Annotated in this window: 46 protein-coding genes (2 of these 46 cut by a window edge); 27 read left to right on the forward strand and 19 right to left on the reverse strand. The window is 56.2% G+C overall.

Features of this window, described 5'->3' with window-relative positions:
- Positions 1-406 carry the 5' portion of a DUF6428 family protein gene (locus DL239_RS05070; RefSeq protein WP_167682912.1) on the reverse strand. 86 nt of this gene lie to the left of the window's left edge, so only the first 406 of its 492 coding nucleotides appear in the window; its start codon is at positions 404-406; its stop codon lies off the left edge, out of view.
- An 84-nt stretch (positions 407-490) separates the two neighbouring features.
- On the opposite strand from DL239_RS05070, the gene DL239_RS05075 reads away from it, so the two are divergent.
- Positions 491-817, forward strand: a complete 327-nt coding sequence (locus DL239_RS05075; RefSeq protein WP_167682913.1) for an ArsR/SmtB family transcription factor — start codon at positions 491-493, stop codon at positions 815-817.
- A 37-nt stretch (positions 818-854) separates the two neighbouring features.
- Here the strand turns inward: DL239_RS05075 and DL239_RS05080 are convergent, their stop codons facing one another.
- Positions 855-1784, reverse strand: coding sequence for an ABC transporter ATP-binding protein (locus DL239_RS05080; protein WP_167682914.1), 930 nt, complete (start codon positions 1782-1784; stop codon positions 855-857).
- A gap of 100 nt (positions 1785-1884) precedes the next feature.
- Positions 1885-2349 carry a hypothetical protein gene (locus DL239_RS05085; protein ID WP_167682915.1) on the reverse strand — a complete coding sequence of 155 codons (465 nt, stop codon included), beginning with the start codon at positions 2347-2349 and terminating at the stop codon, positions 1885-1887.
- A gap of 42 nt (positions 2350-2391) precedes the next feature.
- Between DL239_RS05085 and polA the strand changes: the two genes are divergently transcribed.
- Entirely contained in the window at positions 2392-5193 is a 2802-nt protein-coding gene (polA, locus tag DL239_RS05090; protein WP_167682916.1) for a DNA polymerase I, read from the forward strand.
- A 211-nt stretch (positions 5194-5404) separates the two neighbouring features.
- Positions 5405-5863: a hypothetical protein gene (locus DL239_RS05095; RefSeq protein WP_206188347.1), complete on the forward strand. Its 459-nt coding sequence runs from the start codon at positions 5405-5407 to the stop codon at positions 5861-5863.
- A gap of 39 nt (positions 5864-5902) precedes the next feature.
- On the opposite strand, the gene DL239_RS05100 is transcribed toward DL239_RS05095, so the two are convergent.
- The 3 genes from DL239_RS05100 to DL239_RS05110 all read right to left on the reverse strand — a co-directional run bounded on the left by DL239_RS05100 (position 5903) and on the right by DL239_RS05110 (position 7695).
- Positions 5903-6139, reverse strand: coding sequence for a DUF2798 domain-containing protein (locus DL239_RS05100; RefSeq protein ID WP_167683050.1), 237 nt, complete (start codon positions 6137-6139; stop codon positions 5903-5905).
- Between the two features lie 93 nt (positions 6140-6232).
- Positions 6233-6985 carry a hydroxypyruvate isomerase family protein gene (locus tag DL239_RS05105; protein ID WP_167682918.1) on the reverse strand — a complete coding sequence of 251 codons (753 nt, stop codon included), beginning with the start codon at positions 6983-6985 and terminating at the stop codon, positions 6233-6235.
- Positions 6986-7113: 128 nt separating this feature from the next.
- A complete protein-coding gene (locus DL239_RS05110; protein WP_167682919.1) occupies positions 7114-7695 on the reverse strand; it encodes a DUF1285 domain-containing protein in 582 nt (193 codons plus the stop codon).
- Between the two features lie 64 nt (positions 7696-7759).
- Here DL239_RS05110 and DL239_RS05115 point away from each other — a divergent pair, with 64 nt between their 5' ends.
- The 4 genes from DL239_RS05115 to DL239_RS05130 are packed head-to-tail and all read left to right on the forward strand — an operon-like array spanning position 7760 to position 14464.
- A complete protein-coding gene (locus DL239_RS05115; RefSeq protein WP_167682920.1) occupies positions 7760-8767 on the forward strand; it encodes an AAA family ATPase in 1008 nt (335 codons plus the stop codon).
- Entirely contained in the window at positions 8764-9651 is an 888-nt protein-coding gene (locus DL239_RS05120; protein ID WP_369410538.1) for a DUF58 domain-containing protein, read from the forward strand. Before DL239_RS05115 ends, DL239_RS05120 begins: the two co-directional genes overlap by 4 nt.
- Positions 9651-12425: a DUF4159 domain-containing protein gene (locus tag DL239_RS05125; RefSeq protein WP_167682921.1), complete on the forward strand. Its 2775-nt coding sequence runs from the start codon at positions 9651-9653 to the stop codon at positions 12423-12425. The genes DL239_RS05120 and DL239_RS05125 overlap by 1 nt, the downstream gene beginning before the upstream one ends.
- Positions 12422-14464: a hypothetical protein gene (locus DL239_RS05130; protein ID WP_167682922.1), complete on the forward strand. Its 2043-nt coding sequence runs from the start codon at positions 12422-12424 to the stop codon at positions 14462-14464. Before DL239_RS05125 ends, DL239_RS05130 begins: the two co-directional genes overlap by 4 nt.
- Before the next feature lie 83 nt (positions 14465-14547).
- Here the strand turns inward: DL239_RS05130 and pbpC are convergent, their stop codons facing one another.
- Positions 14548-16566 carry a penicillin-binding protein 1C gene (gene pbpC, locus DL239_RS05135; RefSeq protein ID WP_167683052.1) on the reverse strand — a complete coding sequence of 673 codons (2019 nt, stop codon included), beginning with the start codon at positions 16564-16566 and terminating at the stop codon, positions 14548-14550.
- Positions 16567-16634: 68 nt separating this feature from the next.
- Positions 16635-22076 carry an alpha-2-macroglobulin family protein gene (locus DL239_RS05140; RefSeq protein WP_167682923.1) on the reverse strand — a complete coding sequence of 1814 codons (5442 nt, stop codon included), beginning with the start codon at positions 22074-22076 and terminating at the stop codon, positions 16635-16637.
- A 146-nt stretch (positions 22077-22222) separates the two neighbouring features.
- On the opposite strand from DL239_RS05140, the gene DL239_RS05145 reads away from it, so the two are divergent.
- Entirely contained in the window at positions 22223-24583 is a 2361-nt protein-coding gene (locus tag DL239_RS05145; protein ID WP_167682924.1) for a response regulator, read from the forward strand.
- Positions 24584-24599: 16 nt separating this feature from the next.
- On the opposite strand, the gene yaaA is transcribed toward DL239_RS05145, so the two are convergent.
- The 3 genes from yaaA to DL239_RS05160 all read right to left on the reverse strand — a co-directional run bounded on the left by yaaA (position 24600) and on the right by DL239_RS05160 (position 27879).
- Positions 24600-25370 (reverse strand): peroxide stress protein YaaA, encoded by a 771-nt coding sequence (yaaA, locus tag DL239_RS05150; RefSeq protein ID WP_167682925.1) that lies wholly within the window; start codon positions 25368-25370, stop codon positions 24600-24602.
- A 30-nt stretch (positions 25371-25400) separates the two neighbouring features.
- Positions 25401-27449: a DNA helicase RecQ gene (gene recQ, locus DL239_RS05155; RefSeq protein WP_167682926.1), complete on the reverse strand. Its 2049-nt coding sequence runs from the start codon at positions 27447-27449 to the stop codon at positions 25401-25403.
- Between the two features lie 142 nt (positions 27450-27591).
- On the reverse strand, positions 27592-27879 hold the full coding sequence (locus DL239_RS05160) for a YggT family protein (protein WP_167683053.1): 288 nt from the start codon (positions 27877-27879) through the stop codon (positions 27592-27594).
- Positions 27880-28008: 129 nt separating this feature from the next.
- Here DL239_RS05160 and DL239_RS05165 point away from each other — a divergent pair, with 129 nt between their 5' ends.
- From DL239_RS05165 to DL239_RS05220, 12 genes are all read left to right on the forward strand, one after another.
- Positions 28009-28557: an acyl-CoA thioesterase gene (locus tag DL239_RS05165; RefSeq protein WP_167682927.1), complete on the forward strand. Its 549-nt coding sequence runs from the start codon at positions 28009-28011 to the stop codon at positions 28555-28557.
- A 48-nt stretch (positions 28558-28605) separates the two neighbouring features.
- Positions 28606-29970, forward strand: a complete 1365-nt coding sequence (locus DL239_RS05170; protein ID WP_167682928.1) for an MFS transporter — start codon at positions 28606-28608, stop codon at positions 29968-29970.
- Positions 29967-30836: a penicillin-insensitive murein endopeptidase gene (gene mepA / locus DL239_RS05175; protein WP_369410539.1), complete on the forward strand. Its 870-nt coding sequence runs from the start codon at positions 29967-29969 to the stop codon at positions 30834-30836. Before DL239_RS05170 ends, mepA begins: the two co-directional genes overlap by 4 nt.
- Positions 30809-31717 (forward strand): esterase-like activity of phytase family protein, encoded by a 909-nt coding sequence (locus DL239_RS05180; protein WP_167682930.1) that lies wholly within the window; start codon positions 30809-30811, stop codon positions 31715-31717. Before mepA ends, DL239_RS05180 begins: the two co-directional genes overlap by 28 nt.
- 180 nt (positions 31718-31897) lie before the next feature.
- Positions 31898-32521, forward strand: a complete 624-nt coding sequence (locus DL239_RS05185) for a queuosine precursor transporter (protein WP_167682931.1) — start codon at positions 31898-31900, stop codon at positions 32519-32521.
- A gap of 322 nt (positions 32522-32843) precedes the next feature.
- Entirely contained in the window at positions 32844-33263 is a 420-nt protein-coding gene (gene arfB / locus DL239_RS05190; protein WP_167682932.1) for an alternative ribosome rescue aminoacyl-tRNA hydrolase ArfB, read from the forward strand.
- Between the two features lie 62 nt (positions 33264-33325).
- Entirely contained in the window at positions 33326-34072 is a 747-nt protein-coding gene (locus DL239_RS05195; protein ID WP_167682933.1) for an SDR family oxidoreductase, read from the forward strand.
- Complete coding sequence (locus DL239_RS05200; RefSeq protein ID WP_167682934.1) at positions 34069-34428, forward strand: cupin domain-containing protein; 360 nt, start codon at positions 34069-34071, stop codon at positions 34426-34428. The genes DL239_RS05195 and DL239_RS05200 overlap by 4 nt, the downstream gene beginning before the upstream one ends.
- 3 nt (positions 34429-34431) lie before the next feature.
- Positions 34432-35457 carry a P1 family peptidase gene (locus tag DL239_RS05205; protein WP_167682935.1) on the forward strand — a complete coding sequence of 342 codons (1026 nt, stop codon included), beginning with the start codon at positions 34432-34434 and terminating at the stop codon, positions 35455-35457.
- A gap of 113 nt (positions 35458-35570) precedes the next feature.
- Positions 35571-36032, forward strand: a complete 462-nt coding sequence (locus DL239_RS05210; RefSeq protein WP_167682936.1) for a c-type cytochrome — start codon at positions 35571-35573, stop codon at positions 36030-36032.
- A 148-nt stretch (positions 36033-36180) separates the two neighbouring features.
- The gene (gene idi, locus DL239_RS05215; protein ID WP_167682937.1) at positions 36181-36723 is read left to right on the forward strand and encodes an isopentenyl-diphosphate Delta-isomerase; all 543 of its coding nucleotides are present in this window, start codon (positions 36181-36183) and stop codon (positions 36721-36723) included.
- Between the two features lie 84 nt (positions 36724-36807).
- Complete coding sequence (locus DL239_RS05220) at positions 36808-38061, forward strand: flavin-dependent oxidoreductase (RefSeq protein WP_167682938.1); 1254 nt, start codon at positions 36808-36810, stop codon at positions 38059-38061.
- 101 nt (positions 38062-38162) lie between these two features.
- Here the strand turns inward: DL239_RS05220 and glpK are convergent, their stop codons facing one another.
- The 3 genes from glpK to panB form a co-directional block, all read right to left on the reverse strand.
- Positions 38163-39647 (reverse strand): glycerol kinase GlpK, encoded by a 1485-nt coding sequence (gene glpK, locus DL239_RS05225; RefSeq protein WP_167682939.1) that lies wholly within the window; start codon positions 39645-39647, stop codon positions 38163-38165.
- A gap of 66 nt (positions 39648-39713) precedes the next feature.
- A complete protein-coding gene (gene panC / locus DL239_RS05230; RefSeq protein WP_167682940.1) occupies positions 39714-40571 on the reverse strand; it encodes a pantoate--beta-alanine ligase in 858 nt (285 codons plus the stop codon).
- Entirely contained in the window at positions 40568-41407 is an 840-nt protein-coding gene (gene panB / locus DL239_RS05235) for a 3-methyl-2-oxobutanoate hydroxymethyltransferase (protein ID WP_167682941.1), read from the reverse strand. The genes panC and panB overlap by 4 nt, the downstream gene beginning before the upstream one ends.
- A 165-nt stretch (positions 41408-41572) precedes the next feature.
- On the opposite strand from panB, the gene DL239_RS05240 reads away from it, so the two are divergent.
- The 6 genes from DL239_RS05240 (at position 41573) to DL239_RS05265 (ending at position 48619) form a co-directional block, all read left to right on the forward strand.
- Entirely contained in the window at positions 41573-43051 is a 1479-nt protein-coding gene (locus DL239_RS05240) for an ABC transporter substrate-binding protein (protein ID WP_167682942.1), read from the forward strand.
- 171 nt (positions 43052-43222) lie between these two features.
- Positions 43223-44170, forward strand: a complete 948-nt coding sequence (locus tag DL239_RS05245; RefSeq protein WP_167682943.1) for an ABC transporter permease — start codon at positions 43223-43225, stop codon at positions 44168-44170.
- Positions 44171-44288: 118 nt separating this feature from the next.
- Positions 44289-45104 (forward strand): ABC transporter permease, encoded by an 816-nt coding sequence (locus DL239_RS05250; protein ID WP_167682944.1) that lies wholly within the window; start codon positions 44289-44291, stop codon positions 45102-45104.
- Positions 45101-46699 carry an ABC transporter ATP-binding protein gene (locus DL239_RS05255; RefSeq protein ID WP_167682945.1) on the forward strand — a complete coding sequence of 533 codons (1599 nt, stop codon included), beginning with the start codon at positions 45101-45103 and terminating at the stop codon, positions 46697-46699. Before DL239_RS05250 ends, DL239_RS05255 begins: the two co-directional genes overlap by 4 nt.
- Positions 46696-47169 carry a GNAT family N-acetyltransferase gene (locus DL239_RS05260; protein WP_167682946.1) on the forward strand — a complete coding sequence of 158 codons (474 nt, stop codon included), beginning with the start codon at positions 46696-46698 and terminating at the stop codon, positions 47167-47169. Before DL239_RS05255 ends, DL239_RS05260 begins: the two co-directional genes overlap by 4 nt.
- Entirely contained in the window at positions 47162-48619 is a 1458-nt protein-coding gene (locus DL239_RS05265) for an aldehyde dehydrogenase family protein (protein ID WP_167682947.1), read from the forward strand. Before DL239_RS05260 ends, DL239_RS05265 begins: the two co-directional genes overlap by 8 nt.
- A gap of 69 nt (positions 48620-48688) precedes the next feature.
- On the opposite strand, the gene pncB is transcribed toward DL239_RS05265, so the two are convergent.
- From pncB to pncA, 3 genes are all read right to left on the reverse strand, one after another.
- Positions 48689-49978 (reverse strand): nicotinate phosphoribosyltransferase, encoded by a 1290-nt coding sequence (gene pncB, locus DL239_RS05270; protein WP_167682948.1) that lies wholly within the window; start codon positions 49976-49978, stop codon positions 48689-48691.
- 79 nt (positions 49979-50057) lie between these two features.
- The gene (locus tag DL239_RS05275) at positions 50058-52130 is read right to left on the reverse strand and encodes a hybrid sensor histidine kinase/response regulator (RefSeq protein ID WP_240931746.1); all 2073 of its coding nucleotides are present in this window, start codon (positions 52128-52130) and stop codon (positions 50058-50060) included.
- Between the two features lie 219 nt (positions 52131-52349).
- Positions 52350-52949, reverse strand: a complete 600-nt coding sequence (gene pncA, locus DL239_RS05280) for a bifunctional nicotinamidase/pyrazinamidase (protein ID WP_167682950.1) — start codon at positions 52947-52949, stop codon at positions 52350-52352.
- Between the two features lie 99 nt (positions 52950-53048).
- On the opposite strand from pncA, the gene trhO reads away from it, so the two are divergent.
- Positions 53049-53957 carry an oxygen-dependent tRNA uridine(34) hydroxylase TrhO gene (trhO, locus tag DL239_RS05285; protein WP_167682951.1) on the forward strand — a complete coding sequence of 303 codons (909 nt, stop codon included), beginning with the start codon at positions 53049-53051 and terminating at the stop codon, positions 53955-53957.
- Positions 53958-54212: 255 nt separating this feature from the next.
- On the opposite strand, the gene DL239_RS05290 is transcribed toward trhO, so the two are convergent.
- Positions 54213-55502: an MFS transporter gene (locus tag DL239_RS05290; RefSeq protein ID WP_167682952.1), complete on the reverse strand. Its 1290-nt coding sequence runs from the start codon at positions 55500-55502 to the stop codon at positions 54213-54215.
- A 270-nt stretch (positions 55503-55772) separates the two neighbouring features.
- A protein-coding gene (gene gyrB / locus DL239_RS05295) for a DNA topoisomerase (ATP-hydrolyzing) subunit B (RefSeq protein ID WP_167682953.1) crosses the window boundary here: on the reverse strand, positions 55773-57671 show its 3' portion. The gene runs 519 nt beyond the window's last position; only the last 1899 of its 2418 coding nucleotides appear in the window; the start codon falls outside the window, past its right edge; the stop codon is at positions 55773-55775.

The raw sequence follows: 57671 nt of genomic DNA on the forward strand, positions 1-57671 counted from the left end.
ACGTGGCCCGGCCTTCACTCAGAAATAACCTGATCTGATCGTCGCCAGATGTCAGCGATGCAACCTGATACCGACGGAGCCCTTTGTTCTTAACTGCGAACTCAAAGAACAGAGGCACAGTGCCTAGGTTACGGATTTCAATCATGCTCCGATTGGCGATTGCGGCAAACTTTTTGGTGCTCATGGGCTGCCCGTTCTGCCCATCTAACAACTGCACATGCGTTTCCCGCCAGTCATCAATATTGCCGCCGCAATCAATACTTTTGATCGAAACCTGTTTTAGCTCGGTCACGTGATAGCCGCCGCCAATTTCACCCTCGGCTGTTTCGAACACCAGCGACCCGTCTGAGGCTTGCGATTCAAGCACATCCAGTATGCCGTTCAATGTTGTCAGTTCCTGAGCCATCGTGTAATCCTCTCCTATATTTCAATATCTCAAGTATTATTGAAATATAGGAGAGTCAATAAACATCTCAACGAGGGTTGAAATATGAATGAAAGCCAAGTCATCGAAGCCCTGGGCGCCCTAGCTCAGGAAACGCGGCTACGCATTCTCAGGTTTCTGGTCACAAAAGGCAGCGATGGAGCCTCGGCCGGAGAAATCGGCGAGGCCGTTGATGCTGCTTCGTCCAGAGCATCATTTCACCTGTCGACCCTTGCTAAGGCAGGACTGGTCACAGCCGAGCGTCAGTCACGCCATATCATCTACCGAGTCGATTTTGACGCCATGGGCGGAATGATCGGCTATCTAATCAACGACTGCTGCAAAAACCATCAGGATGTCGTGGCCTGCTGTGGGACACCCAAAACCTGCTAACCTTCTTACGCAGGCCACATATTCGTAGACATAAGCGTTACTGGGACGAGGTCAGAGACAAGAACACGTCTTCCAGATCGGCCTCTTCGGTCTTTACATCACGGATGGTGATCCCGGCCTCGTGGACCGCAGCCAACACCTGTTCGGCACTGGTTGCACCAACGCGGTACCGCAGTAGCACGGCACCATCACTGCGCAACTCGGACTCAATTCCATCACCCTGAGGCAAGGTTTCAACCGCTGCGTCGGGATGAACAACCATCGTTTTGGCATCCAGCCGCCCGAGCAGGTTCTTGGTACTATCACGCACCACTACCTCGCCCGAATTGATGATAGCGATCTCGTCGCACATCTCTTCGGCTTCTTCCAGATAGTGAGTGGTCAGGATGATAGTCATACCCTGTTCGTTCAGCTTGCGGATGTTGGTCCACAGCATCTGGCGCAGCTCAATATCAACACCAGCAGTGGGTTCATCCAACACCAGAATATTCGGACGATGCACCAGTGCCTTACCCAGCAACAGCCGCCGCTGCATGCCGCCCGACAGGGTGCGGGCATAGGCCTCGGCCTTGTCCTCTAACCCGACCATACGCAAAATCTCATCACTGCGACGTTCAGACTTGGGGACACCGTATAGTCCTGCCTGCACCTCAAGTGCCCCACGTGGGGAAAAGAATGGGTCCAGATTCAATTCCTGCGGCATAACCCCGATCGACGCACGCGACTGGCGCGGGTTAGTATCCTGATCAAAGCCCCAGATCGACACCTTGCCCGAGGTTTTAAGCACCAGACCCGCCAGAATATTGATCAGAGTCGATTTGCCCGCACCATTGGGCCCGAGCAAACCAAACACAGATCCGCGTGGAATGCTCAGATCGATCCCTTTGAGCGCCTGCTTCTCAGGTTGTCCCTTGGCACCCTTGTAGGTTTTGAACAAACCTTCAATCCGGATCGCATCCTGTGTCATCGCAGCTCTTACCCCATAAATTCTCTGCCTCGCAGAGTCCTAATGGACAACCAAGAGGACCGCCAGCGATTGAGGCAGGAAAACCCGACTAAAGCACTTGTCAATGCGAACAAGGATCGTCCATCAGCAACTGCCCGGTCTGAACATCAATATGATCTTGGACTGCGTATCCGGATGCCCAGTGAACAATCCCACCATTAACAGTATCGCCCATGCCATTGGGAAAACCAATTGCCCCCTTAACGGGATCCATTACAACGATCTCAGCCTCAAGACCATCGGCGCAGGATAAGGTCGCGACCCTCGTAAAATCGTCATCGCCCGGTATCGTACCTGTGCAAATCGTACCGTCGTTCAGATTGCCACTGATAGTGCTGTCTTTGATACCAATTACTGTGCCCACAAACCAACGATCTGTTTCGGTACTGATACATGCGAAAACGCGCTGGCAGTGGAATTTGTCAGAACTCATGGGGCAATTCGGAGCACCATAGGTTTCGGCCCGGGCGGTGGTTGTTGCCAGAACAATGGCACAAACAACGGCTGGCAGGTGAAGAACATTCATGCGATGTATTCCTTCGAAAACGCGATCCGAGGAGCAGTAGATATGGACGGAACTTTTGGCAAGGGATGCCATCTGCATCTGATCGACGGCTCGGCCTTTATCTTTCGCGCCTATCACGCGCTGCCTCCGCTGACGCGTAAATCCGATGGGCTCCCGATTGGCGCGGTTGCGGGGTTCTGCAACATGCTGCAGCGCTATGTCGAGGGCAACACTGGCCCAGATGCACCAACCCACGTGGCGGTGATTTTTGACCACTCGGGCAAGACATTCCGCAACGACCTGTATGATCTCTATAAGGCCAACCGCCCCCCTGCCCCCGAAGATCTGCGCCCGCAGTTTCCGCTGACCCGCGATGCCACTCGGGCGTTCAACATCGCCTGCAAAGAGGTCGAAGGGTTTGAAGCCGACGACATCATGGCGACGCTGGCCTGTCAGGCGCGCGACGCCGGTGGACGCTGTACCATTATCAGCTCGGACAAAGATCTGATGCAACTGGTCGGTGGCGGCGTGGAAATGCTGGACGCGATGAAGAACAAGCGCATCGACAGTGACGGAGTGGTCGAAAAATTCGGTGTTGGCCCAGAACGTGTGGTAGATGTGCAGGCACTGGCCGGTGATAGCGTCGATAACGTGCCCGGTGCGCCGGGTATCGGCATCAAGACCGCCGCACTGTTGATCAACGAATATGGCTCACTTGAAGAGCTGCTGGACCGCGCTGAAGAGATCAAACAGCCCAAACGCCGCCAGACCCTAATCGACAAGCGCGAGCAGATTGAGATGTCCAAGACTCTGGTGCAACTAGACTGCAACATGGAGTTGGACTTCACCATCGAAGATCTGGAATTCAAGGATCCTGAGCCGGACGTTCTGTTGGGTTTCCTCGCGGAAATGGAGTTCCGTACTCTGACCAAACGGATGGCGGATCAACTGGGCCAAGAGGCTCCGGTCATCCCCGAGGCATCGCCACAGACAGCCGAAGTTGCAGCACCAGAAGCGGTTCCGTTTGATAGTGACGCATACACTTGCGTGACCAACACCGAAGAGTTGCAGCCCTGGATCGACCAAATCCATCAGCGTGGCTGGGTGGCCGTGGATACTGAAACCACAGGCCTCGATTCAATGGTGGTTGATCTTGTTGGCATCTCGCTCTGCGTTGAACCAGGTCAGGCCTGCTATATCCCGCTGACCCATCGGGCTGCCGCAGCAGATGACCTGTTTGGCACCGATGATCTGGCCGAAGGGCAAATGCCGGTAGCGCAGGCGTTAGAGATGCTGAAACCAGTTCTGCAAGATCCGGCGATCATGAAAATCGGCCAGAACATGAAATACGACGCCAAGATTTTCGCTCGCCAAGGCATTGCTGTGGCGCCGATTGATGACACTATGCTAATGTCCTATGCGCTGAACGGCGGTAAGCATAATCATGGCATGGACACCCTGTCAGAGCGCTATCTGGATCACACTCCGATCCCGATCAAACCCTTGCTGGGCACTGGTAAATCCGCGATCACCTTTGACAAGGTTCCGGTCAGTGACGCGGTGCCATATGCAGCCGAGGATGCGGATATCACACTACGTCTGTGGCAGCTGTTCAAGCCGCAACTGCATCAGGAAAAAGTCACCGCCGTCTATGAAACACTGGAACGTCCGCTTGTTCCGGTTCTGACCAAGATGGAAATGGACGGCATCAAGGTTGACCGCGACACGCTCAGCCGCATGTCCAATGCCTTTGCCCAGAAAATGGCGGGGCTTGAGGCTGAAATTTATGAGTTGGCCGGGGAAACTTTCAACGTCGGCTCACCCAAACAGCTAGGCGAAATCCTGTTTGGCAAGCTAGAGCTACCCGGCGGCAAGAAGGGCAAGACCGGCGCCTATGCCACCGGCGCTGATATCCTTGAGGATTTGGCCACCGAACATGACCTGCCCGCACGGGTGCTGGACTGGCGGCAGCTGTCCAAGCTGAAGTCGACCTATACCGACGCGTTGCAAGACCACATCAACGCCGACACAGGTCGCGTGCATACATCGTACATTCAGACCGGCGCCAATACCGGCCGCATGGCCTCCTCCGATCCGAACCTACAGAACATTCCGGTGCGTTCTGAAGAGGGGCGCCGGATCCGCGAGGCCTTTGTTCCCGAAGAAGGCAACGTGCTACTGTCGCTCGACTACAGCCAGATCGAATTACGCATTCTGGCCCATATCGCGGGCATCGATACGTTGAAACAAGCCTTTGCGGATGGCATCGACATTCACGCCATGACCGCTTCGGAAATGTTCAATGTGCCACTGGACGAAATGACACCTGACATCCGCCGACAAGCCAAAGGCATCAACTTTGGTGTTATCTACGGAATTTCTGGCTTTGGTCTGGCCCGCAACCTGCGTATTCCAAGGGCCGAAGCGCAGGGCTTTATTGACCGTTATTTCGAACGCTTCCCCGGCATCCGCAAATACATGGACACAACGGTCGAGTTCGCCAAGGAACACGGCTATGTGCAGACCCTGTTTGGCCGCAAAATCCACACGCCCGAGATTGCCGCCAAAGGCCCCCGCGCCGGTTTTGCAAAACGCGCCGCGATCAACGCGCCGATCCAAGGTACTGCCGCAGATGTGATCCGCCGCGCCATGATCCGGATGCCGGACGCCATCGCCCATCTGCCTGCGCGGATGTTGCTACAAGTGCACGATGAACTGCTGTTCGAAGTGCCTGAGGATGCTGTTGAGGACACCATCGCCACCGCGAAATCAGTAATGGAAAACGCCGCGGATCCGGCAGTGTATTTGGATGTAAAGCTGATCGTGGATGCCGGTCGTGGTGCCAATTGGGCCGAGGCCCACTAAGCTAACCGCAACACCGGAAACCAAGCCCTCCCGCGCCTGTAAAGTTAACTGGCTCCGCCAGTTAACTCGGCCAGTCTTGGGCATAGCGCCGCGCCATGCGCGGCGCGGGTTGCACCCAGACCACATGAAGCGCTCCCTCGGAGCGTTTCATGCCACGCCCAACTGGCAGTGCACCTCCGGCAGGAGGTCGATGACGGGCGGGAGACCATCGTTGGTATTGCAAGCCTCTTGCCACAACCTGATTGTTGATGGACACTCTAAACTGTTGGAGAGCCTGCACGGAGCTGTATACATCATGAAACGCTTCATCCAAATAGCCATACTTTCCGTTGCCATAGCCCTGCCAAATGTAGCAGCCAGTCAAGAAGGCTGGATCTATGTTTCGCAAGAAGGTCACCAATACAGCGCAAAACTGAACGCGGACGGAGTGGTGCTGGAATCGCTTTACCCGGTCGCTCGTTTTACTGGCAGCGGAGCAATGACCCAGGTTATTACAGGTACCGAAACATTGTATCTAGGGCGCGACTGCGATGCCTATTCCAAGGTGCTAGGCAGCGGAACTTGGGCTTGGGCCAATGGTGGTTTTGTCGCCAGACTTGAAGGCAAGGAAATCTGGTTCCCGCGCCAAGAAATTGATGCAAACAACGGCCTCAAATGCGCGCTACGCTAGCAGGCTGGCAGATGAAAGTCGCAGCCTTGCCTGCCTTGATCAGGGTTCGATGGGCTGGCGAACCAGCTTGGCCACCAATCGCCGGACCAATGGTGCGACGACCAAAACCACGGCAAAAGCAATCGGCCAGCTAAAACTCCAAGATGAGATCCACGCATCAAATGTTTGCGCGTCGAAACCGAAGTTTTTTATCGCAACAACGAATGTAACAATACCGGACATGATACCGGAGAGAATTAGCCCAAAAAGGATGGGCGCAAAACGGGCTGGAAGCATCAAGGTAGCCTTCTGCAAATACGTGCTCGGCAATACATGCAGGATTCGGAATGAGAATACCAGTGCATGCGTGCACACCCATCGTTCATTCCGTTACGACATCCAGCCCAGGCTATCTTCGGTACGTTTAGTTGAGGGCGTGTATTCCGCGCTGACCCAACCGGCATAACCGCTGTCATCAAAGGCGTTGAACAAGGCGTTAAAGTCCATTGAGCCAGTACCCGGTTCGCTGCGTGCAGGGGCTGCGCCAATTTGGATATGCGTCGCATGGGTCGAAAAACTATCCCAAACCTGCGCAGCATCACCGTGAATCATCTGGGCGTGATAGGCATCAAATTGCAGTCCCACATTGGGCCGATCCACAGCTTCCAGAATCTCAACCGCCAGATTGTAATCATCCAGAAAATACCCCGGCTGATCACCACCATTAAGCGGCTCGATGGTAAATTTCTGCTTAGGCGCCCTGTCCGCTGCCCACTGTAGATTGCGAATGTAGGTCTGTTGCGCTTCAGCACCTTTTTCATACCCAGCCATCACGTGAATCATTCCCGGGCGCAACACATCTGCATAACGTAGCGCCCTACGGATATCGCGCTGAAAACGGTCCTCGCCCCCTGGAACAGCGGCATACCCCGGTTCGCCGCCGGTGTAGTTCGGTGGCGGAGCGTTGATTAGCAATAATTCCAGACCATTGCTCATCAGAGCGCGTTGGGTTTCCTTGGCTGCGGTTTCATAAGGGTACAGAATCTCAACTGCTTCAAACCCGGCATCTGCAGCGGCCTGAAACCGATCAAGATACGGCAACTCAGAAAACAACAACGAAATATTGGCTGCAAACTTGGGCATCAAGTGCGTCTCCGGTTAAATTTGGTCAACCTCACGGGCGAGACCAGAGCTGGTTAATTATTGCCACAACTTGATCCAATTGTGGCGCATTTATTCGTTCAAATTGCGCGCAACTTACTGCAGTCAAATCACGTGCCATCTAATTCCTGTGATGGGATCACCGGAAAAAACTGTCCTGACGACCACAATCCGAACCAGCCCTCGTGATGCGCGCCAAGCTCAACCAATCGATAAAAGCTTTTGCGATCAATCAGCGCCTCCAGATCGGCGCGGATCAGGACATAGGGGGATGGCTCACCTGTTTGTGGGTCACGCACGACACGAATGGGATGATTTGGCCCGGCAACAGCAGTATCCCCAACATGGGTAGAAAAACTGAGAACCTGCTCATCCCCGTTGCCCGTGGCGTCAAAATCCACCGCAACGAAGGGCGCGTCATCAACGGTAATGCCGACTTTTTCAACCGGAGTGACTAGGAAGTACTTACCTTCCTCGCGCTTAAGAATCGACGAGAAGAGTTTGACCAATTCAAAACGACCAATGGGCGTTCCCAAATAGAACCATGTGCCATCTCGGGCGATCCGCATATCCAGGTCACCACAAAACGGTGGATTCCACAGGTGCACTGGCGGCATTCCGCCTTTCTTGGCCGCTTTTACCGAGGCAGCGATCCCTTCGGCGGATGGGCTCACGTCTTTTTGTCTATTCATTGCTTTTGCCATTTCCCTCCAGCACGATAGAGTACCAGTATATATTCGCGATAAGGGGAATGTCATGTCCGAACCCGACGACCTGCTGATTGAAATCGAGGCACTGCAACAAAAGCTGCAACAGGCACGGGACTCGATCACCCGGCAGTTCATTGGTCAGGAGCGTGTCGTGGACCTTGCGCTGTCGACTTTGCTGTGTGGCGGCCACGGATTGCTTATTGGCTTGCCGGGGCTGGGCAAGACGCTGCTGGTCGAAACGCTTGCCACCGTGATGGGGCTCGATGGCAACCGGATCCAATTTACACCTGACCTGATGCCCGCCGACATTCTTGGCTCCGAGGTGCTGGATACCGACGCTGACGGCCATCGCTCGTTCCGGTTCGTGCCGGGGCCGGTATTTTGCCAGTTGTTGATGGCGGATGAAATCAACCGCGCCAGCCCACGTACTCAGTCTGCGCTGTTGCAGGCGATGCAGGAACATACAGTGACAGTCGCCGGTGAAGACCGCCCACTTGGCGCTCCGTTCCATGTGCTCGCGACCCAGAACCCGATTGAACAAGAGGGCACCTATCCGTTGCCCGAGGCGCAGCTGGACCGTTTCTTGCTTAAGATCGATGTCAAATACCCAACACGGGACACCGAACGCGATATTCTGCTGGCCACGACTGGGACAGTGGACAGCAAGGCCGCTCAGGTCTTCACGGGGGAGGAATTGATCGCAGCACAAACCCTGTTGCGTCGGATGCCGGTTGGGGAATCTGTGATGGAACTGATCTTGGATCTGGTGCGTGCGTTCCGCCCAGATGAACCCGGTATTTCCGATCAAGTCGCGCAAACTGTGGCCTGGGGCCCCGGCCCTCGCGCTGCACAGGCATTGATGCTGGCGGTTCGGGCACGGGCGCTGTTGCAGGGCCATCTTGTGCCCAGCGCCGAGGACGTGATTGATATGGCGCAACCGGTGCTTAGCCACCGTATGGCGCTGAACTTTGCGGCCCGGGCACGTGGGGATAGTCTAACGGATCTGATTGCCGACACCGCGACTGAACTCACTCGGACCAAGGCCGCCGCGTGAGCGCCCCTGCCATCTCCCAAGCGATAGAGCTACGGCACCGTGCCGAGATTGAAGCCGGGAGCCTGCCGCCCCTGTTGGTTCAAGCCGAACAATTGGCTGGTTCTGTCTTGCTGGGCGAGCACGGCCGCAGGCGTGCGGGAATGGGAGATGATTTTTGGCAATACCGCCCCGCCCAACCCGGCGATAGCCGCAACCTGATCGACCACCGCCGCTCTGCACGCGGAGATCAGCAGTTCATCCGCGAACGTGAGTGGCAAATTGCCCAAACCGTGCATGTCTGGGTGGACCAAGGCGGGTCGATGCGCTTTGCCTCAACGCCTGACTTGCCGCTAAAAATTGACCGTGCCCGCAAATTGGCATTGGCGGCGTCGATCCTGATGGTCCGTGGTGGTGAACGCGTTGGTCTGACGGGGACAACCCTGCCACCGCGCAGTGGCAACATGCAAATTCTGCGCATGGCCGAGGCCCTCTGCATTGAGGACGAGGCGGACTATGCTCCGCCAGAGCACCACGCCATGATCCCCCATGCGCGCGGGCTGTTCATTTCTGATTTCCTTGGCCCGTTTGAAGAACTGCAACTGGCGCTTAGTAAGGCTGCCGACCGAGGGCTTCGCGGTATTCTGCTACAGGTTCTCGATCCCAGCGAAGAAGGTTTTCCCTTTTCCGGCCGTACCCTGTTCGAAAGCGTCAGTGGCGGGCTACGGCATGAAACACTCAAGGCCTCGGCCCTGCGCGATCGCTATCTTGATCGACTGGCAGAGCGGCGTGATGCTTTGGAAAACTTGTGCCGGGCCACTGGCTGGCGCATGGGCCTGCATCACACCGGAGACAGCGCACAGGCCGCGCTGTTGTGGTTGTATCACGCACTAGAAAGAACCGAATAATGACAATGCTGGCTGGCATCGGTTTCACCACACCCTGGCTACTACTGGGCCTGTTGGCACTGCCAATCCTATGGCTGCTGCTACGTGCGGTTCCTCCTGCACCAGTGCGTCGCGTATTTCCTGCTGTCACCTTGTTGTTGGGACTCGCCGACGACGAAAGCCTGTCTGACAGAACCCCATGGTGGCTGCTACTGTTGCGAATGTTGGCTGTTGCTGCTGCGATCATCGGTCTGTCAGGGCCAGTTCTGAACCCGGCACCCGCCACCACCGAAGGCAGCGGCCCGCTACTGGTGGTTCTGGATGCCAGTTGGGCTGGAGCTGACGACTGGAGGAAGACCAGTGAACAGATCACCGCGAAACTGAACGAAGCAGGTCGCGCCGAGCGTACAATTGCGATGCTCCGCCTGACCGCGCCCGAGCCTTTGCAATTTCAATCAGCTGATGTCTGGCGCAAACGCGTTGCCGGTTTGTCGCCCCAGCCATGGCAGCCCAACCCGGATCTGATTGCCGCCTCAATCAATCACATAGCTACGGTCGACGCCGGATTTGACACTCTGTGGTTTTCCGATGGGTTGGAATATCCAGAAAGGGACCAACTGACGTCAGTGCTAGGTTCGCGCGGAGATGTACAAGTGTTCCAGACCGCGGCCAACAGATTGGGGCTGTTGCCAGCTCAATTTGTTGACGGTGCGATTGAACTATCGATCATTCGCAGCAACCTTGGCCTAGAGCAACAGGTAATCGTGCTAGCACAGGGTGTAGACCCCGGTGGAACCATGCGGACACTTGCCTCGGCCACTGTTGACTTTGCAATTGACGACGACAAAGCCAGCGCAAAGCTGATCCTTCCATCGGAACTGCGCGCCCGGATCTCTCGGTTTGAACTTCAGCGGATACGCTCAGCCGGGGCCGTTGCCCTGACCGATGACAGCCTGCGTCGCCGCGAGGTGGCGCTAATCTCATCACAGACCGACAACGAAGGCCTGGTTCTCCTGTCACCGGTCCACTACCTGCGCCAAGCCCTGCAACCAACTGCGGAGTTATTCGAGGGTGGGTTGGGCGATCTTTTACCCGCCAATCCGGATGTCATCATTCTTGCGGATGTGGCCCGACTTGCCCAAGACGAAGAAGAACAACTGATCGAGTGGGTCGAAAAAGGTGGAATGCTGTTGCGCTTTGCCGGCCCGCGCCTTGCCGCCAGTGATATTTCTCGCAACGAAGAACATCCATTGATGCCCGTCCGGTTGCGCAGTGGAGGCCGCAGCCTTGGCGGCGCGATGAGCTGGGGCGAGCCCAAGACCCTAGCTCAGTTTCAGCAAGACACTCCGTTTTTTGGCCTGACCATCCCCCAAGAGGTAACGGTCAGTTCGCAAGTTGTGGCACAACCAGACCCAAGTCTGGCGGACCGGGTCATCGCCGAATTGGGCGATGGCACCCCGCTGGTCACGCGCAAAGCACTGGGTCAAGGGCAGGTTGTGCTGTTTCATGTTACCGCCAATGCAGAATGGTCCAACCTGCCCCTGTCCGGACTCTTTGTCGAAATGTTGGAACGGCTTGCGGTCTCAACTACTGCCAAGCCCCCCCGCGAGGATGAACTAGAGGGCACAGTCTGGACGCCAATCAATGTTCTTGACGGGTTTGGCCGTCTTAGCGAAGCCGGCACTCTGGGCGGCGTTGATGGTCCAAAACTGGTGTCAGCCCCCACTGGTCCTGATTTACGGCCCGGCCTGTATGACAGTGGCAGCCGCAAACTGGCGCGAAACGTACTGCGCGTGGACGATCAGTTGCAATCAGCAATCTGGCCCAACGATGTGTCGGTGATAAGCGCAGCTGTAGTCCCCGAACGTGCGCTAGGTGGTATTTTGATCAGCTTAGCACTGGTTCTGCTGGCACTGGACGTCGCCGCCTCGCTCGCAGTGTCGGGGCTGCTGCACCTGTCCCGCACCGCCGCCTTATTGCTGGGTCTTGCGACCACGGGCTGGCTGGGCCTACCTGCCCACCACGCTCAGGCGCAACAAAGCGCTGACCTCCTTGGCCTCAGCTCTGAGCTGGCGCTGGCCCATGTTCTGACCGGAGATGAGCAAGTCGATACCATCGCCTTTAACGGGCTGCGCGGGCTGTCCAACACGCTACTGTTTCGCACCTCAATCGAACCATCTGTTCCCGTGGGAGTAGATCTGGAGCGCGATGAACTGGCGTTTTATCCGCTGCTCTATTGGCCCATCACCCCAGACCAACCGCGCCCTTCGGCAGAGGCCTATTCCAGACTAAACGCCTATCTGCGCACTGGGGGCATGATCGTGTTCGACACCCGCGATGCCAATCTGGTTGGATCAGGTGCCAGCAGCGCAAACGCCAGAAAACTGCAACAACTGGCCCGGTCTTTGGATATCCCCCCACTGGAACCCCTGCCCGCCGACCATGTACTGACGCGCACATTTTACCTGCTGCAAGATTTCCCTGGTCGACATCAACGCGGCGAGGTCTGGGTCGAAGCCGCACCTGCAGATGCAGAACAGATAGAAGGCATGCCGTTTCGAAATCTCAATGATGGGGTAACGCCGGTTGTGATCGGCGGCAACGACTGGGGAGCGGCCTGGGCCGTCGACCAAAATGGGCGCCCCCTTTTGCCAGTAGGGCGTGGATTTGCTGGTGAACGCCAACGCGAGCTGGCCCATCGGTTTGGGGTCAACCTGGTGATGCATGTGCTGACCGGTAATTATAAATCCGATCAGGTCCACGTGCCTGCGTTGCTGGACAGGTTGGGCCAATGATACAAGTAATTCTATTTGACCCGCTGGTGCCATGGTCGTTGATCTGGGGGCTTTCGGCTCTGTCGCTTATCAGCATTGGCGCAGCCCTTTGGCGTGGGCTGTCAGGATGGGCCTTACGAGGTCTCGCCGCGCTGGGGCTGATTGGCGCCCTTACCGGGCCGGTTTATCAGGTCGAAGATAGGTCACCGCTGAGCGACATCGTTCTGGTGGTATCGGATGAAACCGCCAGCAACCAGCTCTCAGACCGCGCGACCCAATTGGATGAGGCCAAAAGTGTTCTAGCCGACCAACTTGCAAATCGCCCTAACACCCAGGCGCGCTGGATTACGCTTGCGGATGGCGACGGCGACAGCGGCTCGCAATTGATGGGTGCCATTTCCGATGCATTGGCCGAAGAACCACGCGCCCGGATCGCAGGCATTATCGCTCTGTCGGATGGTCAAATTCACGACACACAGAACACACCGGACCTGCCTGCCCCCTTGCACCTGCTGATGACTGGAAAAGACACCGATTGGGATCGCCGCTTGATTGTACGGAACGCCCCGGGTTTCGCCATAATCGGTGAACCCATAACCCTGAGACTGCGTATTGAAGACCAAGGAGCGCCCCAAGACAACAGCCCGCTCGCCCCTCTGGAGATATCAATCGACGGAGGCACGCCGCAGCGGTTCACCATCCCAATCGGTACCGACGTTGACCTCCCGCTAACGCTGCCGCACGGCGGGCGCAATGTGATCCAGTTCGTCGTCCCAACCGAGCAAGGCGAACTAACAGATCGCAACAACACCGCGCTGGTTCAGATCAACGGTGTGCGTGATCGATTGCGGGTGTTGCTGGTCTCAGGCGAGCCTCACCCCGGCAGCCGCACTTGGCGCAATTTGCTGAAATCCGACAGCGCGGTGGATTTGGTCCACTTCACCATCCTGCGCCCACCAGAAAAACAAGACGGCGTGCCAGTGGACGAGCTGTCGTTAATCGCCTTTCCCACGCGTGAGCTGTTTTTGGAAAAGATCGACGATTTCGACCTGATCATCTTTGACCGCTACCAACGGCGCGGTATTTTGCCTGCAATCTATCTGGATAATGTGTCCGACTATGTAACCAAAGGCGGCGCTGTCCTTGTTGCGGCTGGACCCGATTTTGCTACGGCCGACAGTATCTACCGCTCTCCTCTCTCTACGGTGCTACCGGCACGCCCAACTGCTCGGGTGATCGAGGATCCGTATCAACCAGTCGTCACTGACCTTGGGCAACGACACCCAGTCACAGCCGATCTGGGTGACCCTCAGATCTGGGGGCGCTGGCTACGCCAAATCGAAGTCGACCGCCCTCAGGGTCATACCCTGATGTCCGGCCTAGAGGACCGCCCGCTGCTGGTGCTGAACCGGGTTGGCGAGGGTCGTGTGGCATTACTGGCTTCTGATCACGCTTGGCTATGGAGCCGCGGCTATGAAGGCGGCGGCCCGCAACTGGAACTGCTGCGACGGTTGGCCCATTGGATGATGAAAGAGCCAGAGCTGGAAGAACAGGCTCTTTGGGCCGAGGCAACCGGCCAGCGGATGCGTATCCTGCGTCGCACACTGGATGACTCGGTCGGGAAGGTCACGGTAACCCAGCCCGATGGCAGCGCCGTCGATCTGGATCTGGCTGAAACAGGTCCGGGGCAATGGGAAACACAGTACGATGGCCCCGAGATCGGCCTGTACCGCCTGACCGAAGGTGACCAGTCCGCCGTCATCGGTCTTGGCCCCTCGGCTCCCCGAGAGTTTGAGGAAACCATTGCCACAGCAGACATATTGCGGCCAGTCATCAAACCCACTCGGGGTGGGCTGCTAAACCTACAAAGCGGCGTGCCCGTTCTAAGAAACGTCCGAGAAGGACGCCCAGCCGCAGGTCGAGGTTGGATAGGGCTGACACCCAAAAATGCCTATGAAACCCTGTCAGTAGTCCAATCCCAATTACTACCGCCATGGCTGGTATTGCTGCTGGTCAGTTTTTTCATCACGGTTGGCTGGATCCGAGAAGGACGCCGCTGATCGTTCATACCAATAATACAGAGCTCATTTGCTCCCCTCGTCGTTGACCTCCCAACGGGAGGCCTTGATTAAACAATTGAACCTTAATCGACTCGGACAGAAGCGCGGGTTGACCGGCCCTCTCCGTCGACCACTAGCAGCGCCGAAAAACCACGTCCCGGATTGGGAATTTCGAACTCTCGTAGATGCTGTCCTTGTGTAACGGGCAGCCCATTGGCGAGAACCAAAAATGGGGTCGCGCCGCCGCGCAGTTTCAGGGTCAGCGGGGCATCCTGCAATGTCAAGCGGGCACCATCCGGTGGAAACAGCAGTCGAGGAGCATCGCTGGGTTCCTCAAACGCCGCGTCGCGCGAACGAAACCTGCGCAGGGGTTGCGGCAATTGAGCAGAGCTAACAATCAAAGTGGCTGCAGGCGGAGGCGGCAGTGGTTCAAAATCTGGTTTCAGGCGACCAAAGGCCTCAAACAACACCGGTGCAGCCAGACTACCACCAAATACTCCGGGCACCGGCGTACCATCCGCGCGACCCATCCAGATGCCAATCACATGGCGACCATCCCAGCCCAACGCCCAGGCATCACGGTGGCCGTAGGATGTTCCGGTCTTATAGGCCAGAACCCCAGCTCGTGCGCCTTGTGGGGGCGCCAACCCGCGCAGTATATCCATCAATTGCCAAGCTGCTACATCCGAAATCAACCGCCCCTGTTCGGCCTCGGTATCATCCAACTGCAGCGACAGGTCCGGCCCCTGCCCGTCGGCGGCTAGCCCGACATACAACTGCACCAAATCCTGCAGCGAAATACCAACGCCACCCAGCGCGATGGCCAACCCTGGCGTGCCGCCGGGAAGCTTCGGAGCAGCCCCAGCGCGGCGCAGGGCCGACATGGTCCGTGGCGCACCCAGCTCATTCGTCAACTTGACCACAGGGATATTCAGCGACAGCTGCAGCGCCTCACGCACTCGGACATCGCCGCGAAATTCACCGTCAAAATTCTGCGGGGCGTAGCCGTCAAAGTTTACCGGCCCGTCATGGATCAGCGTTTCCGGGTGAACCAGCCCCTCATCAAAGGCCAGCCCATAGATCAGTGGTTTAAGCGTTGATCCCGGCGATCGAAGCGCCTGCGTCATGTCAACAAACCCCAACCGCTCTGTGTCGCGATAACCGGGTGATCCGACCGAGGCGATCACCTCTCCGGTTTGGTGGTCCGCAACCACCATCGCAGCCGACAGCCGCGCACCATGTTGCCGGGTTGCATCCCGCAGCAAATCCTCCATCCGGGCCTGTACTCCCGCATCAATGGTCAAATCAAATCGCTGCGTTTCAGGGGCCGTCGCTCTCATCCTGTCGGCGAGATGAGGCGCCAACTGGGCAAAGGGAACCATCCTATGTGGAACAGTTTCTGCCTGCGCCATCTGCATCTCGTCGGCATCAATCACACCATGCCGTCCCATGCGGGTAAGTACTCTGTCTCGGGCAACACGGGCGATGCCGGGCGCACGGTCAGGGCGACGGCGCTCGGGGGATTGCGGCAGGGCCACCAATAGCGCCGATTCCGAGGCGGTCAGCCGTCTCGGCTCTTTGCCGAACCACGCCAACGTGGCTGCACGGATGCCTTCTAGGTTTCCACCAAAGGGCGCATGAGTCAGGTAGAGAGCCAGGATCTGTTGCTTGCTCAGCCTCCGTTCCAGCGCCAGTGCCAACCGGGCCTGACGCAGCTTACCCCGCCAACGCCCGGTGCTGCCATCCTCTAACAACCGCGCAATCTGCATCGTCAGGGTTGATCCGCCCGACACCGCTCGACCGTTCCACACGGCTTGTCCAACTGCGCGTACAAAGGCCCACGGGTCTACACCCGAATGGGTCCAAAACCGCTTATCCTCGTAACGTACCAGCATCGACAGATAATCCGGGTCCACCTGATCAGGATGTACCGCCAACCGCCAGATGCCCGTCCCAACCGGATAGGCGCGCAGTAATACGCCATTACGGTCGCGGACCTCGGTAGAAGTCTCCGCAAGCGTTACAGGCAGTTCGGTGCGATCCACCCAAGAGTTGAATGCCCGGTTTCCTACGAACGGGAGCACAACCAGCGTGACGACCATAGCCACAACCCGCCATTTCCAGCCCCTTCCCGGTCCGGCGCTATCCTTAGTATTTTTCGTCTCAGGTTTCACCGGACTGTAACGCGGCCAGTCGCTGTGCGGGCCCGGTAGGCTGGGCGGTACATATCCTCGACCGAGGCCGCCGGGTGGTGGAAACTACCAGGTGTCACCGCACGGGCGATATAACCCAATGTCACCTTTTTAGAGCCACGTAGATTGACCGCCGCCAGGAACCGATCCGAACGGAATTCGGCATGTTCCGCCTGAGCCAACTCCAACCAACTCAGCTCACGCAGATCGCCGGACCGCAACAGGTTGGGATTATCGATCTCGATCCCTGCCGGCAGTGGATCATTCACCATCAGCCGCGCACCCAGCTTCTCATGTGGAGAGATGCGCAACACGGTGACAAACCGTTCGCCCACAGCAAACTCACTGCGCTCAATCGGCGTGCCATCCAGCGCGTAATACTCTCGCTCGATGGTAAACCCAGTGCCCCCCGCCTCGGGTGCGACCTCGGGCACACCCAGCGTGGTCAGGGTGATATCCGTGCTGCGACCAGAGGCGACAGAGATATCAATCACCTTACCAGCAGCGTCACTTTCCAGTACCTGTACAAAGGCACCTGCCATCGGTTTGCCATCAACCAACAGCCCCGAATCCTCGGGCGTATCGATCAGTGCCTGTGCTGCCATCAACGTCCACGCAGCCTCTTGCGTTGAACGCTGGCCACTAACACGGACGATACGGTTGCTCAGGCTATCCTGATTAACCGCTGTACTCCCTGCTTCTACCGCAAGAGCCAGAACCCCAGCCGCATCGCGCAAGGGCGTGCCAAAATCTGCACGCCACAACGAGCCTTCGGGCTTGATCTTGCCCATCATCACCGCCGCGCGTTTGAACATCTGATCTGCCCGTGTCTGGTCACCATAGGCAGCCAGCGCTGCCCCAAGCTGGGCAGCAGCAAGTGGCGAATCAAAAGCATCCCCTTTGACGTCGACATAGTAACGCAAGTCACCCATCGCAGCGGCGCCTTCACGCGCCAGAACCAACAACGCATAGGATAGGGCCCGGCCACCGTGATCAAAATCAGCCGCATAGTTCACCCGATTGCGCAGGTTGTCCATCGCCTGACGGAATGCCTGATCCGGCACCGTATACCCCTGCGCCCGCGCCCGGCTCAGGAAATCGCTGGCATAGGCATCCAACCAGAACTGGCCACTTTCAGCCCGCCACAGACCAAAGGCACCGTTACTGGCCTGCCGTGTCAGAACCTTGGCAATGGCGTCCTGCACGCGCATCTGTACCGCTGGTCCGTTGCCCAACCCCGAAGCCTGTGCGACCGAGGACAGATACAACAGCGGCATCGCCTTGGATGTCACCTGTTCAGTGCAGCCATAGGGGTATTGATCTAGCGAACTGAGCAAACCCGGCACATCGAACTTGGCCAAGGGCCCCGCCGACAACACCGCGCGGCCTGTTCCAGCGCGGAGGTTGGCAAAGACATCTTCGCTAAAACGGAAACTATCCCCAGACCCAAGCGAGAACCGCCGGGTTTGCGAAACGACCGGATCATTCGCCCGCACTGACAGGCGTAACTGTTGCACCAAGTCCTGTCCATTGGGCGTGGTCAAAGTCAGCTCAATTTCCGGATCGCCCACTTCAAGCGCCGAAACTGCGAGTTCCAGCGTTGCTTTGCCCTGATGGGTGAGAGTGACCGAGCTAGGCAGTTCGCCCAACTGCAACCCTGCGCCCAATGTCCGTGCAGACAAGGCCATCTCGCCACTTGGGCCATCGGCATGAACGATTTCCAACAGCATACGGCTAGTATCACCCGGCGCCAGGAACCGTGGAACTGTGGCCGTAACAACCACCGGATCACGCACCAGCATATCCTGTTCCGCCTGCCCCACAGCACGCCCAGACCAAGCTACAACCATCAGTCTGACAGTGCCGTTAAACGCTGGCAGCTCCATTGGGAAATCAACCGTACCATCGGCGCCAACCCTCAACGGCCCCGAGAACACCGACATCAGATCCTGTGTCGGCGGTGGCGATTGCATCCGCATCCCCGTGTCTGCATCCCCGCCTGAACGAACCTGCCCAAGAGCTCCGCTCTGGCCATCAATCAGGCGACCATAGACGTCACGTAGTTCCATCCCCAGTCGGCGCTGACCGTAATAATGCGCCGAGGGATCCGGGCTTTTGAACCCCGTCAGGTTCAGGATACCAAGATCCACAGCGGCCACACTCACCCAAACATCATCCCCGGCGGTGGCACCATCAACGTGGATCGTAGCGGTTTCCGTGCCTCGTGGTCGGGCCACTTCTGGCACATCCACAGAGACGCTAAGCTGCTGGCCAGGTTGTTCAATACTAACGTGTGCCAACCCAAGCGCACGGGCCGGCGTCTTGTCCGTAGCGCCCTCCATTGGCTTAATCACCATGGCGCTGACATAGGCACCACTGCCCCAGTCCTCGGTCACGGTCAAAGGAATGACCGTTTCACCAGCTGGCACTTCGACCGCGTGGCGTTCGATCAGCTCGTTCGACATAACCGAGATCAGGGCTGTCCCAGCGGCGCGCGGCACAATACGCAGTTTGGCCGTATCACCGGGCTGGTAAGCCTCTCGATCCAGAGAAAGTTCCAGCTTGTCCGGGGTCGAGGCCCCATCCGCAGGCGCGTACCAACCAGCGTAAAAGTCCAAGGCAGCCGAGACATGTTCATCACCATCCAGCCGCTCAATCACCAACTCGTAGCGACCCCAGTCAACCGGCTGCGACACAACAAGCGGCTCGCTGGTCAGTGAGGCCTCGCCCGTCGCGATACGGGTACGGCGAGTGGTCGGTTCCCAGTTCCAGTTACCGTATAGCTGATACCACTGATAATGCGTGCGAACCCGGTTTAGGGTCCACTTTACCTGCATCGGCATCACTTGCAGATCGGGGTTTAGGCCAATCACACTGAACGCCGCCTCACTCCCCTCGCCCACAACATCGTCGAACATCGGCTTGATCCCGATCACCGGAGCATCTGGGCGCACGGGGACTGTCAGGCGGCGTTCAACCGGGCGGGCCGATCCATCTGCCACACGCGTAGTGACGGTTGCTGTCATCGGCTTTCCCTTGGCTGCACCTGTGGGAACGTCAATCCAGACGGTAGACAAACCTTGAGCATCGGTTTTATCGCCGTCAAAATAACTACGTTGAGTAGTACTGCGGCCGTCGTAACGGCCGAATTTATAGCCACTCCAGCCATCAACAGATGTAGCCGCGCGCAGACTGACATCGCCTTCGATCGTCAACCCCGCCCCCGGAGCACCAAACAGGTACCGCGCTTCAATCGTCAGCGGAGCATTGTCACCGGGGCGCAGGCCCGCAGTCGGTAATTCCTGAGTATAGTCGATCCTCTCTGGTAGAAAATCCTCGACCAGTATCTGACGGCTGGCCAGCGCCGGCGCCTTGGGGTCACTTTTGATATCCAAACGCCAGGTACCACGCGGTGCCGAAAGCCCAACAGGCAGGGCAAAGACATGCCCGCCCATCTGGCCACCGTCCGAGATGTGGCGGCTGTATTCCACCCCGTCTGGGCGAGACAGAATTGCGATCAACGGTAAGCCCTCAATCGCCTGTGCCTTGCTGTCCCGGGTCAGGGCGGTCACGTTCATAACCTCGCCCGCTCGGTACGCCCCACGGTCTGTGGTCAGGAAAACATCTACCGGCCCCGGTGCCGGCCGCCCTTCGACGCCCCGGTCAGACAGATCAAACCCCGGATCCGTCAGCGACAGAAACCCAAAATCCGTCTCGCCGTTCTGCGCCAGAATCATGGCCGGAGCTGCAGCGCCACGCCCCCGCGACAATCCAGGCGCAAAGCTGGCATAACCGCTGTCATCCGTAATCACCGTTCCCAGCACCGCGTTTGCGCGCGACACTAGCGTAACCTCGACCCCAGATTTGGCCATGGCATCAGACAACCCATTGACCTGCACATGCAGCCCATCAGCGCCCGACATCGAACTAATTCCCAGATCAGACAATACAAACCATTGCGTAGCCGCTGGATTATCATAAGGATCCGCCCCCGGAATTTTGGCGCTTAACGCGTAAATACCGACTGGCTGACCAGCTATCGCCTCGGCCAAGGGCAGCCGCGTTGTCATGTCACGGTTCAAGTCACTTTGCACTTCTGCGGACCCAGTCCAGACTTCTTGCGCTATTTCTCCCGCGAAATACTCATCCTGCCATTGTGACAGCGGGCGTCCGAACATTCCCTCTTGCAGCGCTCGCAGCAGGTTGCGGTCACTGACACGTCGCAGGCGCAGCTCTACCTCTGTCAGATTGACCGTCTCAATCGGCAAGGCCGCCAAATCAGATTTTGGCAGCACATAAGAACGGCCGGGAAAGCGGACCGAAGCGGACCGGTCGCGCACGTAATGGTTTAACTCGATATCACGATACAGGGTCTCGCCATTGGCCGCTGGCAACCCACGGCGCAGGGTCACGCGGTAACCCTCGCCATGTTCAGCACCGTCAATACACAGCTGTCGGCCGTTAGGTTCAGCCACCATGCGGCTGTCCGGCAATTTCAGGTAATCACCATAATTCACACCGGATTTGACTAGTGTCTCGGTGAATTCAATACAAATTCGAGGCGCGGCGCTATCGCTTTCGATGGTACTGTCTTTGACCCGGAACCCGTACTTGCCAATCGCACTATCCAACATCTCGGCTGTTGTCCGCCGTGGTTGTATGTCCTCAGCCAAACGCAAAACTGGCAACATGTCGCGACCACGACCTAATTCTTCCAACGCTTTGGCGGCAGTTACCAATGCTGTGGCTCTAGTGCCGCGGTGTTCGCTGCGCAAAAAGCCATTCAAGGCTGCAGACAAAGCACGTTCTCGGAACTTACGTTCTTGAGAGGAATCCGCTCCAGACAGACGCAATAGATTGTCAGCGTATTCGATCCAATGCTCCGGTTGGTCACCCAGTGAAACCGCGGCCCCCATCCAGCGCATTGCCGCTGTATTATTGCCCTCTTGGGCTCGGGCATGGGCGGCTTCGAGAGCCTGATCCAGATCATAGCGACCCGCCGGATGGCGCAAGCCGGTCTCGCGGGCTAGATCGCGGGCACGGGTCAAATCAGCCGGCTTAAGGAAGGGTAATTCAGCCGCGCGTTCCTCTCCAATTGTGCGAATCGATACGGATGTTGGGACCTTCTGCGCCGAGAAAGCGCCCGCATAAGGGGTTGATTTTCCAATAGCACTCTTAGGAAAACAGGAATTCGACCGCGAATTAAAAGAAAAACCAGCGCAGTTATCCTGACTGGCGCAGGTTCGCACACAACTTTGCAGGTCAGTATCAAAAATCGATTGTAAATCAGAGCCATAGAAGTCGACGTCTTTTGTTGCAACAAACCGAAAAGACGGAACTGGCGAGTCGGCCAAAACTGCAGAATTCACCGTCAAGATAATGAAAATAAAAGAAACAAAACTTTTTAGCACACTAAACATGACACCCTCCAAATTTGGACTCAGGCTGTCACGCGATTAACCACATGGCAAGGCCGACGACGTAGCAAGGCATAACTACTATTTCGCGTTTTAAATTGGTCATGTGTGTTTGATCACCCGTATCGCCGCCGCTGGAGCCCATAGGGATGCCTATCGCTGATAAACTAGCTCTCGAGCGGCGCGCCCGCTTGGCCGCAGAGCGCCTGCTTGAGTTGAAGCAGGCGGAGCTTTCAGCTGCCAATCGTAAACTGGGACGCCACGCCCTTGCGCTGACCAAGCAAATTGGCGCCACGCAGGCCGAAGTCGCGACATTTAAAGATGAAGTTGCAACCGTCCGGGGCGAGAATGAGAAGGTCAAATCCGACCTCCACGTGGCAAACGAAAAAATCGAAGTCGCGGAACGCCGATTGTGGCACTCTATCCAAACCATTCAGGATGGCTTTGCGTTCTTTGGCGCGGACAGCAAACTGATCGGTGCAAACACAGCCTACCTGAATACTTTTGAGGGACTAGAGGAAGTCACTCCGGGCATTTCCTATGTGCGCATCCTGCAAATTTTAACGGACGAGGGTTTGGTAAACCCCGGCAACCTAAGCGCTGATGCCTGGCGCGAAATGATGACAGATCGCTGGGTCTCTCCGACACCAGAACCGGTGGTTATCCGGTTGTGGAATAATAACTACATCAAACTGATCGACCAACGTGGTCATGGGGGCGACGTTGTTAGCCTTGCCTTGGATATTACGTCAACCGTTCAGTATGAAGAAGAACTGCGCACATCCCGAGAGAGGGCCGAAGCCGCCAACCGCGCCAAATCCGCATTCCTAGCAAACATGTCCCATGAAATCCGCACCCCCATGAACGGGGTTGTCGGCATGGCGGAACTGCTGAACGATACCAACCTGAGCGATGAACAGCGGCTCTACGCTGACACCATCAAAAACTCAGGCGAAGCACTACTGGTCATCATCAACGACGTGCTCGACTATTCCAAAATCGAAGCCGACAAATTGGTGCTGCACAGCGAAGCCTTTGATATGGAACGCTGCATCCATGAGGTTGTAATGCTTTTGCAACCTACCGCACGCGACAAAGGCTTAGCGCTGGTAGTGGACTACGACCTGTTCCTGCCAACGCAGTTCATGGGCGACCCCGGTCGTATTCGTCAGGTCCTGACAAATCTGGTTGGCAATGCGGTAAAGTTCACCAAAACGGGCCACGTCGCATTGACTGTCACCGGTGTGCCGGGCTCTGACGGTTCCACCTGCGCAATTCATGTCGCCATTGAAGACACAGGAATTGGAATTCCCGAGGAAAAGATTCAGCACATCTTTGGTGAGTTCAATCAGGTCGAAGACGAAACCAACCGCGAATTTGAAGGAACCGGCCTAGGGCTGGCAATTTCCAAACGTCTGATCGAATTGATGGGCGGGTCTGTCTGGGTCGACAGCGAAGAGGGCGTAGGATCCTGCTTTGGCTTCCGTGTGCCGTTGCCAATGGCGGACGATGCTCAGCCCGAAGCTGCTGAACTGCCGGAGAATCTGCGCCATGTTCTGATTGTTGATGACTTGCCCATGAACTGTTCGATCCTGCAAAAGCAGATGCAAATGCTTGGAGCGAAAGTCACAATCGCAGGCTCGGGCGCCGAGGCATTGTACATGATGGACGGGACTATCGATTTGGTGATCAGTGATCACCACATGACGGGCATGGATGGGGTGCAGTTGGCCGCTGCCATTCGCCAAGGGAACTGGCCGGAAGTGCCTTTCCTTTTGCTTAGCTCGAACTCAAACTTTGCTCGAGACAATGCCAACAAAGACCTAGTGCAGGGCGTATTGCAGAAACCTGTGCTCCGGAAAAATCTGTTTGCCAAACTGGCTGCTATGGGAACCATGATCCCGAATAGAAAGCCATTTCCCGTCCCACCAGTCGAAACCTCAGAAAGCGACCCATCGGCTTCAGCAAGTGAACAGCCTGCGCAGTCCAGCTCCCAAACACTGGAGCAGACGAGCACTTCTTTGCCCGTTGCTGAGACAGCAGAATGTACGGCATCTGCCCAAGCGGTAGTTATGCCTGACGTCGCTGAAGAAGCTCCAGAAAACAGCGCTCCGCGCTTGATGCGGATTCTGGCCGCCGAGGACAACAAGACCAATCAATTGGTGTTCCGCAAGATGGTCAAAGACCTGAATATCGACATCCGCTTTGCCAACAACGGGTTAGAGGCGGTCGAAGCCTATAGCGACTTTTCCCCAGACCTGATCTTTATGGATATTTCCATGCCCAAAATGGACGGCAAAGAGGCCACATCCGAGATCCGAAAAATCGAGAAAGACTCCGGTCGCCGTATCCCGATTGTCGCGTTGACGGCGCATGCCATGAATGGCGACGCCGAGGGCATTCTGGCCGCAGGTCTGGATTTCTACCTGACCAAACCCTTGCGCAAAGCCGTCATTCACGAACAAATCGAACAACACGTCCCAAGCGAAACCCAATCGGTTCAGCCATAGTCTCGTTTAATCAGGCCTAGCTGGCATAAGGGCGTAAGAACACTGGCGTGTCTGCTGTCGACATCTTTGCCTGATATTCATATCCGCCGGTGTCAAAATCCTTCAATGCCTCGGGATCACCTACTCGATTTTGGATGATAAAACGGGCCATAGCACCGCGGGCGCGTTTGGCAAAAAAACTCACCACTTTCGGCGTGCCGCCTTTGTCTTCCATAAACACCGGTGTAATGACCCTCAGCTTCAACGCTTTGGGGGCCACCGCACCAAAATACTCCAGACTGGCGCAATTCACTAACACTTGGCTCCCAACGGCTTCGGCCTGAGCATTCAGTGACTTGCTAAGCTGGTCACGCCAATAGTCATAAAGGTTCTTTCCACGTCTGGTTTTAAGCCGACTGCCCATCTCCAACCGATAAGCCTGGATCGCATCCAGCGGCCGCAACACACCATATAACCCTGACAGAATGCGCAGATGATCCTGCGCCCAGACCATCTCATCCTCATCCAACGTCCCAGCTTCGAGCCCCTGGTAAGTGTCACCCGCAAAAGCCAGCGCAGCCGGTCGGGTCACATTAGCGTCGGGTTCATCAGAAAACTCACGGAACCTATCTCGGTTCAACCTGGCCAGATCGTCGCTCAGGGACATCAGCTTTTTCAGATCGCCAAGTGTCAGGTTACGCGCTGTTTTCGCCAAACGAATAGCATCTTCCTGAAAATCAGGTTGTGTTACCGCGACATCGCGTTCTGTCCAATCCAGCCGCTTAGCTGGTGAGATGGCTACTAGCATCCCTGCCCCCTTATTTGAATTCTGACTTGTCTAGCCTTCAGACCGCAGCACGTCCAGAAACGCGGCTGCAAATCTCTCTGCGCGTTTATCGCCGAGCAGCCGAACAAGTCCCGCCTCATCACTCGACCGCAACTGCGCGACCTTTGCTAACTGGCTGGCAGAGCAGCTAAGCGGTTTCTCAGTACCGCCTTCTCCACGAGCTAACTGGCTCTGCGCCTCTAACAGCGCATCATACAACGTTCCCGCAGATCGCCCTGCCAATTTGCGCCTTGCTGGGTGAACCTCTTCGGCTGCGCCATTAATAACCTCCAGAAACAGATCACCATAGCGCTCCAGCTTCTTCGCACCCACTCCACCAACATGCGCCATCGCATCCAGATCACTGGGACGGCTTTCCGCCATTTCTATCAAGGTGCGGTCGGGGAAAATCACATAAGCCGGCACTTTCTGCGCCTCGGCCAAAGCTCGCCGCTTGGCCTTTAACGCCGACAACAGCGGAGCATCTTCTTCAGATACCAGTGCCTTGACCGCAGGGCGGCGGCTTGCTGTTTTGATCGAATCCTTGCGCAGAGAGATTTCGGCCTCCCCCTTCAGCACCGGCAGCGCCGCCGCGGTCATCTGCAACGCACCGTGGCGTTCGGGGTTAGGACGCACCAGGTCATGCCCCATCATCTGACGAAACACTACCTGCCATTGTCGTTTGTCATACTCGCCACCGCAGCCATAAACCGACAGCTGATCATGGCGTCGGGCGCGAACCTTATCGGTCTCGTTCCCGACCAGTATGTCGATCAAGTGACCTGACCCAAACCACTCCTCGGTCCGTAGAATGGCAGATAGCGCCTTGCGCACCGCTGTTGTGCCGTCAAACACATTAGCAGGCGTATCACATAGATCGCAATGACCACAGGGTTCTGCCTCTTCGCCAAAATACCCCAACAGGTTCTTGCGGCGACAGTACAGGGCTTCGGCCAGCCCCAGAAGTGAATTCAGCCGGGCGTGATCCGCAGCACGACGCTCGGGCGGCGCCAAGCCTTCGTCGATCTGGCTCCGCCGCAATCTGATGTCATCCGAGCCAAACAACGTCATCGTCTCTGCCGGCGCGCCATCACGGCCAGCACGGCCAATCTCTTGGTAATAGGACTCGATACTCTTGGGCAGATCAGCATGGGCAACCCATCGAATATCCGGCTTATCAATTCCCATACCAAAGGCGACCGTCGCCACCACAATCAAGCCATCTTCGCGGGCAAATCGTGTTTCCACCAAGCGCCGATCCTCAGCCTGCATGCCACCATGGTAGTGACAGGCCACATGCCCATCGTCGCGCATAGCCTTGGCCAAGGCTTCGGTCTTTGCACGGGTACCGCAATAGACAATGCCAGACTGCCCCTTGCGAGCTGCCGCAAAGGAAAGGATCTGCTGCCGGGGGCCATTCTTTGCCGCAAATGCAAGGTGGATGTTGGGTCGATCGAAGCCCCGCAAGAACGAACGCGGCGGCTCACCCTCGAACAGTTTCTGAACGATCTCATCACGGGTTTCAGCATCCGCCGTGGCGGTAAAGGCTGCCAAGGGAACATCCAACGCTTGCCGCAATTCACCAATGCGCAAATAATCGGGACGGAAATCATGGCCCCACTGGCTAACGCAATGCGCCTCGTCCACCGCGATCATGCTGACTCCAATCCGCCGCAACATGCCCATTGCAGCACCCGAAGCCAGGCGTTCCGGCGCCATGTACAACAGTTTCAACCGCCCGGCTTCCAGCGCTTCCCAGACCGCGTCTGTCTCTTCTTGAGTATTACCAGATGTCAGCGCCCCAGCGGCAACGCCAGCCTCTTGCAATCCGCGCACCTGATCCCGCATCAAGGCGATGAGAGGCGAAATCACAACCGTCACCCCCTCACGGATCAATGCAGGCAGTTGAAAGCACAATGATTTCCCACCACCGGTTGGCATAATCGCCAACACGTTTTCACCTGCGGTTACGGCATCGACAATCTCTTCCTGCCCGGGGCGGAAGGCATCAAAACCAAATACGTCGCGTAATAGCGGTGAGGCGCCTGGCAGGGCTGTCATGTGCGAAGGGCCTCTTATGGGATAGGTATTGCTCGGCTGTTCCCACAATCTCACAAGCAGAATCGCACAGCAAGGGCCACATGGCCCCTGCTTCTTTTTGCTCTTAAATACTCACTGTAGGACCTGTCACCCAGGTATCCAGTCAGTAGAATGCAGAGATATTGTTAGCCAGAATAATCCGCGCCGCATAGACACCGATCAGCACCACCAGAGGCGCCAGATCAATACCCTGCATATTTGGCAGAATGCGGCGCACCGGGCCGTACACAGGTTCAAGAATACGGTTCAGGAAATACCAGATCTGCCCAACAAGCTGCTGATGCAGGTTCAACACCTGGAAATTGATCAGCCAGCTCATGATCACGTGCGCGATAATGAAGAACCAGACGATGTCGAGAATAAGCATCAGAATTTGGAACAGCGATAGCATCATATTTCCTTCTTTGGATCGGGCACAGAGGTAAGCAGCCACACAGCAAAGCGCAAGCCTTCCGCTAGGTTGTGGTTGACGTTGTCTTTGCATGGGTCATGACAGGCACAGATTACAAAGGTCTTACCCATGTTCCCGATTGTTCGCCTGATCAAGGATATGTTCCTTGCCCGTCGTATGCCGCCGCTTGGGTTGACCGACACCCATGTGTCGCATCACATCTGCTGGCCCTGGGATTTGGATATCTGGCTAGAGCTGAACAACGGACGTGCCATGACGCTCTATGATCTGGGCCGCACCATGAACGCACAGCGGGTCGGGCTGATCTCTGCCATCTCCAAACACCGCTGGGGTATGACCATGGCGGGCAGCACTGTTCGCTTTCGCCGCCGCATCCGCGGCTTTGAACGGTTCGAAATGCGCAGCCGCGCCGTGACCTGGGATGATAAATTCATCTATCTGGAACAGTCGATGTGGAAGAAAAATGGCGAGTGTGCCAGCCATGTGATGTTTCGATCCGCAGTGACCGGAAAGACCGGAATTATCCCTCCCGCCAAGGCCATTGCAGAAATGGGTCACACCGACTTAACGCCCCCACCTATGCCCGACTGGATCAAAGCCTGGTGCACAGCGGATGCCACGCGCCCCTGGCCGCCCATGCAGGATAAGCTTGCATAGGCATGCTAGCGCCTGCCATACCACCTAAAGAATATTTAGGGGACGGGTATGCAAGTGATTTCAAAGCGCAAGCGCATTTGGGGTTGGTATTTCTTTGATTGGGCCAGTCAGCCTTATCACACATTGCTGGTCACCTTTGTATTTGGCCCATTCTTTGCCGCAGTCGCCGCAGATTTCTTTATGGGTCAGGGGCTGGCTGACGAAGCAGCCAAGGCCCAAGCACAAAGCATCTGGTCGCTGTGTCTGACAGTCACAGGCTTGATCATCGGCTTTGGCGGGCCTTTTCTTGGTGCCTTGGCAGATATCTCAGGGCGGCGCATCCCCTGGATCACGGCCTTTTCAATCGTGTACGTGCTTGGCGCCGGCGGGCTGTGGTTCATGGACCCCGAGGGATCAAACCTGTGGTGGATGTTGGTCAGCTTTGGCATCGGCTTTATCGGTGCCGAATTCGCGCTGATCTTTGTAAACTCGCAGCTCCCTTCCCTATGCGACAAGGATGATGTTGGTAAAATTTCGGGCTCGGGTTTCGCCTTTGGCTATCTTGGCGGTGTCATCGCGCTGTTCATCCTGCTGCTGCTGTTTGTTGAACAAGGCAATGGAAAGACCCTGATTGGCCTAGACCCTGCGTTTGGCCTAAATGCCGACGCCAAAGAAGGCACCCGCGCAGTTGGCCCAATCACCGCAATCTGGTTCGCTGTTTTCATGGTCCCATATTTCCTTTGGGTCAGAGATGGAAAAAGCACCGGCCAACGCGGCAGTTTTGGTGATGCAATCCGACTTGTCGTGCGCTCCATTGCCAACCTGCGTAACCGGCTCAGCCTAGCCAGCTACCTAGGCTCCTCCATGCTTTATCGCGACGCTCTGAACGGACTATATGGGTTTGGTGGCGTTTACGCTCGATTGGTGCTGGGGTGGGAGATCACTTCGATCGGCATATTTGGCATCGTCGCGGCGATTTCATCGGCTTTGTTCTGCTGGTTCGGCGGCCACGCGGATCGACGTTTTGGGCCCAAGCCAGTGATTGTTGTCTCGATTATTATTCTGACAATGGTCTGCATCACCGTTGTCGGCATGTCGCGCGAACAGCTGTTTGGTTTCCCATTGGCCGAGGGATCGACCCTACCGGACATGATTTTCTTTGGCTGCGGTGTCCTGATCGGCGGCTTCGGCGGAATCCTGCAGGCCACCAGCCGTAGCCTAATGGTACGCCATACCAACCCAGAATACCCAACTGAGAGCTTTGGACTATACGGTTTATCCGGCCGCGCCACCGCGTTTCTGGCCCCAATGTTGATAGGGGTTGCCACAACCGTCACCGGCAGCGCACGCTTGGGCATATCACCAGTAGTCGTCCTGTTTCTTATTGGACTGATTCTACTGATATGGGTCCGTGCCGAAGGAGATCAGGAGTGAAACGCCTACTTGCCAGTTTGTTTATAGCTATTTGTGTATCCAATCCGGCAAGCGCGGAAACCGCAGCCAAGCAACTGTTCGGCGCCAAACCAACCGGTTCTAGACAGCAACCTGCACCTTTTGGGTCTTACGCCAAGGGATGCGTAGCCGGCGCGGTACAGCTACCAGAAACCGGCCCAACCTGGCAGGCCATGCGGCTGTCACGCAATCGTAACTGGGGCCATCCCGAGACCATCGACTACATAGAAAAACTCAGTCGTTTTGCTGCCAAACAACGCGGCTGGGAGGGACTGTACATCGGCGACATCAGCCAACCTCGCGGCGGGCCTATGCTGTCTGGTCACCGTAGTCATCAGGTAGGCCTTGATATTGATATCTGGATGTTACCACCGGACCGGCTAAACCTATCTGCCAACACCCGGGAAAATATCTCGTCCATTTCGATGCGCCGCAACAAAGGTGCCTTTGTGAACTCTAAATGGACACCACAACACCACGCCATTTTACGCGCCGCAGCCAAAGACAAACGGGTCGCAAGGATCTTTGTGTTTCCCGGCGCCAAGGTCCAGATGTGCAACGACGAAACCGGAGACCGTCGCTGGTTGCGGAAAATTCGCCCATGGTGGGGCCACCATTATCATTTCCATGTCCGCTTGAAATGCCCCAAGGGCGCCCGTGGCTGCGCGAACCAGGCCGCCCCCCCTGCCGGCGATGGCTGTGCTGATGCACAAAAATGGGTCAACGATATCCTGAACCCTCCGCCACCAAAACCGGTTGATCCTAACGCACCGAAACCTAAACCCCGTCGTGAATACACCTTAGCGGACCTGCCACAACAATGCGCCTCAGTACTGCAGTCAAACTAACGCTTGCCCTGATAGTAACTGCTACCTTAGGGATCGTGGCGCATGCCGCCAGCCGCCCCAAGGCGATTAACGCGGCAGCATACTTGGGCAGCTACACTTGGCGCGTGAGCGATGATTGGTTCGGAGGCCTTTCCGCACTTTCGATCAGCGCGGATGGCGCGGCAATGACGATCCTCAGCGATAGCGCCACCCTAGCCACTGCGCAGATCCGCCGTGATCAAGGGCAGATATCCGGTATCGACATAACCTCAGTGCATCAGTTACGGGCGTCGACCGGCAAGATACTAAGGGGTCCGATAAGTGACAGCGAAGGACTCGCCATTACACCTGATGGCAACATCTATGTTTCGTTCGAAGGCATCTCTCGGGTCGTCCGTCATCGCGACGCAAGCAGCCGCGCCGAGGTACTACCCCGGCCTCAGGCTTTCCGGACATTACCGCGCAACAAAGCCTTGGAATCTTTAGCCAGTGACGCACGTGGACATCTCTATACCGTGCCAGAACGCGCGTTCACCCAAAATGGCCAGATCCCGGTCTGGCAGTGGAATGGCCAGCGCTGGTCGATACCGTTTAGCCTGCCGCCGAAGGGTGATTTTTATCCAGTAAGTGCCGACATTGGCCCAGACGGTCGGTTCTACCTTCTAGAGCGCGACTATGGTTTCTTTGGTTTCAGCAGCCGCCTGCGCCGGTGGGATTTCACGCAGGATAGCGCCACAAACGAACAAACACTGCTGCAAACCTCCGCCGGCAATCACGATAACCTAGAAGGATTGTCTGTCTGGCGTGATCAAAACGGTCAGCTTCGTGCCACAATGGTTTCCGACGACAACTTCATAGCGTTACAACGCACCGAGTTGGTTGAATACGCTCTACCGGACTAAACACATAGCAACATCAAATCAGTCTTGGGCCTGTCAACGGCCACTTGCAAGTTGGCCACTCAGCACCTGGCCCTGGGCAATACACTTGCCAAACCAACAAGTCTCCACTAGGAGACCAAGCTGCTTGCACAAATCGCACATCAAGTTGCCGCTACCTTGTAAAAACGGACTCAAAACCAAATGACACGCACACACATCCCCGGCATTATTGCCATGGCCGCAATCGTTGTGGCCTCCAATATCCTGGTTCAATTCCTGTTCGGCCAATGGCTGACCTGGGGTGCCTTCACCTATCCATTTGCCTTTCTGGTGACGGACGTAATGAACCGCGTTTATGGTAAGGGACCGGCCCGCAAAGTCGTGCTTGTCGGCTTTGTTGTCGGTGTCATCTGCTCGCTGATCGGCACTCAGATCATGGGCGAATTTGGTCCTCTGGTTACCCTCCGTATTGCTCTTGGCTCTGGTCTCGCCTTCCTCACTGCACAAATGCTGGACATCTCAATCTTCTCTGCCCTGCGCAAAGGTGTTTGGTGGCGCGCGCCACTGGCATCAACGCTGGTAGGCTCATTCGTTGACACGGCGATATTCTTCACAGTCGCGTTTTCCGCAGCCCTGATCTGGCTGGAACCCAGCAATGATGTTTCTTGGGCAGGCGAAAATCTCCCCCTCCTCGGCTTTGGCCCAATGGCCCCACTATGGGTCTCATTGGCCTGTGCAGACTGGCTGGTTAAGCTATCGCTTGCGCTACTTGCGCTGGTACCCTTCCGCATCATCGTGGGTAAGTTATCCCCTAGCACCACATGATTTTGTTTTGACATCCTCTTTTTTTGTGGCAGGCTCGGGCCATGCGTAACAAATGAAAGGAGGTACTCTATGTCTATTGGGAACTTGGAGTTTGGTGTCGGAACAGTTCGGGAGACTCAGTGCTAGGGCAGTCCTTGGCACTTGCAGAAACTGAATTGGTAATCGCCTAACCGGCGCACCTCCGAAACTCAAGAAGGGCTGTCCGTTACGCTTCGGTCAGCCCTTTTGATATTTTATAAACTGATTGATATGACCCCTTTGGGATAATCAGATACCAAATCGTCCAGACCGTTCGATTCTAACAGACCCAAGGACACGACCCATGTTGCGCATCAACGACGCCATCGCGTTACAAGACTGGGAGTTGTCCGAGCAATTCGTTCGCGCCTCTGGTCCGGGCGGACAGAACGTCAATAAGGTCTCCACCGCAGTCGAGCTTCGGTTTGAGGCTGACCGCAGCCCAGCCCTGACCGGGCCGGTGAAAAACCGCCTCAGACGTCTGGCCGGACGCCGCTGGACCAAAGAGGGCGCCATTGTCATGTACTGCGATGAAACCCGATCGCAGCAACGAAACCGGGATCTGGTGCGCGAACGGCTTGCCGAGCTGATCCGCAAAGCACTCGTCGCACCAAAACGTCGGATAGCAACCAAACCTACACGCGGATCCGTTCAACGCCGCATTACCGCCAAAAAACAACGCAGTGCATTGAAAACGACGCGGGGTAAAATCGGCGACGACTAAGGCACCGATTGCACCCGGCCACAACGCTGCTACCCTGCCGCCAAGTAAACAGGGAGAAGACAATGCGGCTAAGTGGGAAAACAGCGATCGTAACAGGCGGCGCATCGGGATTTGGTGCTGGGATTGTTCGGAAATTTCTGGCCGAAGGCGCCCGCGTCATGATCGCCGATATCAACGGTGATGCCGCAAGTTCCATGGCTGCCGACTGCGGTGACGCTGCCATTGCGCACACCGTGGACGTGGGAAACTCTGCATCAGTAGACGAGATGGCACAGGCCGCCATCACGGATTTTGGCCACGTCGACATCTTAATCAACAATGCCGGCGTCACCCACCTGCCAACCCCCTTGGATGAGGTCAGCGAGGACGACTTTGACCGTGTGTTCAACGTGAATATGAAGTCGGTCTATCTAACAGCCCGCGCCTTAGTTCCCCACATGAAATCCCGCCAATCCGGCGCCATCCTCAACGTCGCCTCAACCGCCGGCGTAAGCCCACGACCCAATCTGAACTGGTACAATGCTTCTAAGGGCTGGATGATTACTGCAACCAAAGCGATGGCGGTAGAATTGGCCCCCCAGGGTATTCGCGTAAACGCAATCAACCCGGTTGCCGGCGAAACCCCACTGCTGAAATCCTTTATGGGCGAAGACACCCCAGAAAAGCGCGCCCAATTTATCTCCACCATCCCAATCGGCCGCTTTTCCACACCCGAGGACATGGGCAACGCCGCTTGCTTCCTATGCTCGGACGAGGCCAGCATGGTGACCGGGGTCGCCATGGAAGTCGACGGGGGCCGCTGCATATGAGCCGCGTAAATCTCGTCGAAAAACTAGCCCTATTTTCAACCCACTGGGACCCCAAGGTTGTCGCCGACTACAATGACAACGACATCATGGTGGTGAAGTTTCAGGGCGAATACCCCTATCACAGTCACCGCGACACCGACGATTTCTTTCTCGTTCTCGAGGGGGAAATGGTGATGGATATCGAGAGTCGCGAACCAGAAACCGTGCGCGCAGGCGAAATCTACATCGTCCCCAAAGGCGTGTCGCACCGTCCGCGCGCTGAGAATGAGTGCAAAGTCCTGCTAATCGAGCCAAAAGGTGAACCCAACTCGGGTACCGGTAATTCCGCAACCGCTGCTCCTAAGCCCAGGATTTAAAGCATGAAGCCCGGCCCCAAGAACCTGATCACTGATGTCTCCGGACTGAAAGTTGGCAATGCGCAGGACGACACCCTTAAATCCGGCGTAACTGTCTTGACCTCAGACCAGCCCTTTGCCGCATCCGTGCATGTGATGGGCGGTGCCCCCGGCACCCGCGAAACGGATCTGCTCGCCGCAGACCGGTCAGCCGGCGAAATTGATGCCCTGGTGCTATCGGGTGGATCCGCCTACGGGCTGGACGCCTGTTCGGGCGTTGTAGACGGCCTCCGTGCCGCTGGCCGTGGTTTCAAACTTGGGCCAGCAATAATCCCATTGGTCCCCGGTGCCATTCTGTTTGACCTGCTAAACGGTGGCGATAAAGACTGGACAGAAAACCCATACCAAGCACTGGGCCGCGCAGCATACGACAACGCCGGTACGGATTTTGACATCGGCTCAGTCGGGGCAGGCACTGGTGCACTGACCGCGATGCTAAAGGGCGGATTAGGTTCTGCCTCGTTGGTATTAGACGACGGAACAACCGTCGGCGCTTTGGTCGCGGCCAACCCTCTGGGCAGTGTCACAACCCCCGGTGACCGGCACTTCTGGGCCGCTCCTTTTGAAGTCGGTGATGAGTTCGGTGGCATCGGCCCCGATCCCACCGGCGGCCTAGTCACGCTTCCGGACAGCCGCAAGAAACAGCGTATGCTGGAACAAGCAGCCAACCTGCCCCTGCGTGACGAGCGGGGAAATACCACAATTGCAATCGTGGCCACTGATGCCCCCCTCACCAAGACACAATGCCAACGTCTGGCAACCACAGCCCATGACGGCATTAGTCGCGCAACAGTACCGGCCCACACCCCTTGGGACGGCGATCTGGTATTTGCCGTCAGTACTGGCGACCAAGCCAACACCAGTGCCGAATCTGATCCAGGTCTCATTGGCCATGCCGCAGCCATTTGCCTAAGCCGCGCCATTGCTCGGGCTGTTTTTCATGCTAAACCGGCCCCCGGCGACCTTTTGCCTTGCTGGAAAAACAATTAATTTGACCAACTGAGCGTTTTTTAGCTGACATAGATCAAACTTGGCTCTGCATCAGTTGACTATCTTGCCGCCAGGGCTCGTATTGCAAACAGCCACAAAACCGGAGCAAATATATGAAACTATTCGTCGCAACAGCGTTCATCAGCCTACTCGCAGTTCCAGCCTTTGCCGAAGGCGATATTGCCAAGGGCGAAAAAGCCTTCAAAAAATGCAAGGCCTGCCACAGCGTGATCGACGCCGCAGGCGAGGCTATCGTTAAGGGCGGCAAAACTGGTCCAAACCTCTGGGGCCTTCCAGGCCGCGCTGCCGGTTCTGCTGAGGGCTTCAAATACGGCAAAGACATTGTTGCCGCAGGTGAAGGTGGTCTGGTCTGGAACGAAGAATCCTTTACTGCCTTTGTCACCGACCCAAAGGCGTACCTGAGAGAAGCAACCGGTAACGGTAAAGCCAAGTCCAAAATGTCCTTTAAGCTGAAAAAGGGCGGCGAAGACATCTATGCCTTCCTTGCCAGCGTTAGCCCGGCCCCCGTCGCTGAAGAAACAGAAGAAGCCGCCGAAGAGCCCGTCAGCAACTAATCTTCGCCTTCTTTGAAAACTATGAAAGGCCGCAGCCATCAGGCGCGGCCTTTCGCTCCATTGCTTTTTGGCCCGCCAGACACTAGCGATTGGCGTGGATACGGCCTGATCTGGACGAATCCTGACCTGTAACAATCGCGGACCTGGAATGAACACTTTGATCCCAGCTTGGGTGGACGGCACCCTGACCCCAACCGACAAGCTTCTTGCCCACGAAAAGGGCCTGAAACACAAGGCGGTTTCAGTGTTTGTCGTCAAAGGTCTAGATATCCTCATGCAGCGCAGGGCACTGGGCAAATACCACACCCCGGGCCTGTGGGCGAACACCTGCTGCACCCACCCCATGTGGGACGAAAAACCATCAGACTGCGCAGTACGCCGAATGGAGCAAGAGCTGGGTATTACCGGCCTTTACCCCGAGTTTCGCCACAACTTGGAATATCGTGCAGACGTCGGCAATGGTCTGATCGAACACGAGATCGTTGACGTCTTTCTGGCCCATGTACACCGACCGCTCGAGCTGGCGGTGAACCCGGATGAGGTCATGGATACACGCTGGGTCAATTACCACGACCTGCTGGCAGAAGTAGCCCGCTACCCAGAACGCTTTACCCCTTGGCTAAAGATATATCTGCAAGACTATGCCGACATCATTTTTGGCGCCGACTTGATTATTGCATCCAAGTCCTGATCCAAGCCTCTCGGTATTAATGCTCTCTTGCTCAACGACCTTCCCAAGTGCATCCTTGGTGCCAAATTTTGGGAGGTATACTTAATGACTATTCTTATTGCAGGTGGTGGCATTGCCGGGCTGACGCTGGGTCTCACCCTGCACCAAATTGGCGTCCCGTTTCACATTTACGAGGCTACGGCTGAAATCAAACCGATGGGCGTGGGCATCAACCTTCAGCCCAACGCCGTACGAGAGCTTTTGGATCTGGATCTTGCCGACGAACTGGATGCCATCGGCGTCAAGACACAGCAATACGGCTTCTATTCCAAGCTGGGCAAAACCATCTGGGAAGAGCCACGCGGCACCTGGGCAGGATACTCCTGGCCTCAGTATTCGGTGCACCGGGGCGAATTGCAGATGATGCTCTATCGCGTGTTGCTAGAACGTGCGGGCCCCGGCTGCATTACCACAGGTGCCCGTGCCAGCAGTTTTGAAAACACTGAGACAGGCGCGACCCTGCTGTTGGCCGATGGTCGCCGCATTGACGGCGATCTGGTTATTGCTGCCGATGGCATTCATTCGGCCTTGCGGGCACAGATCGCACCGAGCGAGGGTGCCCCGGTCTGGAATGGCCGAATTCTGTGGCGCGCAACAACTCGCACCAAGGCAATGCTGGGCGGTGCAGCCATGGTCATGATCGGCCACGATCACGTCCGACTGGTTGCCTATCCTATCTCCAAACCAGATGAAAACGGCATCGCCACACTCAACTGGATTGCAGAGAAAAGCTTCGATCCGTCCTCACCATGGAAGAAAGAAGACTGGAACCGAGCCGCTGACATCAACGATTTCCTGCCTGACTTTGCTGACTGGCAGTTCGACTGGATCGACGTGCCCGCGCTGATCAAGGGTGCTGAAGTTGTCTATGAGTATCCAATGGTTGACCGCGATCCGCTGGATCAATGGACCTTTGGCAATATGACCCTGATGGGTGATGCTGCGCACCCGACTTATCCTGTTGGTTCCAACGGTGCCGGACAGGCGATCATTGATGCCCGCGTGATTGGCGCCCGTATCCTGCAACACGGTGTCACAGCCGCAGCCTTGCAAGCCTTCGAGGACGAAATCCGCCCTGTTGCCACCGGTGTTGGCTTGGCCAACCGCTCCGGCAACGGTCCCGATGGTGTGTTGCAACGGGTCGAAGATCTATGTGGTGGCGACTTTGATGATATCGACAGCATCATCCCGGTTGCTGATCTCGCTGCCCATGCTGAAAAATACAAGGCACTGGCAGGGTTCTCAATCGAAACCCTGAACGCCAAGCCCAGCATCATTGCTGGTGGTGCGCACGTCTAATCAAACGGAACCGCGCCGCGCGTTAGCGCGGCGCCATGCCCAAAGCCGCCAAAGGTGTTCCGGCATAGCCGAACATCCTGCGGGTGCGGGAGCCCTCCGCTTCAGACCCCAATCACCGCTTGCACCGCGCGTTTCCACCGCGCATAGGCAACCTCTCGGGCTTCTGCATCCAACTGCGGTTTGAATTCCCGGTCCAGCGCCCATGTTTCGGCAAACCCAGCTTGGTCGGGATAAATCCCCGCCCGCATGCCAGCCAGCCAAGCCGCGCCCAGCGCCGTAGTTTCCTGCATGACAGGACGGTCAACAGCGGCACCCAGCAGATCTGACAGGCTCTGCATCGTCCAGTCGCTAGCGCTCATGCCGCCGTCGACACGCAGTGTCACATGGGTGTCGCCTTCCCAATCTGCTCGCATGGCTTCCCACAGATCACGGGTCTGATAGCCCACACTCTGCAACGCCGCCCGAGCCACTTCAGCAGGGCCAGTATTGCGAGTGATGCCAAAAACAGCGCCTCGGCTATCCGGCTCCCAATAGGGCGCACCCAAACCGGTAAAGGCAGGCACCAACAGCACATCCTGACCGGGGTCGGCATTGGGGGCCAACTCTCCGGTCTGCGCCGCATTGTCGATCATTCCCATACCGTCGCGCAGCCACTGCACCGCAGCGCCCGCGATGAAAATTGAACCTTCCAGCGCATAGGTTGGCTTGCCATCCAATTGATATGCAATGGTGGTCAGCATCCGGTTCTTTGACGCCACCGGCGCATCGCCCGTGTTCAACAGCGCAAAACACCCCGTGCCATAGGTCGATTTCATCATGCCCGGTTCGAAACAGGCTTGACCGATGGTTGCCGCCTGCTGATCTCCGGCAACTCCCAAAATCGGAACTTCACCACCCAGGATATCCGCCTGCGTCACACCAAAGTCGGCAGCACTGTCTTTAACCTCAGGCAGCATCGCCATGGGCACATTCAGCAATTCGCAAATCTCGGCACTCCATTCGCCTTGGCGAATATCATACATCAACGTCCGCGCCGCATTTGTCGCATCCGTCACATGCGCCGCACCACCCGTCAGTCGCCAAATCAGAAAGCTGTCCACTGTACCAAACAGCAATTCACCATTGGCGGCGCGCTCGCGACTACCCGGCACCTGATCCAAAATCCAGCTCACCTTGGTACCCGAGAAATACGGGTCCAGCAGCAACCCCGTTTTATGGCTGATCATCGGCTCATGCCCTGCCTCACGCAGGGCCTCGCAGATCGAGGTGGTACGACGGTCCTGCCAAACAATGGCATTGTGGATCGACTTACCGGTCTCCCGGTCCCATACAACGGTGGTTTCACGCTGGTTGGTTATGCCAATCCCGGCGATATCCGCCGCCGTGATGTCAAGCTCACCGATCACCTGCCGACAGGTATCGACCGTGGTGTTCCACAGGTCCTCGGGATCATGCTCAACCCAACCCGCCTGCGGGAAATGCTGCTCAAACTCTTGCTGAGCCGTACCCGCAACCTGCATCTGATCATCGAACAGGATTGCCCGGGTAGAAGTGGTGCCTTGATCGATTGCCAGAATATAGGTCATATCCGCCCCTTATTAATGTGTCAGGGCAGACACTAGCCGCAAAAATGCTATCGCTACCAGCCCCTACTAATCACTTAGTTGGCTGACCCTGATATTATCCAGCAACCGAATGCCATCCATCCACGCCGCAACCAACAATCTAGCTGGCTTGGTCGGACGCTCCAGAATTTGCAAACGGTCCTCACACCGCAAATCAAAATACTCGATATCGTTGAACCCGGCCTGCTCTAGCTTAACCCGTGCCTCATCTGCCAACGGGGCAAAGCTCTCTCCTCCAGCCAATCGGTCAGCCACCTGCTGCATGATCGGGTAAAGCTTGGACGCCCGTTCCAATCCTTCAGCTGAAAGCCGCAAATTGCGCGACGACATCGCCAGCCCCGAAGGCTCGCGTACGGTTTCACAGCCGATCACCTCGATCGGGATGTCCAGATCCCGCGCCATACGCCGGACCACCATCAACTGCTGAAAATCCTTCTGCCCGAAAAACGCCTGATGCGCACCGGTTTGCAAGAACAGCTTGGCCACCACGGTTGCCACACCATCAAAATGCCCGGGCCGAAATTCACCCTCTAACCCATCGGTCACTCCGCTGACGGATACATTGGTGGAATAGCCATCAGGGTAAATTTGATCCCCATCGGGCACATAGATCACATCGACATCACAATCCGACAGCTTTTCTGCATCGTCATGTTCTGTCCGGGGATAGCTGGCCAGATCGGACGCATTGTTGAACTGCCGCGGATTGACAAAGATGGTGACGATCACCCGATCACAAGCAGCGCAGGCTGCCTCGACCAACGACAAATGGCCCGCATGCAGCGCGCCCATGGTCGGCACCACAGCCACCCGCTCCCCGGCACGAATCCAATCCGCATGTTTCGCGCGCAGATCGCTTAGACGGCGAATAATAGGGGCAGTCATTTCTTGTTACTCTTACTTGGGGCTTGATCCGCAAAGACATGTTCGGCAGCCGGAAAAGCCCGCGCTCGAACTTCGGCAGCGTAGGCGGCAATCGCCGCCTCGGCATCATGTCCTAGATCTGCGTACCGCTTTACAAACTTGGCCTTGAACGCGGTAAAGAACCCAAGCATATCATCGACAACCAATATCTGCCCGTCACATCCGGCCGAAGCACCAATACCAATCGTCGGAATCGCAATGTCTGCTGTGATCTTGTCGGCTAGGCTCTGCGGTACCTTTTCCAGCACCACTGAAAATGCTCCAGCATTCGCCACAGCACGAGCATCAGCCAGCACTGTATCGGCCTGATCATCCCTGCCCTGCACCTTGTAACCGCCCAACGTGTTGACCGACTGCGGTGTCAGTCCGATATGCGCCATAACAGGAATTCCACGAGTCACCAAAAATCGGATGGTCTCGGCCATCTCGACACCGCCCTCCAACTTGACCGCACCAGCACCGGTTTCAGCCATCAGCCGTGCGGCATTGCGAAACGCCTGCTGAGGGCTCTCCTCGTAGGATCCAAATGGCATGTCGATAACCATCATCGCACGTTGAAGCCCGCGGGCCACCGCTTGGCCGTGCATGATCATCATTTCCATTGTCACGCCCAAGGTCGAGGTCAGGCCGTGCAGCACCATTCCGACACTGTCCCCCACCAGAACAAAGTCACAGTGCTCATCCATAAACCGCGCCATCGGCGTGGTATAAGCGGTCAGGCTAACAATTGGAGTTGTACCCTTCAGGGCGCGAATATCCTCGGCACTGGGGGCCGTCTTTTTGGCAGTGGCACTCATGATAGTCCTGCAATCTGTTCGCGTTGCGCACGCATAGCAATTTACGCCACGTGCTTCCAGTGTGCGAAATGTCCTCATGGTCTTGATTACGTAACGCAAAGCGGGAACACTCTTGTTAAGGTGCCTGTGCTTTGGGGCGCAAACAACCAGATGGGGAGATTGATTATGTCATTCAAATCACTAGTACTTGCGGCAAGTTCCGCACTCGCACTGGCAGCCGGTGCAGCATCAGCCAAAGATTCTATCATCGTAGCCATGCAATTGGAGCCTCCACACCTAGATCCAACCAGCGCAGCGGCCGGTGCCATCGACTCGGTCCTATATTCAAACGTGTTCGAAGGTCTTACCCGTTTCATGGGTGATGGAGCCGTGGTTCCCGGCCTGGCCGCAAGCTGGGAAATTTCGGATGATGGCCTAACCTATACATTCAGCCTACACTCCGGCGTCACCTTCCATGACGGCACCACGATGGACGCCGAGGACGTAAAATTCAGCCTCGACCGCGCCCGCGCCGAAGACAGCACCAACGCACAAAAGGCCTTGTTTGCAGGCATCATTGATGTTTCGGTAGTCAACCCACAAACCGTCAAGGTCACGCTAAGCGAGCCAAACGGCAACTTCCTGTTCAACATGGCCTGGGGCGACGCGGTTATCGTAGCACCCGAGAGCATCGACGATATCAAAACCAACCCCATCGGCACTGGTGCTTTCAAGTTCGCCAACTGGGTACAGGGCGACAAGATCGAGCTGGCCCGCAACGATAGTTACTGGGGCACCCCCGCTGTGCTCAGCAGCGCCAACTTCAAATTCATCAGCGATCCAACCGCAGCCTTTGCCGCGATGATGGCCGAGGACATTGACGCATTCATTAGCTTCCCGGCCCCAGAAAACATCCCTCAGTTCGAAGCTGATCCACGTTTCCAAGTGCTCGTGGGTTCCACCGAAGGCGAGACGATCCTGTCGACCAATAACATGCAGCCACCATTTGACGACGTCCGTGTGCGCAAGGCCGTGGCCCATGCGATCAACCGTCAAGCCATCGTAGATGGCGCGATGTTCGGCTATGGCACGCCAATCGGCAGCCACTTTGCCCCACACAACCCGGCCTATGTCGATTTGACGGCCAACTCTGCCTATGATCCGGAAAAAGCTAAGTCGCTGCTAGCCGAAGCAGGAATGGCTGAAGGCTTCAGCACCACACTGCACCTGCCGCCCCCATCCTATGCCCGTCGTGGTGGTGAAATTATTGCCGCGCAACTGGCCGAGGTTGGCATCAAGGCTGAAATCATCAACGTTGAATGGGCCCAGTGGCTGGAAACCGTATTCCGCGGCAAGGATTTTGGCCTGACCATCGTCAGCCACACCGAGCCAATGGATATCGGCATCTACGCCCGCCCCGAATACTACTTCCAGTATGACAACAAGGGCTTCCAAGAGCTGATGACCGGCTTGAATGCCACCACCGATCCGGGCAAGCGGATCGAGATGATGCAAGAAGCCCAAAAAATCATCGCGGACGACTACGTCAATGGCTACCTGTTCCAACTTGCCCAACTCAGCGTCGCCAAAGCCGGCGTTCAGGGCCTCTGGACCAATGCACCAACTCAAGCCACTGACCTAACTTCTGTCAGCTGGGCTGAATAACAAATCACAACCTATTAAAGGCCCCGGCAACGGGGCCTTTTTGCATTTCAGAGCGCATCCCGCACACAATCAAGACAGCCTCTAAACACAGGCAAAAAATCGTTAGTACTCTTACGAATTTTGCAACTCCCCCACTAGACCCGCGAAGATCCCGCTCCTAACGTGACAGCAATGATACGCTATTCACTCAAACGCCTCCTCTCTTTGATCGTCAGTCTGGCCGTCGCCTCGCTGGTGATTTTCTTTGTGATCGAGGTGGCGCCGGGCGACCCCGCGTCGTTCATGCTGGGCATCAATGCCCAGCCCGATACAGTCGCCGCTCTGCGGGCTGAGCTGGGATTGGATCAGTCAAAATTTGCCCGCTACATTGAATGGGTTAGCGGGATCATACGGGGTGATTTTGGCACCTCCTATACCTATCGCACACCGGTGGCCGAAATGATTGCCGACCGGCTCTGGGTGTCACTGCCCCTCGCGCTTTACGCCCTGACCCTCTCAACCCTGATTGCCTTTCCGGCTGGCATCTACGCCGCTGCGCGTCGCGGCAAGGGTGGTGACATGGCAGTCATGGGCGCAACCCAGTTAGGTGTTGCGGTGCCAAACTTCTGGTTTGCCATGATGCTGGTACTGATCTTTGCCATCAACCTGCGCTGGTTCAACGCTGGGGGCTTTGTCGGTTGGGACAGTGGTTTATGGACAGGCCTGCACTCTCTGACCCTCCCCGCGATCTCGCTAGCCCTTCCGCAGGCAGCTATTCTGGCACGTGTTATGCGATCGGCCCTGTTGGATATTCTGGGCGAGGACTTCATGCGCACCGCTCGCGCCAAGGGACTAAGCAAACGTCAAGCGCTGTGGCGGCATGGTGTACGAAATGCGCTGATCCCGGTGCTGACTATCATCGGGTTGCAGTTCTCATTTTTGCTGGCCGGAGCGATCATCATCGAACAGGTGTTCTATCTGCCCGGCTTGGGACGGCTGGTGTTTCAGGCAATCTCTGCCCGTGACCTGATCGTCGTGGAATCGGTGGTGATGCTTTTGGTCTTTTCCGTGATCATGGTGAATTTCCTGGTCGATCTGGCCTATGCCGCCGTTGATCCACGGCTAAGGAGCCGGACATGAGAATAAATCATTTTAGTCCGGCAACGCCGGACTGCGCCCGACCCTCCCCATGGGAGGGCGCTTCGCACCCACCCAGACTCGGGCACAGTCCTCAGCACATTTTCTGGGACTGCACCTCATGACCCGCAACCTAATCATAGGCGCAACCCTATCCTCACTGGTGTTGCTGGCTGCGCTGGTATCCTTCGTCTGGACACCCTTTGACCACGCCGCGATGAACATCCCGGCCAAGCTGCAAACGCCTAACCTGATCCACTGGCTGGGCACCGACCACTTTGGCCGCGACATCTTCTCGATGATCATGGTTGGAGCGCGCACCTCAATCGCAGTGGCACTGGTGGCCGTTGGCATCGGCATCTCCATTGGCGTACCACTGGGCCTGACCGCCGCAGCCCGTAATGGCGGTTGGCTGGACGAGCTGATCATGCGCGGCAATGATCTGGTCTTTGCCTTTCCATCACTGGTGATCGCCATCCTGATCACCGCCATCTTCGGCGCTGGCGCCATCAACGCCATCATCGCCATCGGCATCTTCAACATCCCCGTCTTTGCCCGCATCAGCCGCGGCGCAGCCCTGTCGCTGTGGCAGCGTGAATTCATCATGGCTGCCCGCGTGGCCGGCAAAGGCACCGCTCGAATATCGGCCGAGCACATCCTGCCCAACATCGCCAACCTCCTGATCGTACAGGGCACCATTCAGTTCAGCCTTGGTATTCTGGCCGAAGCCGGTCTGTCATATGTCGGCCTGGGCGCACAGCCACCCACCCCCAGCTGGGGACGTATGCTCGCTGATGCGCAAACCATGGTCAGCTTTGCGCCACACCTTGCCCTGATACCGGGCTCTGCGATCATCGTCACAGTTTTGGGCCTGAACCTGATGGGGGATGGCTTGCGCGACTATCTGGACCCAAAACTACGGGTGGCCCGGACATGAGCCTGCTGGATATCCAAAACCTATCCTTGTCGATCAAAGACACCCAGATCTTGCGCGATGTCTCGCTGTCCGTTGAACCGGGTGAGATCGTTGCAGTGACCGGCGAAAGCGGCTCAGGCAAATCCATGACCTCACTTGCGGTGATGCAGCTGCTGCCCGACATGGCCCAGTGCACTGGCACGATCGCGCTAAGCGGCTCCGACCTGCTAACCCAGAGCGAGGCGCAGATGTGCGCTCTGCGCGGGGCATCTATCGGGATGGTATTTCAGGAACCAATGACCGCCCTGAACCCGGTCAAGACCATCGGTGATCAAGTGATGGAGACCATCCTGATCCACAAGGCCATGCCTCCAGCCAAAGCCCGCCAACACGCACAGGAGATGCTGGAACGTGTTGGCCTGCCCGCCGACCGTTTCCCACTCAGCCGCTATCCACACGAATTATCCGGTGGCCAACGCCAGCGGGTGGTCATCGCCATGGCCATCGCCCTGCGCCCAAAACTTCTGATCGCGGACGAACCCACCACGGCACTGGATGTGACAACGCAGGCGCAGATCCTTACCCTGCTAAAGGATCTGGTGCAGGACTATGGCATGGGCCTGCTGATCATCACCCACGATCTGGCGGTGGTTGCCGATCTGGCCGACAAGATTGTCGTCATGCGGCACGGCAAGGTCGTGGAATCCGGGCCAACCCAGCACCTGCTGCAAAACATGCAGCACCCCTATACGCGGATGCTCTTTGCGGCCTCAAGTCACCAAGTCACACTACCGGCCGCGCCGGCCCCCAAACCACTGCTAGAAATCAAGGACGCAGTGCGAGATTACCGCCTGCCGAGAACCTCTCTGTTTGGCCAACCCGGATATTTCCGCGCCGTCAAAGGCGTGAACTTCACCCTGAACCAAGGGGAGAGACTAGGGTTGGTAGGCGAGTCCGGGTGCGGAAAATCGACCCTAACACGGGCCATTTTGGGGCTGGAGCCATTGCAGGCTGGTGAAATCATCCTAGCAGGTCAGCCGGTTACCACCCACCAAGCAAGAGACCTCCGCCGTAAAATGCAGGTGGTGTTTCAGGATCCTTTCGGCAGCTTCAATCCCCGCCACCGGGTCGACCGGTTGATCACCGAACCCTTCCACCTGCTGGATCATCCACCCAAGGGTAACGCCCGCTCTGATCTGATTGCCGAAACCCTGACTGCCGTCGGTCTATCCCCCGATGACGCTCACAAATACATCCACCAGTTCTCTGGTGGACAACGTCAACGCATCGCCATTGCCCGTGCCCTAATCACCAAGCCCGAACTAATCCTGTTCGACGAGGCGGTCTCGGCTCTGGATGTCTCGGTACGCGCCCAAATACTCGATTTGCTAGCAGACCTGTGCAAGGCCTACTCTCTGACCTACCTGTTCATTAGCCACGACCTGAACGTGGTGCGCACGATCACGGATCGGGTTTTGGTGATGAAGGCGGGTGAAATCGTTGAACAGGGTGACACAGAGACCGTGTTCTCTACTCCGCAACACCCCTACACCCAATCACTACTGGCCGCTGCACCGAAACTACCGGAACTAACCAAAGAAACTATTGTCGCATGAGCCTGACTCTAACCCTCATCCTCCCGCGAGAGCGAGCCTTTCTGGCGGCGGCTCTCGCGCCCTATTTCGGTGAAATCGCCCCCAAGGCAGGCATCAATCCGGACGAACGCGCAGATCAGGCTCTGCACCGCAAGGACGTGACTGCATTCTGGATCAAGAATGCAGATGCCCGCATAGGATTTGCGATTGTCCTGAACCTGCCAGATGACCGCCGCGAGCTGTCTGAATTTGCCATTTTCACCAAGCACCGGCGCCGGGGGTTCGGCTACGAGGCGGCGCAAACTCTGTTGCAAGAGTTCCCTGGTCGCTGGCGCATGGGGCTATCTGCCCACTCAAAACAAGCCGCTGCTTTTTGGGGCACCTGCCTTAGCGGTATGCCCGGCGTCCGCGAACTACGCGAAGGCGCCCCATACACGGAACACCAAAGCAAAAGTTACACCTTCGACATAGCAGGACCTAACAATGACTAACGTGCAATCCCTTTGGTTTGACCCCTCAACCTGCCTGATAGGCGGTCAGTGGATCCCAGCCGCCAGTGGTGAAACCTTGTCGCTGGTGAACCCATCGGACGGAAATGACATCTGCCAGATCGCGCGTGGTGGTCAGACGGACATCGATGCCGCGGTTCAAGCCGCCGATAAGGCACTGAATGGGGACTGGGGCCGCATGACCGCGCTAGAGCGCGGGCGTATTCTAACCAAGATTGGCCAACTGGTTCTGGAACGCGTCGACGATCTTGCCGCGTTAGAGGCGATGGATGTCGGCAAACCACTGACCCAGGCCCGCGCCGATGCGGTCGCATTGGCCCGTTACATGGAATTCTACGGCGGCGCAGCAGACAAGGTGCATGGCGAGACCATCCCTTATTTGGATGGATACACCGTCTACACACTGCGTGAACCACACGGAGTAACCGGCCACATCGTGCCATGGAACTACCCGATGCAGATCATCGGTCGGTCTGTTGGCGCGGCCCTGGCAATGGGCAATGCAGCCGTATTGAAACCAGCAGAGGAAGCCTGCCTAACGGCCCTGGCATTCGCCCATATCGCGCAAGAGGCCGGATTACCGGCGGGCGCATTGAATATCGTTCCGGGTCTAGGTGCCGAGGCAGGTGCAGCGCTGTCTTCACATCCGGGCATTCACCATATCTCGTTCACTGGATCGGTTGCGACTGGCGCGTTGGTTCAACAGGCGGCAGGCAAAAACGTGGTGCCTGTGACGCTAGAACTGGGAGGGAAGTCCCCTCAGCTAGTGTTTGACGATGCTGATCTGGATGCCTCTTTGCCGTTTCTGGTCAATGCCGGCATTCAAAACGCAGGTCAGACCTGTTCAGCCTCATCTCGTATTCTGGTCCAACGCGGTGTGTACGACGAAATCGTCACCCGGATGAGCACGGCCTACGGTGAACTGACCGTTGGCGCAGCAACCGAAGATCTTCGGTTGGGTCCACTAATCTCAACCCGGCAAAAAGACATCGTTGAAAGCTTTCTGGCAAAGGGTTCGGATCTAACCATGGCCGCGCAAGGCAAGATCGTGGACGGCACACCGAAGGAAGGTGCCTATGTTCGCCCGACCCTGTTTGCCGATGTTCCAGCTGATCACCCATTGGCCCGCGATGAAATCTTTGGCCCGGTTCAGGTCATCATCCCCTTTGATACCGAAGAAGAAGCCGTGGAAATCGCAAACTCTACCGACTACGGCCTAGTCGCCAGCGTCTGGAGCCGTGACGGAGCACGACAAATGAGGTTGGCCAAAAAACTGCGCGCCGGTCAGGTGTTTCTCAACAACTACGGCGCTGGCGGTGGTGTTGAATTGCCCTTTGGCGGGGTCGGAAAATCGGGTCATGGCCGCGAAAAGGGGTTCGAAGCACTGTACGGATTTTCACAACTGAAAACCGTCGCAGCACACCATGGGTAGGTCATAAATTCTGCCGTAATGTTTCGCGCGCGAAACAATTTACGATAGCGTGACGACGTAAGCGGGTGATTACACGATCACCCGCACCCGCTCTTGCTCACCGACGCCAAACACTCGTTTGTAACGCTCGATTTCGTCCTTAGGACCCATTGCCTTGACCGGGTTATCCGACAATTTCACGGTCGGGCGGCCATTGGCAGACACAGCTTTGCACACCAGTGAGAACGGCGCCAAACCATCGTTCGGAACCAAGCCACGGAAATCATTGGTCAGCAACGTACCCCAACCAAAGGACACATTGACCCGGTCGGAAAATTTGGCGTGCAGCTCAATGATTTTTTCAACGTCCAGACCATCAGAGAAGATAACCCGCTTCTGGCTTGGGTCTTCGCCACGCTCTTTCCACCAGTTGATCGCAATCTCAGCGGCGGTTGCTGGATCACCGCTGTCGATGCGAATGCCAGTCCATTGGTTCAACCAGTCCGGCGCGTGATCCAGGAAACCTTTGGTGCCGTAAGTGTCAGGCAGAATGATACGCAGGTTGCCCTCATGCTCATCCCGCCAATCCGACAGTACATCATAAGGTGCTTGGGCAAGTTCCTGATCACTATTGGCAAGTGCCGAGTAAACCATCGGCAGTTCATGCGCATTGGTTCCAATCGCTTCAAGCTCGCGACGCATAGCGATTTTACAGTTCGAAGTGCCGGTAAACTTATCGCCTAGCCCCTCGCTCATCGCTTGCACACACCAGTCCTGCCACAGGAACGAATGACGGCGACGGGTGCCAAAATCGGCAATGCTCAAACCATCAATCTTGCGCAACCGTTCGATTTTTTCCCAGACCTTGGTCATGGCACGGGCATACAGAACCTGTATTTCAAACCGATCCAGCCTGTTCAGAACCGCACGGCTGCGCAGTTCCATGAGAACGGCCAGTGCTGGGATTTCCCATAGCATGACTTCGGGCCAGCTGCCCTCAAACGTCAGCTCATACTGGTCACCTTTGCGCTCCAGGTGATAGGGCGGCAGCCGCAGGCCTTCGAACCATTCCATGAAATCCGGCCGGAACATCTGGCGTTTGCCATAAAACGTATTCCCGCGCAGCCATGTGCTTTCGCCACGTGACAGGGTAAGCGTCCGGATGTGATCCAACTGCTCGCGCAACTCGCCCTCGTCGATCAAGTCGGCCAACGGCACCTTGATCGAGCGATTAATCAGCGAAAATGACACCTGAGTATCCGGCTTATTGCGGAACACAGACTGGCACATCAGCAGTTTGTAGAAATCAGTATCGATCAACGACCGTACGATCGGATCAATTTTCCACTTATGATTATAGACCCGGGTTGCAATATCCACCGGCGACCTCATTCGTTGGTTCACCGACTGATAGGACACAGTGGCGGGAGGATCAAGAAAATCAGCCGCTTGAGGTCATCTAGCTCGCTGCGCCATATCGTTGCAGGACTGCCAGTAGATCACTGCGGTTCAGCGGCTTACTCAAAAACTCGTCCATCCCGGCCTCAAGACAGGCGTCGCGATCACTGTCAAAAGCGTTAGCCGTCAAGGCAACAATCACCGGCTGGGCGCCTTCGCATTTACGAATGATACGCGTCGCCTCAATGCCGTTCATCACTGGCATCGACATATCCATAAACACCAGATCCGGCTTAGAATCCTTAACCATTTCAACTGCTTCGCTACCATTTCTTGCGAATTCCAGCTTAACTGGGGAATCACGTAAGAACTTGCGAATGACCAATCGATTGACCTTGTTATCTTCCGCCACGAGAACCCGCATTCCAGAAGGAACGGAGGACGTTGAAGCATTCGAAACCTCAGCGCTCAGATCTGTTTCATCCGAGACTTTCCAATGCTCCAGTTCAAGCAAGACTGTCAGGCAGGTTCCCACCCCGACTTCTGAGGTCACAGAGATAACGCCCCCCATGGCCTTGGCCAGCTTCCGCGAAATCGTCAGGCCAAGACCAGTGCCACCATACTTGCGAGTTGTAGCTGCATCAGCCTGTGAGAAATTCTCAAAAATGCTGTCGAGCTTACTCTCTGGAATACCAATTCCGGTGTCCGTAACTGAAAACGTCAGGGCAAGACCGCCCCCATTGGACTTGGCGTCCAACGCCACCCTGACCTCACCGGCTTCGGTGAACTTGATTGCATTGCCCAAAAGGTTCAGCAGGATTTGACGAATTCTTCGATCATCGCCGTGAACTTTCCTAGAGAACTCCTCCGGAACATCTAGAATCAGTTCCAGCCCTTTTTCCCGCGCCTGAGGTCGCAACAAGTGAAGCGTCTCCTCAAAGCTTTGGAGGAGGTCAAAGTTAACTCGCGAAAATGAAACCTTGTTGGCGTCCAGTTTTGAAAGATCCAAAACATCATTGATAAGAGACAAGAGTGTTTTAGCAGAGCTTAGAATTGTGCCCGTATATAGCTTCTGATCAGCATCCAGAGTTGTACCTTCAAGCAATTGCGCCATACCGATTACACCATTCATCGGTGTCCGGATTTCATGGCTCATCGTTGCAAGGAAATCAGCCTTGGTCCGCTCACCTTCCTCGGCGGCAATCCGTGCCTCTTCCATCTCTTGTGCATGAAGGTGGGCGGCCGTAACGTCACGCTCGACCGCGACAACGGTTTCAACCTCACCATTGTACCCCCGCACCGGAACCTGATTGGTCTCAATCCAGATCAGTGAACCGTCCTTGCAGCGGCTTTCAATCTCGACTTGGAACGGAAGCCCCTTGGCCCGGCAGTCCAGCAGCTTTTTGACTGCCTCAGAAACTTCGTCACCATTTCCCAATAGCTCACAGGGCGTACGCCCAACTGCCTCTGAAAATGAATAGCCAGTGATCCGGGTGAACGAGTCGTTCACCCATGAAATCTTATCCTCACGATCAATCAGAAACACACTGTCATTTGCATGTTGCGCAACCAAGGCCAGACGCATCGCCTGCTCTTGTTGTTCTTGCAAAAGAGCGTTGGAAACCTCCAATTGCTGACGCTGCTCAGACTGATCTTTAATATGCCGCCGGGTGCGATGATAGGATCCAACCATAAAATGCAGAACCCATATCATCATCACATAGAGCATGGCTAACCCAGCCATGTTTATGTGTGTATGTGTTCCAACCTCATACCCACCCAGACTTTCACTGGCCATAATAGCTAAAGGTGTCAGCCCATAAATGACTAAGCGCGTTATGCCGGCAGTTCGGTTATACGGCAGGGCCATTCCGCCATTGATCGTCGCAGATATTAGCAGCCCCAATCCAAAGAGTGGCTCGGCATTGTCGTGCTGTGCATACCATGCCGCCCACACATATATGGCTGAGGATAAGGCCTGAACCCCCGCGGTAATTCCGCTAAGAATAGACAGTCTGCGATATGAATAACCGCGATCCAAAAGGCGCGGAATTGATCGCAAAAACAGGTAGTCCGCAAAGTCGCCCAAGAAAACAAGCGACATTGCGAACATCGCCAGGCTCGGGGAAGCCATGAACCAGAGGACAACACTGGTCGCAAGGGTAAAGAGCTGGCGCTTAGAAAAGTGCCGCGTCCTACCTTTTGCATACCTTAACAGTAAGTTCGTTGGGTTGTAGATCCGATGATAATCGGTCGACGCCCCCCAGGATGCACCCCCCAGATCAGCCATCGTCATTGCCTGTTTTTTGCCACTTCACGACTTATCTACAGGCATGATGTTAACATTTCCCATTCAAAGCTGGTTGAACGTCACCCCGGCATTCTTCATGTTTCCCAGCGCTGTATCCAATGAACCGTCCATATCAATGGCGCGGCAAGACGTCAGATCAACCTGAACCTTGAAACCAAGCCTCGCAGCGTCAATCGCAGAAAACGCAACACAGAAATCTGTAGCCAGCCCAACAAGAGTTAAGTCATTGATACCGCGTTCGTTTAGGTAACCCTGCAGTCCGGTCGGCGTCGTCTGATCGTTTTCAAAAAAGGCCGAGTAGCTGTCAATTTGGCTGCGATACCCCTTGCGGATAATCATATCCGCATCTGTGCGCAGTTTAGAATGAAATGCCGCGCCCTCGGTTCCTTGAACACAATGGTCCGGCCACAAGACCTGTGCACCATAGGGCATTACGGTGGTGTCAAACGGGGCTTTTCCCGCATGAGATGACGCAAATGACGAGTGTCCTTGGGGGTGCCAGTCCTGTGTGAGAATCACCGCGTCAAAATCGCCCATCATATCGTTAATGGATGGTACGATTTCATCGCCGCCGGGCACTGCCAGCGCTCCACCGGGGCAAAAGTCATTTTGAACGTCGATAACAATCAAGGCTTTGGTCATTTCATTCTCCTGCTTTTGTACTCTTTGGCCTAAGCATAGGCAGTTCGCAGGTCAATGTGTGCCTTGAAATCGGGGCTTCTCCGAACTATTCGCTGCTGTATGTATGTTATCTGCGCCCTCTACCACTTCACCCAGTTCCCAGACACTGCGGCCATAAAGCCTGCACTGCTGGACTTATGCCTTGCACAACAGGTCAAAGGTACTTTGCTTTTGGCGCGCGAAGGGATCAACGGCACCATCGCCGGGCCTCGCTCTGGGATTGATGCAGTACTGGCCCATATCAAGTCCCTACCCGGGTGCTCTGACTTGGAGTGGAAAGAGGCAACCAGCGAAGAGCCTCCATTTGGTAAGATGAAGGTTCGGCTGAAAAAAGAGATCGTTACAATGGGGCAACCCAATATCGATCCAAAAGCACACGTCGGCCACTATGTTGAACCGCAGGACTGGAACGAGCTGATCCAATCTGACGATGTCGTCGTAATCGACACCCGCAATGACTACGAAGTAGGCATCGGCACATTCGAGGGCGCGATCGACCCAAAGACCGAGTCATTCGGTGAGTTCCCCGCCTGGTGGGAAGAAAACAAAGACCGTTTTCACAACAAGAAGGTCGCGATGTTCTGCACCGGTGGGATCCGTTGCGAGAAATCGACCAACTTCCTGATCGGTCAGGGCGTCGATGACGTTTATCACCTCAAGGGGGGCATCCTGCGCTATCTGGAGGAAACGCGAGCCGAAGACAGCACATGGCAGGGCGAATGTTATGTCTTCGACAACCGCGTTTCGGTTGGCCATGGTCTCAAAGTTGGACCGCACCAACTCTGCCACGGCTGCCGCCGCCCTATTTTGCCTGAAGACACCAAGCATCCCAACTACGAGCTGGGTGTGTCCTGCCACCAGTGCTTTGATGAAACTTCAGAAAAAGACAAGATGCGCTTCCGCGAGCGACAAAAACAGATCCAGTTGGCGCGAAGGCGTGGTGAGACCCACATCGGTGGGAACCACTAACAAACAAGAGCCACCCAATCGGGCGGCCCTTTGTCTTTTCAACGAGTAGATAAAATGTGGGGTCGAGTATGACTTGCGCACTACAACTTTCACGAGTTTTCCAGGTATTGTGACCGTTCGTGGTCGGCGGAGCTAAAGTCACCCTTCGACACTTCCTAATGAAGCAAACGGCTCAATGCCGACCATGGCGCTCTGCGCAGCAAAGGTCCGCTCAGAGCCCAGATTGCCCGATGCTGCACGGCGCACGAATGTCTGCTACCGGCGTTCTACGGCCAGTTGTTTGACCAAAACCAAGGACAGTATCACAGCAATGAAAAGAAACACCGCACCGACAATCCATGCGATAGGCGTGGAGTAAATCTCGGCGACAGTTCCGGCGATCACCAAACCCAATGCGGCCCCCAACTGTTGTATCAGCGATCGCAAAGACAGCATGGTCGACCGCTGACGGTCATCTACGCAACGATGCAGAATGCTGCTGGCAGGTGTCTCGCTGACACCAAGGAACACAGAATACAGTATGAAGACGGTCACAAAACCGAGGATACTATTCTGTAATGCCAATGCGATTTGAACACCTGCTAGGCAGGCAAAAACCGCCGCAAGCGTCATTGCGTGCTGTCGCTTGAAAATCTTACTGACGTACGGAGACAGAGATGCGCCGAAAGCGATGGAAAAGAAGTAGGTAGCGGTCAGTGCGCCAATGACGGTATTTGCGTAGCCCTCATCCAACATTGGTTTTGCGTGGGTTGGCCAGATCACCTCGACCGGGTTGGTTGCCATCAAGAAAAACGCCAGCGTAGCCAATAGGATTGATAGTGCGGGATGTTTCAGGGCAAGAAAACCTGCGTTTTTGACCACCGTTGGCACGCTTGCAAAGCCCTGTCTGAGTGCAGCGGGGCTCTTGAGGCGTGGTTTTTCGACAATGGCCAACATCGTGAAAACAAACACGCCCAGCATCACACCAAAGCTTGCTGCATAGGATACATCATAGATGCTGAAACCGATGCTTTGCGCGACCGAGCCTAAACGATCAGGCAGAAGCCCTCCTAAAACAGCCCCCAGCGCCAAGCCCATGGCATTGGCCCATTGCGCTTTGGCCAGCGCGGGTTGAACGTCTACATTCGGCGCGGCTGCCTTGAACGTTTCGACAAACCACGCATCAAGCGTCCCTGACCTAAGCGCACGTCCAAAACCGATGAACGCAAAAGAAAGTGCGAGAACATAGAAATCGCTGGTTGAGAGAAAGAGCGCGAGCGAAACCAAACTGGCGACGACTGCTGTCAGAAAGACCGGCTTGCGTCCGATACTGTCTGCCAAGCCGCCGAAAGGCAGCTCCATCGCCATGGTCGTGAGCGAGTAAACCCCGAAGAGAAGCGAGATTTGAAAGAGGTCCATGCCCCGGTCGGTTAACGCCAGCGCTACGACGGCAACCGTCAAACCCATCGCAAAACGATCGAGAAACTGGTGCACCTGAAACACCCGTATGTGCCGTCTCGCCGGAACGGTCAGCGCAGCGATGGAGAACGCTAGTTCGGTAGCCATGATTGCATCTTCGTATGTGCAGACCGCCTGTGCAATACCTCGATAGAGTTGACGTCGATCCTGCGTGCACTAAAGCGTTCGCTCGAACAAGCGCAACGAACGGCAACTTCGTCCGCACAGCCGACATTGGTGCAGATTGCACCGAATGACAGCTTCCCACTTTATCTCACGATCACTGCACTTGCTACTTCCAATAGTCTTGGACGTGCTAAGACTCTTGCTCTCCAGGCGTCCACGTCAGAGTGCAAAGCTATACCCGCACCTACAAAATCAGAAGTCCAGATTTTCCACGCTCAGCGCGTTTTTCTGAATGAACTCTCGGCGTGGCTCGACCACATCGCCCATCAGTTTGGTGAACAGGTCATCGGCCTCGACCAGATCATCCACCCGTACCTGCAACAAGGTACGTGCGTCCGGGTCCAAGGTAGTTTCCCACAGCTGATCCGGATTCATCTCGCCCAATCCCTTGTAGCGCTGCAGTGACAGGCCCTTTTCACCCTCGTCCAGAATCGCCCTAAGCAGCCCCAGCGGGCCGTGAATAGCCTGGTTACGATCACGGCGGATCAATGTTGCTGTGTCGGCATAAATCTCTTGCAGGCCCTGGGTAAAGCTACCCGCCTTACGCGCTTCGCCCGAACGAAGCATCGGTCCGTCCAAAGTCCGCACTTCCTCAACACCGCGCAGGATACGGGCCAGTCGAATACCGTGATCCTGAGTGATGCGCCCTTGCCAACCTTGTTCGTATTCCAGCGCAATCTGGTTCAACCGTGCTGCGACCTTGTCGGCCACGCCCTGCAAGTCGGAATCAACAGCACCGGGCACAAAGCCACCTGCCACCGCCGCTTGCTCTAGAATATGGCGCGGGTAATGGGTGGGAAACGCGTCCAGAACCCGTTTCAGCTTACGCGCATCATCAACAACCCGAGTCAGATCCTGCCCGGCAAGTTCCTCGCCAGACCCCAGCCTTAGCACAGCGCCCTCGACACCTTGGTTGACCAGATAGTTATCCATCTCAGCCTGATCTTTCAGGTAGCGTTCGGACTTACCACGGCTGACCTTATACAGCGGCGGCTGCGCAATATAGAGATAGCCCCCCTCGATCAACTCGGGCATCTGCCGGAAGAAGAAAGTCAGCAGCAAGGTTCGGATGTGCGCACCATCAACGTCCGCATCAGTCATGATGACGATCTTGTGGTAGCGCAGTTTGTCGATGTTAAATTCGTCCCGGCCAATGCCGGTGCCCAGTGCCATCACCAGGTTGCCGATCTCTTGGCTGCCCAGCATCCGGTCGAACCGGGCGCGCTCAACGTTCAGAATTTTACCCTTCAGTGGCAAAATCGCCTGTGTCTGGCGGTCACGACCTGTCTGCGCGGAACCACCAGCAGAGTCACCCTCCACCAGGAAGACTTCGGTTTTGGACGGGTCTTTCTCGGAACAGTCTTTCAACTTACCGGCAAGGAAGTTTACATCCATCGCTGTCTTACGACGTGTCAATTCACGGGCTTTCCGGGCAGCCTCGCGTGCATGGGCGGCTTCGATGATCTTGCCAACGATCTGTTTGGCCACATTGGGGTTTTCTTCAAACCACTCGGCCAGTTTTTCGTTCATCATTCCTTCAACCGCCGGACGCACCTCGGAACTGACCAGCTTGTCCTTGGTCTGGGAAGAGAATTTCGGATCTGGCACTTTCACCGACAATACGCAGGTCAAACCCTCGCGCGCATCATCCCCGGTAAAGCTAACCTTCTCACGCTTTGCGATGCCGCTGGACTGGGCATAATTGTTAATGGTCCGGGTCAACGCACCACGGAAACCGGCCACGTGGGCGCCGCCATCGCGCTGGGGGATGTTGTTGGTAAAGGGCAGCACCGTTTCATGGTAACTGTCATTCCACCACATCGCGACTTCAACACCAATGTCGTCGCGCTCACCCTTGATATAGATCGGCGCTTCCATGACGGATGTCTTGTGGCGATCCAGGTATTTGACGAACTCGTTGACGCCGCCGTCGTAATACAGCTCAGATTCCAGCCGCTCAGCCGGACGTTCATCAATCAAAATGATCTTCACACCCGAGTTCAGGAACGCCAGTTCGCGCAGACGCTTTTCTAGTGTTTCAAACGAGTATTCCAAGTTGCTGAACGTATCGGTCGACGCCATGAACCGGAC

This window comes from Parasedimentitalea denitrificans (assembly GCF_011813015.1).
Taxonomy (GTDB): Bacteria; Pseudomonadota; Alphaproteobacteria; order Rhodobacterales; family Rhodobacteraceae; genus Parasedimentitalea; species Parasedimentitalea denitrificans.

What these genes read in the sequence shown, in the direction of transcription:
- DL239_RS05075 (WP_167682913.1), top strand. Translation starts at nt 491, where the DNA reads ATGAATGAAAGCCAAGTCATCGAAGCCCTGGGCGCCCTAGCTCAGGAA.
- DL239_RS05080 (WP_167682914.1), bottom strand. Translation starts at nt 1,784, where the DNA reads ATGACACAGGATGCGATCCGGATTGAAGGTTTGTTCAAAACCTACAAG.
- DL239_RS05085 (WP_167682915.1), bottom strand. Translation starts at nt 2,349, where the DNA reads ATGAATGTTCTTCACCTGCCAGCCGTTGTTTGTGCCATTGTTCTGGCA.
- polA (WP_167682916.1), top strand. Translation starts at nt 2,392, where the DNA reads ATGGACGGAACTTTTGGCAAGGGATGCCATCTGCATCTGATCGACGGC.
- DL239_RS05100 (WP_167683050.1), bottom strand. Translation starts at nt 6,139, where the DNA reads ATGCTTCCAGCCCGTTTTGCGCCCATCCTTTTTGGGCTAATTCTCTCC.
- DL239_RS05105 (WP_167682918.1), bottom strand. Translation starts at nt 6,985, where the DNA reads ATGCCCAAGTTTGCAGCCAATATTTCGTTGTTGTTTTCTGAGTTGCCG.
- DL239_RS05110 (WP_167682919.1), bottom strand. Translation starts at nt 7,695, where the DNA reads ATGAATAGACAAAAAGACGTGAGCCCATCCGCCGAAGGGATCGCTGCC.
- DL239_RS05115 (WP_167682920.1), top strand. Translation starts at nt 7,760, where the DNA reads ATGTCCGAACCCGACGACCTGCTGATTGAAATCGAGGCACTGCAACAA.
- DL239_RS05125 (WP_167682921.1), top strand. Translation starts at nt 9,651, where the DNA reads ATGACAATGCTGGCTGGCATCGGTTTCACCACACCCTGGCTACTACTG.
- DL239_RS05130 (WP_167682922.1), top strand. Translation starts at nt 12,422, where the DNA reads ATGATACAAGTAATTCTATTTGACCCGCTGGTGCCATGGTCGTTGATC.
- pbpC (WP_167683052.1), bottom strand. Translation starts at nt 16,566, where the DNA reads ATGGTCGTCACGCTGGTTGTGCTCCCGTTCGTAGGAAACCGGGCATTC.
- DL239_RS05140 (WP_167682923.1), bottom strand. Translation starts at nt 22,076, where the DNA reads ATGTTTAGTGTGCTAAAAAGTTTTGTTTCTTTTATTTTCATTATCTTG.
- DL239_RS05145 (WP_167682924.1), top strand. Translation starts at nt 22,223, where the DNA reads ATGCCTATCGCTGATAAACTAGCTCTCGAGCGGCGCGCCCGCTTGGCC.
- yaaA (WP_167682925.1), bottom strand. Translation starts at nt 25,370, where the DNA reads ATGCTAGTAGCCATCTCACCAGCTAAGCGGCTGGATTGGACAGAACGC.
- recQ (WP_167682926.1), bottom strand. Translation starts at nt 27,449, where the DNA reads ATGACAGCCCTGCCAGGCGCCTCACCGCTATTACGCGACGTATTTGGT.
- DL239_RS05160 (WP_167683053.1), bottom strand. Translation starts at nt 27,879, where the DNA reads ATGCTATCGCTGTTCCAAATTCTGATGCTTATTCTCGACATCGTCTGG.
- DL239_RS05165 (WP_167682927.1), top strand. Translation starts at nt 28,009, where the DNA reads ATGTTCCCGATTGTTCGCCTGATCAAGGATATGTTCCTTGCCCGTCGT.
- DL239_RS05170 (WP_167682928.1), top strand. Translation starts at nt 28,606, where the DNA reads ATGCAAGTGATTTCAAAGCGCAAGCGCATTTGGGGTTGGTATTTCTTT.
- DL239_RS05180 (WP_167682930.1), top strand. Translation starts at nt 30,809, where the DNA reads ATGCGCCTCAGTACTGCAGTCAAACTAACGCTTGCCCTGATAGTAACT.
- DL239_RS05185 (WP_167682931.1), top strand. Translation starts at nt 31,898, where the DNA reads ATGACACGCACACACATCCCCGGCATTATTGCCATGGCCGCAATCGTT.
- arfB (WP_167682932.1), top strand. Translation starts at nt 32,844, where the DNA reads ATGTTGCGCATCAACGACGCCATCGCGTTACAAGACTGGGAGTTGTCC.
- DL239_RS05195 (WP_167682933.1), top strand. Translation starts at nt 33,326, where the DNA reads ATGCGGCTAAGTGGGAAAACAGCGATCGTAACAGGCGGCGCATCGGGA.
- DL239_RS05200 (WP_167682934.1), top strand. Translation starts at nt 34,069, where the DNA reads ATGAGCCGCGTAAATCTCGTCGAAAAACTAGCCCTATTTTCAACCCAC.
- DL239_RS05205 (WP_167682935.1), top strand. Translation starts at nt 34,432, where the DNA reads ATGAAGCCCGGCCCCAAGAACCTGATCACTGATGTCTCCGGACTGAAA.
- DL239_RS05210 (WP_167682936.1), top strand. Translation starts at nt 35,571, where the DNA reads ATGAAACTATTCGTCGCAACAGCGTTCATCAGCCTACTCGCAGTTCCA.
- idi (WP_167682937.1), top strand. Translation starts at nt 36,181, where the DNA reads ATGAACACTTTGATCCCAGCTTGGGTGGACGGCACCCTGACCCCAACC.
- DL239_RS05220 (WP_167682938.1), top strand. Translation starts at nt 36,808, where the DNA reads ATGACTATTCTTATTGCAGGTGGTGGCATTGCCGGGCTGACGCTGGGT.
- glpK (WP_167682939.1), bottom strand. Translation starts at nt 39,647, where the DNA reads ATGACCTATATTCTGGCAATCGATCAAGGCACCACTTCTACCCGGGCA.
- panC (WP_167682940.1), bottom strand. Translation starts at nt 40,571, where the DNA reads ATGACTGCCCCTATTATTCGCCGTCTAAGCGATCTGCGCGCGAAACAT.
- panB (WP_167682941.1), bottom strand. Translation starts at nt 41,407, where the DNA reads ATGAGTGCCACTGCCAAAAAGACGGCCCCCAGTGCCGAGGATATTCGC.
- DL239_RS05240 (WP_167682942.1), top strand. Translation starts at nt 41,573, where the DNA reads ATGTCATTCAAATCACTAGTACTTGCGGCAAGTTCCGCACTCGCACTG.
- DL239_RS05245 (WP_167682943.1), top strand. Translation starts at nt 43,223, where the DNA reads ATGATACGCTATTCACTCAAACGCCTCCTCTCTTTGATCGTCAGTCTG.
- DL239_RS05250 (WP_167682944.1), top strand. Translation starts at nt 44,289, where the DNA reads ATGACCCGCAACCTAATCATAGGCGCAACCCTATCCTCACTGGTGTTG.
- DL239_RS05255 (WP_167682945.1), top strand. Translation starts at nt 45,101, where the DNA reads ATGAGCCTGCTGGATATCCAAAACCTATCCTTGTCGATCAAAGACACC.
- DL239_RS05260 (WP_167682946.1), top strand. Translation starts at nt 46,696, where the DNA reads ATGAGCCTGACTCTAACCCTCATCCTCCCGCGAGAGCGAGCCTTTCTG.
- DL239_RS05265 (WP_167682947.1), top strand. Translation starts at nt 47,162, where the DNA reads ATGACTAACGTGCAATCCCTTTGGTTTGACCCCTCAACCTGCCTGATA.
- DL239_RS05275 (WP_240931746.1), bottom strand. Translation starts at nt 52,130, where the DNA reads ATGGCTTCCCCGAGCCTGGCGATGTTCGCAATGTCGCTTGTTTTCTTG.
- pncA (WP_167682950.1), bottom strand. Translation starts at nt 52,949, where the DNA reads ATGACCAAAGCCTTGATTGTTATCGACGTTCAAAATGACTTTTGCCCC.
- trhO (WP_167682951.1), top strand. Translation starts at nt 53,049, where the DNA reads ATGTATGTTATCTGCGCCCTCTACCACTTCACCCAGTTCCCAGACACT.
- DL239_RS05290 (WP_167682952.1), bottom strand. Translation starts at nt 55,502, where the DNA reads ATGGCTACCGAACTAGCGTTCTCCATCGCTGCGCTGACCGTTCCGGCG.